58 protein-coding genes are annotated in these 55,129 nt (G+C 71.0%); 25 read left to right on the plus strand and 33 right to left on the minus strand.

The features are described 5' to 3' along the window. Positions 1-139: 139 nt before the first annotated feature. A complete protein-coding gene (locus tag ACFYW5_RS18025; protein ID WP_389417987.1) occupies positions 140-685 on the plus strand; it encodes a GNAT family N-acetyltransferase in 546 nt (181 codons plus the stop codon). Positions 686-687: 2 nt separating this feature from the next. On the opposite strand, the gene ACFYW5_RS18030 is transcribed toward ACFYW5_RS18025, so the two are convergent. The 8 genes from ACFYW5_RS18030 to ACFYW5_RS18065 all read right to left on the minus strand — a co-directional run bounded on the left by ACFYW5_RS18030 (position 688) and on the right by ACFYW5_RS18065 (position 9,843). Next, positions 688-2,157 (minus strand): type IV secretory system conjugative DNA transfer family protein, encoded by a 1,470-nt coding sequence (locus ACFYW5_RS18030; RefSeq protein WP_389417988.1) that lies wholly within the window; start codon positions 2,155-2,157, stop codon positions 688-690. 13 nt (positions 2,158-2,170) lie between these two features. Beyond that, the gene (locus tag ACFYW5_RS18035) at positions 2,171-3,580 is read right to left on the minus strand and encodes an ATP-binding protein (RefSeq protein WP_389417989.1); all 1,410 of its coding nucleotides are present in this window, start codon (positions 3,578-3,580) and stop codon (positions 2,171-2,173) included. A 9-nt stretch (positions 3,581-3,589) separates the two neighbouring features. Further along, positions 3,590-5,149 (minus strand): SCO6880 family protein, encoded by a 1,560-nt coding sequence (locus tag ACFYW5_RS18040; protein WP_389417990.1) that lies wholly within the window; start codon positions 5,147-5,149, stop codon positions 3,590-3,592. Continuing rightward, positions 5,146-6,471, minus strand: coding sequence for a hypothetical protein (locus ACFYW5_RS18045; RefSeq protein WP_389417991.1), 1,326 nt, complete (start codon positions 6,469-6,471; stop codon positions 5,146-5,148). The genes ACFYW5_RS18040 and ACFYW5_RS18045 overlap by 4 nt, the downstream gene beginning before the upstream one ends. Then, a complete protein-coding gene (locus ACFYW5_RS18050; RefSeq protein ID WP_389417992.1) occupies positions 6,461-7,270 on the minus strand; it encodes a hypothetical protein in 810 nt (269 codons plus the stop codon). Before ACFYW5_RS18050 ends, ACFYW5_RS18045 begins: the two co-directional genes overlap by 11 nt. A gap of 166 nt (positions 7,271-7,436) precedes the next feature. Beyond that, a complete protein-coding gene (locus tag ACFYW5_RS18055) occupies positions 7,437-7,745 on the minus strand; it encodes a hypothetical protein (protein ID WP_019526682.1) in 309 nt (102 codons plus the stop codon). Positions 7,746-8,098: 353 nt separating this feature from the next. Then, a complete protein-coding gene (locus ACFYW5_RS18060; protein ID WP_389417993.1) occupies positions 8,099-9,166 on the minus strand; it encodes a hypothetical protein in 1,068 nt (355 codons plus the stop codon). Positions 9,167-9,249: 83 nt separating this feature from the next. Continuing rightward, positions 9,250-9,843, minus strand: coding sequence for a TetR/AcrR family transcriptional regulator (locus ACFYW5_RS18065; RefSeq protein ID WP_389417994.1), 594 nt, complete (start codon positions 9,841-9,843; stop codon positions 9,250-9,252). 98 nt (positions 9,844-9,941) lie between these two features. Between ACFYW5_RS18065 and ACFYW5_RS18070 the strand changes: the two genes are divergently transcribed. Together ACFYW5_RS18070 and ACFYW5_RS18075 are read left to right on the plus strand one after the other, a co-directional pair. Continuing rightward, on the plus strand, positions 9,942-10,847 hold the full coding sequence (locus tag ACFYW5_RS18070) for an oxidoreductase (protein ID WP_389417995.1): 906 nt from the start codon (positions 9,942-9,944) through the stop codon (positions 10,845-10,847). 22 nt (positions 10,848-10,869) lie between these two features. After that, positions 10,870-11,625 carry a PIG-L deacetylase family protein gene (locus ACFYW5_RS18075; RefSeq protein WP_389417996.1) on the plus strand — a complete coding sequence of 252 codons (756 nt, stop codon included), beginning with the start codon at positions 10,870-10,872 and terminating at the stop codon, positions 11,623-11,625. On the opposite strand, the gene ACFYW5_RS18080 is transcribed toward ACFYW5_RS18075, so the two are convergent. Beyond that, a complete protein-coding gene (locus tag ACFYW5_RS18080; protein WP_389417997.1) occupies positions 11,622-11,966 on the minus strand; it encodes a DUF1330 domain-containing protein in 345 nt (114 codons plus the stop codon). The two genes, ACFYW5_RS18075 and ACFYW5_RS18080, sit on opposite strands and share 4 nt — an antisense overlap. Before the next feature lie 253 nt (positions 11,967-12,219). Between ACFYW5_RS18080 and ACFYW5_RS18085 the strand changes: the two genes are divergently transcribed. Beyond that, positions 12,220-13,164: an NlpC/P60 family protein gene (locus ACFYW5_RS18085; RefSeq protein WP_389418423.1), complete on the plus strand. Its 945-nt coding sequence runs from the start codon at positions 12,220-12,222 to the stop codon at positions 13,162-13,164. A gap of 149 nt (positions 13,165-13,313) precedes the next feature. Next, entirely contained in the window at positions 13,314-14,024 is a 711-nt protein-coding gene (locus ACFYW5_RS18090; RefSeq protein WP_389417998.1) for a phosphatase PAP2 family protein, read from the plus strand. 10 nt (positions 14,025-14,034) lie between these two features. Here the strand turns inward: ACFYW5_RS18090 and ACFYW5_RS18095 are convergent, their stop codons facing one another. Beyond that, a complete protein-coding gene (locus ACFYW5_RS18095) occupies positions 14,035-15,582 on the minus strand; it encodes an FAD-binding oxidoreductase (protein ID WP_389417999.1) in 1,548 nt (515 codons plus the stop codon). 489 nt (positions 15,583-16,071) lie between these two features. Here ACFYW5_RS18095 and ACFYW5_RS18100 point away from each other — a divergent pair, with 489 nt between their 5' ends. Continuing rightward, positions 16,072-16,887 carry a hypothetical protein gene (locus tag ACFYW5_RS18100; protein WP_389418000.1) on the plus strand — a complete coding sequence of 272 codons (816 nt, stop codon included), beginning with the start codon at positions 16,072-16,074 and terminating at the stop codon, positions 16,885-16,887. Between the two features lie 98 nt (positions 16,888-16,985). Continuing rightward, positions 16,986-17,174 (plus strand): hypothetical protein, encoded by a 189-nt coding sequence (locus ACFYW5_RS18105; RefSeq protein ID WP_389418001.1) that lies wholly within the window; start codon positions 16,986-16,988, stop codon positions 17,172-17,174. 9 nt (positions 17,175-17,183) lie between these two features. Here the strand turns inward: ACFYW5_RS18105 and ACFYW5_RS18110 are convergent, their stop codons facing one another. Beyond that, positions 17,184-17,516, minus strand: a complete 333-nt coding sequence (locus tag ACFYW5_RS18110) for a metal-sensitive transcriptional regulator (protein ID WP_389418002.1) — start codon at positions 17,514-17,516, stop codon at positions 17,184-17,186. Positions 17,517-17,704: 188 nt separating this feature from the next. Here ACFYW5_RS18110 and ACFYW5_RS18115 point away from each other — a divergent pair, with 188 nt between their 5' ends. Next, positions 17,705-18,325 (plus strand): DUF47 domain-containing protein, encoded by a 621-nt coding sequence (locus tag ACFYW5_RS18115; protein ID WP_030043659.1) that lies wholly within the window; start codon positions 17,705-17,707, stop codon positions 18,323-18,325. Between the two features lie 9 nt (positions 18,326-18,334). Then, positions 18,335-19,333 (plus strand): anion permease, encoded by a 999-nt coding sequence (locus ACFYW5_RS18120; RefSeq protein WP_389418003.1) that lies wholly within the window; start codon positions 18,335-18,337, stop codon positions 19,331-19,333. 173 nt (positions 19,334-19,506) lie between these two features. Here ACFYW5_RS18120 and pstB read toward each other — a convergent pair whose 3' ends face one another. From pstB to mshD, 13 genes are all read right to left on the minus strand, one after another. Continuing rightward, a complete protein-coding gene (gene pstB / locus ACFYW5_RS18125; RefSeq protein ID WP_383310389.1) occupies positions 19,507-20,283 on the minus strand; it encodes a phosphate ABC transporter ATP-binding protein PstB in 777 nt (258 codons plus the stop codon). Positions 20,284-20,365: 82 nt separating this feature from the next. Next, entirely contained in the window at positions 20,366-21,418 is a 1,053-nt protein-coding gene (gene pstA / locus ACFYW5_RS18130) for a phosphate ABC transporter permease PstA (protein WP_389418004.1), read from the minus strand. Beyond that, entirely contained in the window at positions 21,415-22,419 is a 1,005-nt protein-coding gene (gene pstC / locus ACFYW5_RS18135; protein WP_389418005.1) for a phosphate ABC transporter permease subunit PstC, read from the minus strand. The genes pstA and pstC overlap by 4 nt, the downstream gene beginning before the upstream one ends. Positions 22,420-22,523: 104 nt before the next feature. Beyond that, on the minus strand, positions 22,524-23,648 hold the full coding sequence (gene pstS, locus ACFYW5_RS18140) for a phosphate ABC transporter substrate-binding protein PstS (protein ID WP_389418006.1): 1,125 nt from the start codon (positions 23,646-23,648) through the stop codon (positions 22,524-22,526). A 313-nt stretch (positions 23,649-23,961) separates the two neighbouring features. Then, complete coding sequence (locus tag ACFYW5_RS18145) at positions 23,962-24,393, minus strand: NUDIX hydrolase (protein ID WP_389418007.1); 432 nt, start codon at positions 24,391-24,393, stop codon at positions 23,962-23,964. Positions 24,394-24,439: 46 nt separating this feature from the next. Further along, complete coding sequence (locus ACFYW5_RS18150; protein WP_389418008.1) at positions 24,440-25,570, minus strand: CHAD domain-containing protein; 1,131 nt, start codon at positions 25,568-25,570, stop codon at positions 24,440-24,442. Beyond that, entirely contained in the window at positions 25,551-27,782 is a 2,232-nt protein-coding gene (locus ACFYW5_RS18155; protein ID WP_389418009.1) for an RNA degradosome polyphosphate kinase, read from the minus strand. The genes ACFYW5_RS18150 and ACFYW5_RS18155 overlap by 20 nt, the downstream gene beginning before the upstream one ends. Before the next feature lie 363 nt (positions 27,783-28,145). After that, the gene (locus ACFYW5_RS18160; RefSeq protein WP_389418010.1) at positions 28,146-29,045 is read right to left on the minus strand and encodes a hypothetical protein; all 900 of its coding nucleotides are present in this window, start codon (positions 29,043-29,045) and stop codon (positions 28,146-28,148) included. Continuing rightward, positions 29,042-29,245, minus strand: a complete 204-nt coding sequence (locus ACFYW5_RS18165; RefSeq protein WP_389418011.1) for a hypothetical protein — start codon at positions 29,243-29,245, stop codon at positions 29,042-29,044. The genes ACFYW5_RS18160 and ACFYW5_RS18165 overlap by 4 nt, the downstream gene beginning before the upstream one ends. 263 nt (positions 29,246-29,508) lie before the next feature. Continuing rightward, a complete protein-coding gene (locus ACFYW5_RS18170) occupies positions 29,509-30,498 on the minus strand; it encodes an ABC transporter permease (protein ID WP_389418012.1) in 990 nt (329 codons plus the stop codon). Next, entirely contained in the window at positions 30,495-31,397 is a 903-nt protein-coding gene (locus ACFYW5_RS18175) for an ABC transporter ATP-binding protein (RefSeq protein ID WP_389418013.1), read from the minus strand. The genes ACFYW5_RS18170 and ACFYW5_RS18175 overlap by 4 nt, the downstream gene beginning before the upstream one ends. Beyond that, complete coding sequence (locus ACFYW5_RS18180) at positions 31,394-31,780, minus strand: GntR family transcriptional regulator (RefSeq protein ID WP_389418014.1); 387 nt, start codon at positions 31,778-31,780, stop codon at positions 31,394-31,396. The genes ACFYW5_RS18175 and ACFYW5_RS18180 overlap by 4 nt, the downstream gene beginning before the upstream one ends. A 100-nt stretch (positions 31,781-31,880) precedes the next feature. Next, the gene (gene mshD / locus ACFYW5_RS18185) at positions 31,881-32,807 is read right to left on the minus strand and encodes a mycothiol synthase (RefSeq protein ID WP_389418015.1); all 927 of its coding nucleotides are present in this window, start codon (positions 32,805-32,807) and stop codon (positions 31,881-31,883) included. Positions 32,808-32,974: 167 nt separating this feature from the next. On the opposite strand from mshD, the gene ACFYW5_RS18190 reads away from it, so the two are divergent. The 3 genes from ACFYW5_RS18190 (at position 32,975) to ACFYW5_RS18200 (ending at position 37,115) form a co-directional block, all read left to right on the plus strand. Beyond that, complete coding sequence (locus tag ACFYW5_RS18190; protein ID WP_389418016.1) at positions 32,975-34,792, plus strand: bifunctional metallophosphatase/5'-nucleotidase; 1,818 nt, start codon at positions 32,975-32,977, stop codon at positions 34,790-34,792. Positions 34,793-34,990: 198 nt separating this feature from the next. Continuing rightward, positions 34,991-36,616: a vanadium-dependent haloperoxidase gene (locus ACFYW5_RS18195; RefSeq protein ID WP_389418017.1), complete on the plus strand. Its 1,626-nt coding sequence runs from the start codon at positions 34,991-34,993 to the stop codon at positions 36,614-36,616. A gap of 22 nt (positions 36,617-36,638) precedes the next feature. After that, positions 36,639-37,115, plus strand: a complete 477-nt coding sequence (locus tag ACFYW5_RS18200) for a hypothetical protein (protein ID WP_389418018.1) — start codon at positions 36,639-36,641, stop codon at positions 37,113-37,115. An 83-nt stretch (positions 37,116-37,198) separates the two neighbouring features. Here ACFYW5_RS18200 and ACFYW5_RS18205 read toward each other — a convergent pair whose 3' ends face one another. The 7 genes from ACFYW5_RS18205 to ACFYW5_RS18235 all read right to left on the minus strand — a co-directional run bounded on the left by ACFYW5_RS18205 (position 37,199) and on the right by ACFYW5_RS18235 (position 44,747). Further along, the gene (locus ACFYW5_RS18205) at positions 37,199-39,271 is read right to left on the minus strand and encodes a pectinesterase family protein (protein WP_389418019.1); all 2,073 of its coding nucleotides are present in this window, start codon (positions 39,269-39,271) and stop codon (positions 37,199-37,201) included. An 81-nt stretch (positions 39,272-39,352) separates the two neighbouring features. Further along, on the minus strand, positions 39,353-40,786 hold the full coding sequence (locus ACFYW5_RS18210; protein ID WP_389418020.1) for an ATP-binding protein: 1,434 nt from the start codon (positions 40,784-40,786) through the stop codon (positions 39,353-39,355). Further along, complete coding sequence (locus ACFYW5_RS18215) at positions 40,783-41,520, minus strand: response regulator transcription factor (protein WP_389418021.1); 738 nt, start codon at positions 41,518-41,520, stop codon at positions 40,783-40,785. Before ACFYW5_RS18215 ends, ACFYW5_RS18210 begins: the two co-directional genes overlap by 4 nt. Positions 41,521-41,601: 81 nt before the next feature. Further along, the gene (locus tag ACFYW5_RS18220) at positions 41,602-41,775 is read right to left on the minus strand and encodes a hypothetical protein (protein ID WP_389418023.1); all 174 of its coding nucleotides are present in this window, start codon (positions 41,773-41,775) and stop codon (positions 41,602-41,604) included. A 10-nt stretch (positions 41,776-41,785) separates the two neighbouring features. Further along, positions 41,786-42,778 carry a S1C family serine protease gene (locus ACFYW5_RS18225; RefSeq protein ID WP_389418024.1) on the minus strand — a complete coding sequence of 331 codons (993 nt, stop codon included), beginning with the start codon at positions 42,776-42,778 and terminating at the stop codon, positions 41,786-41,788. An 82-nt stretch (positions 42,779-42,860) separates the two neighbouring features. Beyond that, the gene (locus ACFYW5_RS18230; RefSeq protein ID WP_389418025.1) at positions 42,861-43,883 is read right to left on the minus strand and encodes a LacI family DNA-binding transcriptional regulator; all 1,023 of its coding nucleotides are present in this window, start codon (positions 43,881-43,883) and stop codon (positions 42,861-42,863) included. Between the two features lie 84 nt (positions 43,884-43,967). Then, positions 43,968-44,747, minus strand: coding sequence for a winged-helix domain-containing protein (locus ACFYW5_RS18235; protein WP_389418026.1), 780 nt, complete (start codon positions 44,745-44,747; stop codon positions 43,968-43,970). A gap of 173 nt (positions 44,748-44,920) precedes the next feature. Between ACFYW5_RS18235 and ACFYW5_RS18240 the strand changes: the two genes are divergently transcribed. From ACFYW5_RS18240 to ACFYW5_RS18275, 8 genes are all read left to right on the plus strand, one after another. Beyond that, the gene (locus tag ACFYW5_RS18240; protein ID WP_389418027.1) at positions 44,921-45,793 is read left to right on the plus strand and encodes an alpha/beta hydrolase; all 873 of its coding nucleotides are present in this window, start codon (positions 44,921-44,923) and stop codon (positions 45,791-45,793) included. A 58-nt stretch (positions 45,794-45,851) separates the two neighbouring features. Continuing rightward, positions 45,852-46,106 (plus strand): MoaD/ThiS family protein, encoded by a 255-nt coding sequence (locus ACFYW5_RS18245; RefSeq protein ID WP_389418028.1) that lies wholly within the window; start codon positions 45,852-45,854, stop codon positions 46,104-46,106. Between the two features lie 3 nt (positions 46,107-46,109). Beyond that, entirely contained in the window at positions 46,110-47,297 is a 1,188-nt protein-coding gene (locus ACFYW5_RS18250) for a hypothetical protein (protein ID WP_389418029.1), read from the plus strand. 116 nt (positions 47,298-47,413) lie between these two features. Further along, positions 47,414-48,139 carry a DUF2993 domain-containing protein gene (locus ACFYW5_RS18255; RefSeq protein ID WP_389418030.1) on the plus strand — a complete coding sequence of 242 codons (726 nt, stop codon included), beginning with the start codon at positions 47,414-47,416 and terminating at the stop codon, positions 48,137-48,139. A gap of 198 nt (positions 48,140-48,337) precedes the next feature. After that, entirely contained in the window at positions 48,338-48,418 is an 81-nt protein-coding gene (locus ACFYW5_RS18260; RefSeq protein WP_350751515.1) for an Ms5788A family Cys-rich leader peptide, read from the plus strand. Positions 48,419-48,543: 125 nt separating this feature from the next. Beyond that, the gene (locus ACFYW5_RS18265) at positions 48,544-49,389 is read left to right on the plus strand and encodes a sulfurtransferase (RefSeq protein ID WP_389418031.1); all 846 of its coding nucleotides are present in this window, start codon (positions 48,544-48,546) and stop codon (positions 49,387-49,389) included. Positions 49,390-49,422: 33 nt separating this feature from the next. Further along, the gene (locus tag ACFYW5_RS18270; RefSeq protein ID WP_015659522.1) at positions 49,423-49,710 is read left to right on the plus strand and encodes a DUF1416 domain-containing protein; all 288 of its coding nucleotides are present in this window, start codon (positions 49,423-49,425) and stop codon (positions 49,708-49,710) included. An 85-nt stretch (positions 49,711-49,795) separates the two neighbouring features. Beyond that, positions 49,796-50,062, plus strand: coding sequence for a DUF3099 domain-containing protein (locus tag ACFYW5_RS18275; RefSeq protein ID WP_389418032.1), 267 nt, complete (start codon positions 49,796-49,798; stop codon positions 50,060-50,062). A 13-nt stretch (positions 50,063-50,075) separates the two neighbouring features. Here ACFYW5_RS18275 and ACFYW5_RS18280 read toward each other — a convergent pair whose 3' ends face one another. Continuing rightward, positions 50,076-50,438: a DsrE family protein gene (locus tag ACFYW5_RS18280; protein ID WP_351984740.1), complete on the minus strand. Its 363-nt coding sequence runs from the start codon at positions 50,436-50,438 to the stop codon at positions 50,076-50,078. 102 nt (positions 50,439-50,540) lie between these two features. Here ACFYW5_RS18280 and ACFYW5_RS18285 point away from each other — a divergent pair, with 102 nt between their 5' ends. Beyond that, complete coding sequence (locus tag ACFYW5_RS18285; RefSeq protein WP_389418033.1) at positions 50,541-51,302, plus strand: hypothetical protein; 762 nt, start codon at positions 50,541-50,543, stop codon at positions 51,300-51,302. A gap of 785 nt (positions 51,303-52,087) precedes the next feature. Here the strand turns inward: ACFYW5_RS18285 and ACFYW5_RS18290 are convergent. Continuing rightward, complete coding sequence (locus tag ACFYW5_RS18290) at positions 52,088-52,342, minus strand: hypothetical protein (protein ID WP_389418034.1); 255 nt, start codon at positions 52,340-52,342, stop codon at positions 52,088-52,090. Between the two features lie 123 nt (positions 52,343-52,465). Here ACFYW5_RS18290 and ACFYW5_RS18295 point away from each other — a divergent pair, with 123 nt between their 5' ends. From ACFYW5_RS18295 to ACFYW5_RS18310, 4 genes are all read left to right on the plus strand, one after another. Then, positions 52,466-52,999: a hypothetical protein gene (locus tag ACFYW5_RS18295; RefSeq protein WP_389418035.1), complete on the plus strand. Its 534-nt coding sequence runs from the start codon at positions 52,466-52,468 to the stop codon at positions 52,997-52,999. Continuing rightward, a complete protein-coding gene (locus tag ACFYW5_RS18300) occupies positions 52,996-53,856 on the plus strand; it encodes a hypothetical protein (protein WP_389418036.1) in 861 nt (286 codons plus the stop codon). Before ACFYW5_RS18295 ends, ACFYW5_RS18300 begins: the two co-directional genes overlap by 4 nt. A gap of 207 nt (positions 53,857-54,063) precedes the next feature. Next, positions 54,064-54,639 (plus strand): FABP family protein, encoded by a 576-nt coding sequence (locus tag ACFYW5_RS18305; RefSeq protein ID WP_389418037.1) that lies wholly within the window; start codon positions 54,064-54,066, stop codon positions 54,637-54,639. Between the two features lie 32 nt (positions 54,640-54,671). Next, a complete protein-coding gene (locus ACFYW5_RS18310) occupies positions 54,672-55,121 on the plus strand; it encodes a Fur family transcriptional regulator (RefSeq protein WP_389418038.1) in 450 nt (149 codons plus the stop codon). Positions 55,122-55,129 lie beyond the last annotated feature (8 nt).

Genomic DNA, 55,129 nt, shown 5'->3' on the forward strand with positions numbered 1-55,129 from the left:
AAGCTAAGCCTTACAGCGCCGATGGTACTGCAGGGGGGACCCTGTGGGAGAGTAGGACACCGCCGAACAAATTGTGAGAGAACCCCCGTACCGTTTATTCGGTACGGGGGTTTTCTGCGTTTCGGCTACGGTGTTCGGCATGAACTACAAGGTCCGTTCCATACACGCCGACGAGTGGCCGCGGGCCAAGGCTCTGCGGCTTGCCGCCCTTCAGGACCCCGTGGCGCATCTCGCCTTCCTGGAGACCTACGAGGCGGCCGTGTCCCACCCCGACTCGTTCTGGCAGGAGCGTGCCGCGGGAAGCGCCGAAGGGGCGTCCGGCGCGCAGCAGATCATCGCCGAGGGGCCGGACGGGGAGTGGGTCGGGACGCTGACCGTGCTGATCGAAGAGGCCGGGACGACCGACTGGGCCGGGTTCCCCGTCGAGCGCAAGCAGGGGCATCTCGTCGGGGTCTTCGTACAGCCCGAGCACCGGGGCATCGGGCTCACCGAGGTGCTCTTCGACGCCGGCCTGGAGTGGGCGTGGGCGCACGGCGCCGAGCGGGTGCGGCTCATCGTGCACGAGGACAACGGGCGTGCGCAGCGGCTGTACCGGAAGGTGGGGTTCGAGCCGACCGGGGTCACCGTGCCGCTGCCGCAGACGCCGGGCGAAACCGAGCTGGAGTTCGCGATCGAGCCCGAGTAGGGCTACACCGGCAGTTCGTCGTGCGGCCAGCGGGCGCGGGCCTGTTCCCGGGACCGCAGCAGGGCCAGGGTCGGCAGGCCCCGGTCCGCGCCGGTGGCCAGCAGCTCGGGGAGCTGGGGCAGCGGGGCGACGGCCGCGACGTCGTCCAGGACGAGCGTCAGTGGTGGGTCGAGGCGACCGGAGGATGACCGTTCGGCCATGTGCCGGCCGCGCTCGACCACGCTGGAGGCCAGGGCGGTCAGCAGTGGCATCGCGCCCGGGTTCGTGCGGGGATCCTCGATGGATTCACCCACCACATAAAGCGTGCCCCCCTCGTTCACGAAAGAATCCAATGCGAGCGCATCAGTTCGGTTGGGGGTGCACGCCTCGCGGATGTTCACCGTGAACAGGGCGGACAGTGCCCGCGTGGTCAGCTGCTGTGCCATGTCCCGGCGCTCGGGGTGCGCGGTCAGGGCGGCTTCCAGTTCGCCGGCGGCGCCGGGGGCAGCCTTCGGGCTGGTGCGGAGGATGCGGACCGCGTCCTGGAGCTGGGTGCCCTGGGACCAGCGGTGCACGTGCCGGATCGTACGGCCGTCTATGGCGGCGGCGTGCAGGGCGCTGCGCAAGAGGGTTTCGGCGGTGTCCGCCACGGCCTGGTCGATCTTCGCGGTGGGCCGGACCGGGGCGAGCAGCGCGGCCGCTCTTGCCGCCGCCGTCTGCTTGTCCTCGCAGCCCGTCGTCGGCGACCAGTGGAGGCGGGACGGGGTGTCGCAGAGGTGCGCGGGGTCGTAGAGATGGACCGGGCCCAGTTTGGCGCGGGCGTCCTTGGTGTCCTGCCAGACCGCCGGGTTGGAGGTGATGACCAGCGCCGGGCCCTCGGCGTCGCGTACAGCCTGGGTCGCGGTGGTGCGCCGGGTCTCCCGAGGGGCCACGAAGACCTTCTCCCAGGCCGGTAGCAGCGTCGGGGGTGTGAGTGCGGCAGCGGGAGCGGCGGGCTGCTGGACCGGCTCGGGTCTCGGTGCGGGTACCTCGTGCTGGACCGGGACCTGGTGCTGGACCGGCGCCGGGATCGGCCGCGGCACCGGTTCCGGGATCGGCTCCGGCTCGGGCGGTGCCGGCCTTTCCTCCCGCCGCCGTGCCCTGACCGCACGCCACCGGGTCACCGTCCCCATCACGAACACGGTGAGCACGATCAGCACCATCAGCTGGCCGATGAACAGCCCCCAGAACAACCCGTACCCGGAGAGCTCCGCCTCCGGTGTCTCCGGCCAGGCGCCGGTGATGTCCTGCGGGGCGCCGAAGAGGTGGCGCAGGGCGAGCGGGGTGCGGGCGAAGGTGACGCCGGTGGGCCAGGCGCCGTGGGCGAACAGGCCGGCCAGCCCTGTCGCCGTCCACACCATCGAGGTCAGGCCGAGCAGGAACGCGAGCAGGCCGAGCACCAGCCCGTCGGGGATGCCGCCCGCTGTCTCCTGCCGCCGGTCGTCTGCGCGCACGCCGTCGCCCCCTCTACGCCACCGTCGACTCGTCGCCGAGGTGTTGTTCCACGAAGGCCGCCGCCCGCTCCTCCGCCTCCAGCTCGGCGGCGCGCAGGGCGTCGTCGTGCAAGTGGTCGGCGGACGATTCGGTCATCGCGCGGTCGGTGAAGACCAGCGGCCGTTCGGTCTCCGTGACCAGGTGTTTGACCACCTGGACATTGCCGTTGACGTCCCAGACGGCGATACCCGGGGTGAGGCTGGGAATGATCTCCACCGCCCATCTGGGCAGCCCGAGCACCCGGCCGGTGGCCCTCGCCTCGTCCGCCTTCTGGGCGTAGATCGTCCTGGTCGACGCCATCTTCAGGATGGCCGCTGCCTCCTTGGCCGCAGCCCCGTCCACGACGTCGGACAAGTGGTGGACGACCGCCACGAAGGACAGACCCAGCCGTCGGCCGAACTTCAGCAGCCGCTGGAACAGCTGGGCCACGAAGGGGCTGTTGATGATGTGCCAGGCCTCCTCGACCAGGAAGATGCGCTTCTTCCGGTCGGGGCGGATCCAGGTGTGCTCCAGCCAGACCCCGACGATCGCCATGAGGATCGGCATCGCGATGGAGTTGCGGTCGATGTGGGACAGGTCGAAGACGATCAGCGGCGCGTCCAGGTCGATGCCGACCGTCGTCGGGCCGTCGAACATGCCGCGCAGGTCACCGTCGACCAGTCGGTCCAGTACCAGGGCGACATCGAGCCCCCAGGCCCGTACATCGTCTATGTCGACGTTCATCGCCTCGGCCGACTCCGGCTCGGGGTGCCGTAGCTGCTCGACGATGTCGGTCAGGACCGGCTGGCGTTCCACGATGGTCTCGTTGACGTAGGCGTGGGCGACCTTGAGCGCGAAGCCGGAGCGCTCGTCGAGGCCGTGGCCCATCGCGACCTCGATGATGGTCCGCAGCAGCGCGAGCTGCCCGGTCGTCGTGATCGCCGGGTCGAGCGGGTTGAGGCGGATGCCCTGGTCGAGCGCCGCCATCGGGTCCAGCCGGATAGGAGTTATCCCCAGCTCCTGCGCGATGAGGTTCCATTCGCCGGCGCCGTCCTCGCCCTGCGCGTCCAGCACGACGACCTGGCGGTCGCGGAAGCGCAGCTGGCGCAGAACGTACGTCTTCTCCAGCGCCGACTTGCCGTTGCCGGACTCGCCGAGGACGAGCCAGTGCGGCGCCGGGAGCTGCTGGCCGTACAGCTGGAAGGGGTCGTAGATGTACCCCTTCCCGGAGTAGACCTCGCGGCCGATGATCACGCCCGAGTCGCCGAGGCCGGGCGCGGCGGTCGGCAGATAGACGGCCTGGGCCTGCCCGGTCGAGGTGCGCACGGGCGGCCGGGTCGTCTCGACCTTGCCGAACAGGAACGAGGTGAAGGCGTCGGAGAGGATGGACATCGGATCCCGCATGCGGCGGCCCTACCTTCGAATGCCGGTGGCGAACGGGAGCGTGTTCACAAAGGCGCGGTGGTGCTCGCGGTCGCACCACTCCAGCTTCAGGTACGACTTTCCGGCCGAGGCCCGGATGGTCCGCTTGTCGCGGGCCAGGGCCTCGGGGGAACGGGAGGAGACGGTGATGTAGCCGACCAGGTTCACGCCCGCCGCGCCGCTCGCCAGGTCCTCTCCTCGCTGGTCGAGGCGGTTGTGGGCGGCGACGTCGCGCGGGTCGACGGTGCGGTTCATCTTGGCGGCGCGGGACGCCTCGGCCTCGTCGTTCGTCTTCTCCGTCAGCATGCGCTCGATGGCGATCTCGGTGGGTTCGAGGTCCATCGTGACGGCGACCGTGCGGATCACGTCCGGGGTGTGGACCAGCAGCGGCGCGAGGAAGTTCACGCCGACCGGGGTCATCGGCCACTCCTTCACCCAGGCCGTGGCGTGGCACCAGGGGGCGCGGGTGGAGGACTCGCGGGTCTTGGCCTGGAGGTAGGTGGGCTCCATGGCGTCGAGCTCGGCCGGCCAGGCGTTGCGCTTGGTCATCGCCTGGATGTGGTCGATCGGGTGGTCCGGGTCGTACATGGAGTGGATCAGCGAAGCCAGCCGCCCCTGACCGAGCGGCTGCCGTACGCGGATGTCGGCCTCCTGCAGCCGGGAGCAGATGTCGGTGAGCTCACGGGCCATGACGACGGCGAGCCCGGCGTCCTTGTCGACCTTGCGGCCCTGCTGCGGTCGCGCGGCCCGGGCCATGGCGTGCGCCTCGGCGGCCAGTTCGCGCGTGTAGTGCATGCACGCGACGAGATAGGCGCGGTGCTGCTCGCTGCTGGTGGACACCATCGACTGCAACTGGTCGTAGGACTGCTGGAGCCACGGCAGCGACTTCTCGTCCCCGCGTACGGCGACGTCCTTGGCGTGGGCGTCGGGGTCGGCGGGGAGGGTGCGGGCGAGCATCTGGATGCGGGTGACGAAGCCGTCGCCGTTGGCCACGTGCTTGAGGAGCGTGCCGAAGCGGTCGACGAGGGCTTCCTGGTCCTCGGAGTCCCGCAGACCGACGCCCGGTCCCTCGATCTCGATGGCCGCGGTGACGGTTCTGCGGTCCGCGTGCAGCAGTACGGCGATCTCGTCGGGCCCGAACGGGGCGGCGAGCCAGGTGATCCGGCCGATGCCGGGCGGCGGGCCGATCTCCACCTCGCGCCCGTCGATCCGGATGCCGGCCTCCATGACCGCCGAGCGGTAGACGGTGCCCCGGCGCACGGTGCGCTTGAAGCTGCGGTTGATCTCGAACCACTTGTAGAACGTCCGGCGCTTGTACGGCACGTAGACCGCGGCCAGCGCCAGCAGCGGGAAGCCCATGAGCAGCACGATGCGCAGGGAGAGGACGGGGACGAGGAGCCCGCACATCATGCCGAGGAACGCGCCGCCGATGATCAGTGCGATCTCGCCGGTCTCGCGATTGCGGCCGACGATCGCGTTCGGCCGGGCGCGGCCGATCAGATATGTACGGCGGGGCGTGACCGGATGGGACACGTGGGACTCGGTCGTCAACGCCCTTCACCTCCCGTGCGGTTGGTACTGCTGTTGCGGGTGTTGCCGGCGTGGGGCGAGTTCAGCGCGCTGCTGGCGGAGCGGGGCACGGGTGCGGCGGAGGGGACAGTTCCGCCGCCTCCGTTCGCGGTGCGGGAGCTGTGCGCGGCGACTCCGCCGGCCGCCTGGTTGGCGGGGCGGGGGCCTCCGGCGGACTGGCCGTTGCTGTCGGCCCGGGTGCTGTGGGTCTTGATGCCCTGGGCGACGAGGGTCGCGGGGGAGCTCATGACGGCCGCGGCCTTGCTCTCGGCGCCCTGCATGATGCGGTTGCTGCGGGAGCCGGCGATCTCGTCGCCGAAGCCCGGGACGAAACGGTAGATCATCGCCGAGGCGAAGATGGCGAGCAGGATGATGGCGAGGCCGGAGACGACGGCGGAGAAGGCGTCGGGGCCGTCGTCGGCGGAGAGCGCTCCGGCGAGGCCGAGGACGATCACGATGACCGGCTTCACCAGGATGACGGCGATCATGATGCCCGCCCAGCGGCGGACGTGGCCCCACAGGTTCTTGTCGACCAGGCCCGCGTAGACGACGGTGCCGAGCAGGGCGCCGACGTACAGCAGGGCGGCGCGGATGACGAGTTCCAGCCAGAGGACTCCGGCGGCGAGGATGCTGACGAGGGAGACGACGATCAGCATGATCGGTCCGCCGCCGATGTCCTCGCCCTTCTCCAGGGCGCCGGAGAAGGTGCCGAAGAAGGTGTCGGTCTGGTCGCCGGTGGTCTTCGCGAGGACCTCTGAGATGCCGTCGGTGGCGGAGACGACGGTGTAGAGGATCAGGGGGGTGAAGGCGGACGCGAGGACGGTGAGCCAGAGGAAGCCGATCGCTTCGCTGATGGCGGTGGTCACGGGTACGCCGCGCACGGCACGCTTGGCGACCGCCAGCAGCCACAGCAGGAGGGTGAGGATGGTCGACGCCGCGAACACGACCGCGTACTGCTGGAGGAACTTGGGGTTCGTGAAGTCGACGGTCGCGGTGTCCTCGACGGCCTCGCTGAGCTTGCCGACGGTCCAGGCGGCGGCGTCGGCGCAGCCCTTGGCGAGGGAGGAGAGGGGGTCGAGGGTGGTGGTGGGGTCGAGGGTGGAGGATCCGCCGGAGCGGCCCGAGCCGTTGTCGCTTTCGCAGTAGTCCTTGGCGGGGCCGACGATGAGGTCACAGTTGTCGTCCGACGGGGTCGGCGACGGTGTGGGTGCGGCCACGGCGCGCGTGGCCATCAGCACAGCCGCTGCCTGTACGGCGGTGAGAGCGGCGGCGACCTTCAGTACGCGGTGCGGGCTACCGGGCATACGTGAAGCCTCCGTACTCCTCGACGGCCTTGGCCATCTCGTCGGCGCTGGACGCCTTGTTGTCGCCGGGGACCGGCGCGGGCCCGTCCTTCTGGGCGAAGCTGTCGACCTTCCAGTCGCTGTCCGCCCAGCGCAGCTGAAGGGTCATGGTGAACCAGTCGCTGCTGACCGGGTCGGTGGAGCCCTCACCGGCCGTGCCGAACACTCCCGTGCACCAGACCTCGACGGCCGCGGCGGTGTCCGAGTAGCTCGTGACCTTGGTGCCGATCGGCATCGTGCGGGAGACGTACGTGTTGCCCCCCGTGGAGTTGCCGTTCTCGTCGAGGCCTAGATTGCTCAGGAACTCCGTGGAGTAGGCGGCGTTGAACTTGTCCTCCAGCTCCGCCTGCTTGTCAGTGACGAAAACTTGCCGCACGATCTCGGAGCGCCGGGCCGCCTTGAGCATGTCGGCCGACACCAGCGTCACCGCATAGTTGGCCGCCGCGCTCTGCGCCCCCTGCTCATCCTGCGCGAAGCCCGCCTCCACCGGCCGCTCCCCGCTCGCCGCCGTAGCCGCTGCCTGGGGTTTGTTCTCGGGGTCCGGGTTGGGTGATGAATCGTCTCCTCCGCGGTTCGCGAAGGCGATTGCCGCGATGAGGAGGACTACGACGCCGACCACCGTGACCAGGCTCCGGGACGACGAGCGGCCGGCTCGTCGTGGGGTGCCGTACGCGTCGCCGCCGCCCTCGGGCAGCCGTGTGCGGGTCTGGCCCGTGCCTCCGTAACCGCCGGAGGCCTCCCGCTCGTCTCCGAGACTCATGCCGCGTACGCCCCCTCACCGTCGTACCCAAAGCCGTGGAAGCCGTTGGAGTACGACGGTAGCCGTGCTGGTTCCCGCGCGGGCGCGGTGTGGTGACTCGACATCAGGGAAACGCAACCTCAGCCGGTGGGCACGACGGGGGGTGGGAGGGGAGGGGTGATCGTTGCTACACGGCCATGCCGTACACGATGGTGAAGAGCGTGCCGAGAGAGCCGATGATGAAGACTCCCGTCAGGCCCGCGATGATGAGGCCCTTGCCCTGCTCGGCGCTGAAGGTGTCCCGGAGGGCAGTGGCGCCGATGCGCTGTTTGGCCGCCCCCCAGATGGCGATGCCGAGGCACAGCAGGATGGCCACTGCCATCACCACCTCGATCATCACCTTCGCTTCGTTGCCCAGGCTGCCGAAGGGGCCCCAGTCCGGAGCGATCCCCCCGATGATGGTGTTGATGTCTCCCTCGTCGGCCGCAAAGAGCATGTAAGTCACCGCCCCTGGTGGGTAGTTCCGTATCCCCCTGCGTGGGCGCAGAGGTCAGGCCTCATTCTCGCTGACGATGACGCCGTCGTATGTCGACTTGGCGTCATTGATTGGCGGGTTTCGTACGAATACCTTGTGAGGAGTCGTATCGTCACTCTGTGTATCACGGCTGGTCACGCCGGGCAATGAAGTGGGAGCGGAACCTGCTGGGTGATTCCGTCGTTGTCCCCTCTTACCGCTGCTCGCCCGACCCGTACGGTTTCTGACGGCCGGTCGGGTGACGGGTCGGGGAGATGTTCCCCGGGTGAAGGCTATCTTCCGATCGTCCGGCGGTCGCGGTGAGCCGGACAGGGCTAGTCGCCCCCGCCCCCGCCCCCGCCGCCGTCACCGCCCCCACCTCCGCCGTCGCCTCCGCTGTCTCCTCCGTCGCCACCGTCCGAGCCCCAGCCGTCGCTGCCGCCGGGTTCGTTGTCGTCGCGGCCGCTGCCGAGGTTGCTGAACCAGGGGCGGTTCCAGGTCTCGTCAGGGGCGAACGGCTCGCCCCCGTAGCTGCGGTGGCGCTCCGAGCGGAACCGGGCCGAGCCCGTCGTGTCCCCGAGCCCGAAGGTGACGGCGAAGGCGTGCGCCATGACGGCGTCCAGCGGGTCGGTGCTCTCGTGGCGCACCGGGGAGAGGGGCACCAGGACGCTGTGCGGATCGGGGGTCCGCCTGCGCGGGGGGCGGCTCAGCAGGGCGACGCGCCGCTCGTCGCGCAGCAGCCACGAGCTGGTCGCGTTCTCCCGGCGCAGCATCCAGTGCTGTCCGGGCAGCCGCAGCTCCACGTAGTTCTTCGACTTGCGGAGCTTCCTGCTGAGGTGGGGCTGCGCGGTGACCGTGCCGACGGTCACGCGCAGGCCCTGGGAGGGGTCGGTGGTCCGCGAGCTGAAGCCGTGGGGGGCCCGGACGCGTACGACGGGCGCGTGCGGTCCCCATACGTCCACGCGCACCAACTTCCGGTCCACGGTGACGGTGATCGGTCCGGCCGGCCCCGGCGCGTACCGCCGCGCGATCCACAGGGGTACGCCCTCGGACCGGGCCCGGTCCGCCAGCGCCGCCACCTGCCCGGGCCCACCGCACCGCCGTACCGCCAGCTCGCCCAGCTCGCGCGCGAACGGGGCGGCCTGACGGAGCTTCAGCGGGGTGCAGGTGCCGGTGATCCGGGTGACCGGGACGGTGCCGGGGCCGTCCGGCAGCCGGTTCAGCGGGCGTTCCGTCCCGCCGCCGCCGAGCCAGTACCCGCGCCGGTAGGCGTCGGCCATGGCGGCGAGGTTCAGCTCGCCGAGCGGGGTGGTCCGGCCGCCCCTGCGCAGCGCCTCCTCGGTCAGTGCCACGGTCCGTGCCAGCGGATTCCATGACTGCTCGCCGTAGAGCACGTGATGCATGCCGTCCCCCGTCCCTTGCTCCCCTACGGGAGTGACTGTCGGCCGGGGGCGTTCGGTTCCCGGCGACGGCCCCGGGGGTGCCGTCAGCGGGGTTTGAGGCCGTGCAGGAGGGTGTGGACGAGGTCCTCCAGGCCGGCCAGGGCCGCCTCGGGCGCGAGCATGCCGCCGGCGGCGAAGGCGGCGAGGCCGTGCAGGCTCGCGCCGGCGATGAGGGTGAGCTGGGCGGGATCGCCCTCGACGATCTCGCCGCGCCGCTGGGCGTCGGCCAGGACCCGCTCCAGGATGCCGACCGTGCGGTCGATCGCCGACGCCATCTGCTCATAGGCGTCGGGGTCGTGCTTGCGGGCGTACATCAGCTCCAGCAGCTCGGCGTTGTCGAGGGCGAAGCGGAGATAGGCGCGGGCCAGGGAGGTGATCCGCGGTTCCAGGGGGAGGGCGGGGTCGTCGGCGGCCTGGAGGGTCTGCTCCAGGCGGTCGTAACCGGCGAGCGCGAGCGCGTTGAGCAGGGCCTGCTTGTCCTTGAAGTGGCGGCCGGGCGCGGCATGGCTGACGCCGGCCTCGCGGGCCAGTTCGCGCAGGGAGAGCGCGGTGACGCCCTTCGTCCGCAGGGTGCGCTCGGCACCGGCGAGCAGGGTGGAGCGCAGGTCTCCGTGGTGGTAGGGGCGGCTTTCGGGCATGGGCCCATCGTAGCCGGATGTTGTCATCGTCAGCTTTGTTGTCAGCGCCATCATTGTTGTCATTGACAGCATTGTTGTCGGCGCCTACATTCGAGGGCATGACCCAGACGCAGAAGTGGAACGCGACCGACCTGCCCGATCTCAGCGGCCGTACGGCCGTCGTCACCGGTGCCAACAGCGGCATCGGTCTCACCGCCGCCCAGGCGCTGGCCGGGGCGGGCGCGCATGTCGTCCTCGCCGTACGGGACCCCGAGCGCGGCCGGGCCGCCGCCGCGACCGTGTCCGGCAGCACCGAGGTGCGGCGACTCGACCTGGCCGACCTGGCGTCCGTGCGGGAGTTCGCCGCGGGGTGGGCGGGCCCGCTGCATGTGCTGATCAACAACGCGGGCGTGATGATGATCCCGCGGCAGCGGACCAAGGACGGCTTCGAGATGCAGTTCGGCACCAACCATCTCGGGCACTTCGCCCTGACGAACCTGCTCCTGCCGTACGTCACCGACCGCGTCGTCACCGTCTCCTCCTCCGCCCACCGCTGGGGCGACGAGGCGATTCACTTCGACGACCTGAACAGCGACACGGCCTACGACCCGCGGGGCGCCTACGGGCAGTCCAAGCTGGCGAACCTGCTGTTCACGCTGGAACTCCAGCGCCGGCTGACCGAGTCCGGCTCCCGGGTCCGCGCCCTGGCGGCCCACCCGGGGTATTCGGCCACCAACCTCCAGAGCCACGCCGCGAGCCGGGTGGCCCGGCTGGCGATGCGGTTCTCCAACAGGTACGTGGCCCAGAGCGACCGGGCGGGCGCCCTGCCGACCCTGTACGCCGCCACCCAGGACCTGCCCGGCGCCTCCTACGTCGGCCCCGACGGCTTGGGTGAGTGGCGCGGCGGCCCGACCCTGGTGAGCCGGTCCCGGGCGGCGAGCGATCCAACGACGGCCCGGCGGCTGTGGACGGTCTCCGAGGAACTCACGGGTGTGCTGTGTCCGTTGGAGATGCAGGTGGCCTGAGCCCCGTGGAGGTGGTCGATCGATGCCGAGTCTGCTCGCCGTGTTCGGACACCCGGACGACGAGTCGCTGTCCGCGGGCGGAGTGCTGGCCCGCAATGCCGCGGAGGGCTCTCCTACGGTGGTGGTGACGGCGACCTGGGCCGAGCACACCCACCGGGCCGCCGAACTCGCCGAAGCGCTGCGCCTCCTCGGCATCCCCGAGCAGCCCCGGATGCTCGGCTACGCCGACTCCCGCGTGCCCGCCTCGGCCCCCGGCAGCCCCCGGCTGTGCGACGCGCCGCTGGACGAGGCGGTCGGACGACTCGTCGCCCATCTGCGGGAGTTCCGTCCGGACATCGTCGTCACCCACGACGCGTACGGCGGTGTCACCGGTCACGAGGACCATGTGCACACCCACCGCCTGACCGTGCTGGCCGTGCAGGCGGCGGGGCTGGAGCGGCTGTACCCGGAGGCGGGCGACCCCTGGCGGCCGCGGGCGCTGTATCTGGCCACCCACCCGCACTCGGCGGTCCGGGTGCTGGGCGACTTCGCCGAGGCCGGCAAGGGCATGCGGACGGTGCCGGACGAGTGGGTCACCACCACCGTGGACGTCCGCCCCTGGCTGCAGCGCAAGTGGGCGGCCGTACGGGCCCACCGCAGCGAAGCCGAGCGAGGCGCCGCGCCGGGCCTGCTCGCCGCGCTCCCGGCACAGGTACGTGAGGGCATCCTCGGCACGGAGTGGTTCATCCGCCAGGAACTCATAACCGGAGCGCGGACCGAGAGCGCACTGAGGGCCTAGGACGGCAGGGAGTCCCGCAGGGCCTTCGCGGTGGTGGCCGGGTCGTAGTCCTCCGTCACGCCCTCGACCAGGATGATGTCGCCCTCGATGTGCCGGGCGCGCAAGGGGGCGATCTCCTGATAGGCGGGCGAGTCCCACCACTGCCGTGCCTCGGCGATCGACGGGAAGCCGATCATCACCACGTCCCCGGCCCAGTCGCCCTCCATCGTCTCGTGCCGCCGTCCGTGGACGAGGAAGCGGCCGCCGTACGGCTCGAAGGTGGCGCTGATGCGCTCGATGTACTCGGCGATCTCCGGGTGCGGGGTGATCTTCCGGAGATGGGCGATGGCGTACGCGGTCATGGCGGGCGTCCTTCCGTTCGGGCGGTCGGGCTCCTTACGTCCACGATCGTGTCAGCGGGGCATGGCCCGGGTCGATGACCTCTCGGGTAATGCGCCGCGGCCGGTTGCCCGGACGGGCCCTGGTTGCGCCGGAATTCCCGTGGGAAGCTCCTAGACTGACGCGGGCGGACTCCCGGCGGGCGAGGGGCGGTTGACGGTGCGTAAGGCGTGGATCGTGGCGGGTGCCGCTCTCGCGGCGGGGCTCAGCTTCGTGATGCTGCTCGTCGTCGGGGTGTACGTCGTCGCCGGGAACCTCGCCAACGGCATCGGCGGCGGGGCCAAGGCGCTCGCCAAGGGGGCGGTGCCCGCCGCCTACCAGGCGCTCGTGCAGAAGTGGGGCAACCTCTGCCCCGCCATCAACCCGGCGCTGCTCGCCGCCCAGCTCTACCAGGAGAGCGGCTTCAACCCGAAGGCGCAGAGCCCGGCCGCCGCGCAGGGCATAGCGCAGTTCATCCCCGGGACCTGGGCCACGCACGGCATCGACGGCGACGGCGACGGCGACCGGGACGTCTGGGACCCGCAGGACGCGATCCCGTCGGCCGCGTCGTACGACTGCGAACTCGCCTCCTACGTCAAGGACGTGCCGGGCGACGCGACGAAGAACATGCTCGCCGCCTACAACGCCGGGGCGTACGCGGTCATCAAGTACGGGGGCGTGCCGCCGTACCGGGAGACCGAGAACTACGTGAAGACCATCACGACCCTCCAGGACAGCTTCGCCGCGCCCGTCGGGCGGGTCGACCCCTCGAAGCAGGCCGCGGGCGCCATCTCCTACGCGCAGCAGAAGCTCGGGACGCTCTACCTGTGGGGCGGGGACGGCACGCCGGAGGACGGCGGCCGGTTCGACTGTTCCGGACTGACCAAGGCCGCGTACGAAAGTGTCGGGATCTCGCTGCCGCGTGTGGCCAACGACCAGTACAACGCGGGACCGCATCCGGCCAGGGACGAGCTGCTCCCCGGGGACCTCGTGTTCTTCTCGGACGACCTCACCAACTCGCGGGCCATCCGCCATGTGGGGATTTATGTCGGTGGCGGGTACATGATCGATGCCCCGAGAACAGGTGCTGTGATCCGGTTCGACCCGATCGACACCCCCGACTACTTCGGGGCCACCCGGGTCACCGAAGATGGCGCGAAAGCGCTCCCCACCGAGGTGTGAGCGCAGCGTGAACCCACCCCCTGAGCTGCGGCGATGTGTCTCTCTTCGATAACGTCTGAGTGATCATTCAGTGGAGCGTGGAACGTATCAACAGGAGCCGTGCGTTCCTGATGACGTAGCGGGAGACACGACGAAGGGGCCGCAGCACCATGGCTGGACTCGCAGCATCCGGGTCGAACCCCGACGTCGACCTGCTCTATGACATCAATGGCCTGGCCAAGGACGCGCCGGAGTGGTTCGACCGGGTGATGGCGTACGTCGGTGAGTACGGGCTGCTCATCGCCATGGTGCTGCTGGTGCTGTGGTGCTGGTGGTCGGTGCGCAGGCGGGGCGGGGAGGACGCCGCCCCGTCGGTCGCCGCGCTGGTGTGGGCGCCGCTCGCGGCCGGGCTCGCGGTGCTGGTGAACGTCCCGATACGGGGCTTCGTGGAACGGCCCCGGCCCTTCCTCGACCACCAGGGCCTGGACGTCCTGGTCTCCGGCAAGACCGACTTCTCCTTCGTGAGCGACCACGCGACGATCACCATGGCCATGGGGGTCGGGCTCTTCGTCGCCCACCGCAGGTTCGGGCTGTTCGGCATCGGGCTCGCGCTGCTCGAAGGCTTCTGCCGGGTCTACATGGGCGTGCACTACCCCACCGACGTCATCGGCGGGTTCGCGCTCGGTACGGCCGTGACGCTGCTGCTGTCCCCGGTCGCCGCGGCACTGCTGACCCCGCTGACGAAGGCGATCGAGCGGTCGCCCCGGGCCGGATGGCTGATCCGCTCCCGCAAGGAGCCGTCGTACGACGGACGGGACGCCCTTGTCCCGGGTGCGCGCGCGGAGAGCGCCGACGCCGCGGAGCGGGACCTGGCCGCCTGAGGCCGCCCCCTCACAGCGCCTGGGGGAAGGAGAAGAACCCCTCCGGGTCGTACTGCCTCTTCAGCCGCGTCAGGCGGGGGGCGGCGTCGCCGTAGTACGCCTCGCGCCAGTTCTTCAGGCCCGGGTCCGTGTAGTTCTGGTACGCCGCGCCGGACGCGTACGGACGCATCGCGGTGTGGGCCTCGGTCAGCCAGGACCGGGCCCTGGCGCCGCTGGTGCCCGCCCGCCAGGCGGCGATGTACTGGGCGAGCATGCGGGAGCGGCGGTGGACGAACGCCGTGGCGGTCGGCGGGACACGGTTGACCGCGCCGCCGAGGGCCGTGAGGGCGACGCTGCCGGAGCCGCCGCGGACCGACCTCATCCCGGTGAGCAGGGTCTGGATGCCGGCCGGGGAGAGCGAGCGGTCGAAGAAGTCGGACTTCGCGGCGTACGTCTCGCGGCCCAGGGCGCCCTGCGGGAAGCGGCCCGGGGTGGCGCCCGGGAGGTGGCACTGGGCGTCGGTGGCGAAGGAGGAGCAGCCGGCGTAGAGCTCCATCGACTCCTCGTAGGAGCGGCGGCGCAGGGAGACGCTGGTGGCGGAGGCGCCGACGCGGTCGGCCAGCCGGTCGACGGCGTTCTGGAGTTCGCCGTGGGTGCCGAGGGAGAAGGCGGTGACCGAGACGGTCGGGGTGCCTCCGGTGGCGTTCGCCAGATGGAAGGACGACCAGATCTCGTCGGGCTGGGCGGGGCCCCATTCCTGCCAGGCCTTCAGTACGGCGGCGGCCCTCGACCAGGGCCAGGACAGGTACGCGATGACGGCCTGGGGCGCGGGGTGGGTCGTGAACTGGAGCTCCGTGACGATGCCGAAGTTGCCGTTGCCGGCGCCTCGCAGGGCCCAGAAGAGGTCCGTGTTCGTGGTGGCGTCGGCGGTCAGCTGCTTGCCGTCCGCGGTGACGAGGGTGGCGCGGGTGAGGCTGTCGCAGGTCAGCCCGTAGGCGCGGGAGACGACGCCGTGGCCGCCGCCGAGGGTGAGGCCGCAGATGCCGACGGTGGGGCAGGAGCCGGCGGGGAGGGTGACGCCCTTGGCGGCGAGGCCGCGGTAGACGTCGATGAGTTTGGCGCCGCCGCCGATGACGGCGGTGCCCCCGGAGACGCGGATCCTGTTGAGCTGGGAGACGTCCATGACGAGGCGGCCGTTGCCGGAGGACCAGCCCGCGTAGGAGTGGCCGCCGTTGCGGATCGCTACGCGGAGGTTGTGGGCGTGGGCGTAGGAGAGGGCGGTGCGGATGTCGGCCTCGTGGGCGACGTAGGCGACGGCTGCGGGCTTCAGGGAGTCGAAGCGGGTGTTGTAGAGCTGGCGGGCGGTGGGCCAGGCCTGGTCGCCCGGGCGGACGAGGAGGCCGTCCAGGGCGCGGGCGAGGGCGGACCAGGTGGTGGGTGTGCTGGGGGTGCGGGGGGTGCTGGGGGTGGTGGCGCTGGTGGTGCGTAGTGGGGGGCGGGTGCCGGTGGCTGTGCAGGCGGCGGTTGCTGTTGCTGTGAGAGCGGCTGCGCCGCCGGCGATGAAGGTGCGCCGTTCCATGTCGCCTCCCGGGGTTACGTGGAACGAGACGGGGTGGTGGGGGTGGGGGTTCCATGTCGGGTGCGGCTATGGGTTGTTTTCGCCCCCGCCGCCCCTACCCGTCCCCTCCCTGGGGGCTGCGCCCCCAGACCCCCGCTGTCGGCCCTGAAAGGGCCTCGTCCTCAAACGCCGGACGGGCTGATAGTGCCGGTGGTGCTCAGGGTCGTGTGGTCCTCTGCGTCTCTTCTGGCCTGGCTTCTGGCTCTTCTTGCCGGGCCCTTCCAGCCGCAGGTGCACCGGGCCGTGCAGAACGGGCCCTGTTCGATCGTGGCCGTGCGGTGGGGCGGGGGCGCGGGCGGGGCTTCGTCGTGTGCCACGGGGACAACCGTACCGAGGGGAGGTGAAGGGCTTCTATGGGCGTCGGGGTGCGTTACGGCGGGCTCCCGGCCGTCGTTAGGGACGACGACGAGGGGCCCGTGACGGACGTACCCGCTGGGGGGTAGGCAGGCGATGGCGGAGCGGCGGTTCAGGCGGCGGGGAGCCGTGGTCGCGGCGGGGTTCGTGGCCTGTGTGGGGGGTTGTGGGACCGCTCCTGACGACGGGCGGGGCGGGGAGCCCGCGGAGGTCGTGCGGCGGGCCGCCTCCGCGCTGGTCGACGCCCGGAGCTCCAAGGCCCGTACGTCCATGGAGATGGCCACCGGCGGGACCCGCGTCACCATCCGCGGCGAGGGCGTCTACGACTTCCGCCGGCAGGTCGGGCGGCTCAAGGTGCTGCTGCCCCAGGATCCCGCCGGGGACTCCGCCCACCGCCCCATCACCGAACTCCTCGCGCCCGGCGCCCTCTTCATGAAGAACCGCGGCGCCGGGGTGCCCGCCGACAAGTGGGTCCGGGTGGAGACCGCTTCCATGGCGGACGGAAACCTGGTCACCGGCGGTGCCACCGACCCCCTCACCGCCGCCGAACTCCTCCTGGGCGTACGTTCCGTCACCCTCGTCGGGGAGGGGCGGCTCGGCGGGGCCGACGTCACCCACTACCGCGGTACCGCCGATCTGCGGCGCGCCGCCGACCTCGCCTCCGACGGATCCCGGGGCGCGCTCGCCGCCGCGGCGAAAGGGTTCGCCACTGCCCAGGTGCCGTTCGACGTGTACCTCGACGACCAGGGGCGCATCCGGAAGATCCGGCATCGGTTCAGCTTCGTCAACGGGCAGCGGAAGGACGCCGTCGCCGTGACCTCGACGACCCTGCTCTTCGACTTCGGCGTCCCCGTCGACGTACGGCTGCCCGACCGCGACGACATCTACGCCGGACGCATCGCCGAGGAGTGAGGATCCCCGACGGTCGTCAAGGACTAGCCCGTCCGTGCCATGCGCGGTGTGTAGGCCGCTCCCTACTCTAGGAAGCCGGTAGCGGCAGAGAAGAGGTGATGCGCGTGGCTCCGGTCGGCGGTACGGCAGTTCAGGACCACGTGGCCCTCGCCGAGATCGAGTTGTGCGGTGAGCTCATCATCGCGGCCTCGGCCGCCGAGGACCGGCTCAGCCTGGAGAGCATCGACGAGGTGCTCCGGGTCGCGGAGGAGCGGGACGCCCGCGGTCCCGGCTCCCCCGACCGATGATTTTCGGCCTCAGGTCCGCAGCAGACGGCCGATCGCCTTCGTCGCCTCTTCCACCTTCGCGTCGATCTCCTCGCCGCCCTTCACGGCCGCGTCCGCGACGCAGTGGCGCAGGTGCTCCTCCAGGAGCTGGAGGGCGAAGGACTGCAGCGCCTTCGTCGATGCCGAGACCTGCGTGAGTATGTCGATGCAGTAGACGTCCTCGTCGACCATCCGCTGCAGGCCCCGGATCTGGCCCTCGATCCGGCGCAGCCGCTTGAGGTGCTCGTCCTTCTGCTTGTGATAGCCGTGCGTGGCGTGCTCATGCTCGGAGGGCGCCGTGGCGCCGGCCTCGGTCGTCGTCATCGCGTCCTCCAGACATATACCCCTACTGGGTATATCGTACCGAACTTTGCTGGGTATAGGGCCCTTGGTACGCCCCCGTGCTGATCACTGTGCCTGATGGGCGACACTGGGGGACGGCCCATTAGCCGTGGCCGGATGATGCGCCTAGCATCAGCCTGACCGAAACCGAAGCACCCCGAGGACCCCACGTGCGCTTTCGTCTGACCCCCAGGGAGACGAGCTTCTACGACATGTTCGCCGCGTCCGCGGACAACATCGTCACGGGCTCGAAACTCCTCATGGAACTGCTCGGGGCGGACACCGCCGGCCGGGCCGAGATCGCAGAGCGTATGCGGGCCGCGGAACATGCCGGTGACGATGCCACGCACGCGATCTTCCACCAGCTGAACTCCTCGTTCATCACGCCCTTCGACCGCGAGGACATCTACAACCTCGCGTCGTCCCTCGACGACATCATGGACTTCATGGAGGAGGCCGTCGACCTCGTCGTCCTCTACAACGTCGAGGAACTACCCAAGGGCGTCGAGCAGCAGATCGAGGTGCTGGCCCGGGCCGCCGAGCTCACCGCCGAGGCCATGCCGAACCTGCGGACCATGGACAACCTCACGGAGTACTGGATCGAGGTCAACCGGCTGGAGAACCAGGCCGACCAGATCCACCGCAAGCTGCTCGCCATGCTCTTCAACGGCAAGTACGAGGCCATCGAGGTGCTCAAGCTCAAGCAGATCGTGGACGTCCTGGAGGAAGCGGCCGACGCGTTCGAGCACGTGGCGAACACGGTGGAGACGATCGCCGTGAAGGAGTCCTGAGGCGCCTCCATGGAGACCTTCGCTCTGGTCGTGACCATCGCGGTCGCGCTGTTCTTCACGTACACCAACGGCTTCCACGACTCGGCGAACGCCATCGCCACCTCCGTCTCCACCAGGGCGCTCACTCCTCGGGCCGCGCTGCTCATGGCCGCGGTGATGAATCTCGGCGGCGCCTTCCTGGGGTCGGGTGTCGCCAAGACCGTCAGTGAGGGCCTGATCGAGACGCCCGAGGGCTCGAAGGGGATGGGAATCCTCTTCGCGGCCCTGGTCGGCGCCATCACCTGGAACCTCATCACCTGGTACTTCGGCCTGCCGTCCTCGTCCTCGCACGCCCTGTTCGGCGGCATGGTGGGCGCCGCGCTGGCCGGCGGGACCACCGTGTACTGGCACGGGGTGCTGGAGAAGGTCGTCATCCCGATGTTCATCTCGCCGCTGGTGGGGCTCGGGGTCGGCTATCTGGTCATGACCGGGATCATGTGGATGTTCCGGCGGTCCAATCCGCACAAGGCCAAGCGCGGGTTCCGGATCGCGCAGACCGTGTCCGCGGCGGGCATGGCCCTCGGCCATGGTCTGCAGGACGCGCAGAAGACCATGGGCATCGTGGTGATGGCCCTGGTCATCGCCGATGTCGAGGATTACGGCGATCCGATCCCGATCTGGGTGAAGATCGTCTGCGCGGTGATGCTGTCGCTCGGCACGTACGCCGGCGGCTGGCGGATCATGCGCACCCTGGGCCGGAAGATCATCGAGCTGGACCCGCCGCAGGGCTTCGCGGCCGAGACCACCGGCGCGGCGATCATGTTCACCACGGCGTTCCTGTTCAAGGCGCCGATCTCGACCACCCACGTCATCACCTCCGCCATCATGGGCGTCGGCGCGACCAAGCGGCTGAACGCCGTGCGCTGGGGAGTCGCCAAGAACATCGTCCTCGGCTGGTTCATCACCATGCCGGCCGCGGCGCTGGTGGCCGCGGCGGCGTTCGGGGTCGTGCACCTCGCGTTCCTGTAGCGGAGCGGGTGGCCGGGCCAACGTACTGAAGAAACGAATCAGCAGACCGGCGTACGGGTCTGCCGCCGCGGGAGACGACACGGGCCCGCCCCCCGGGAGCCGGGGGGCGGGCCCTTATCTGCCTCGCGGTGGCACCGCCATGCAGCACCGCGAGGGGTCTTGCGGGCTCCGGCCTAGCCGAAGCGGCCCGAGATGTAGTCCTCGGTGGCCTGGACCGACGGGTTGGAGAAGATGCGCTCCGTGTCGTCGATCTCGATCAGCTTGCCGGGCTGGCCGACGGCCGCCAGGTTGAAGAAGGCGGTGCGGTCCGAGACCCGGGCCGCCTGCTGCATGTTGTGGGTCACGATGACGATCGTGAACCGTTCCTTCAGCTCGCCGATCAGGTCCTCGATCGCCAGCGTGGAGATCGGGTCGAGGGCCGAGCAGGGCTCGTCCATCAGCAGGACGTTCGGCTCGACCGCGATGGCGCGGGCGATGCACAGCCGCTGCTGCTGACCACCGGACAGGCCCGAGCCGGGCTTGTTCAGGCGGTCCTTGACCTCGTTCCAGAGGTTGGCGCCGCGCAGGGACTTCTCGACGACGTCGTCGAGCTGGGACTTCTTGTACGAGCCGTTCAGCTTCAGGCCGGCCGCGACATTGTCGTAGACGGACATCGTCGGGAACGGGTTCGGGCGCTGGAAGACCATGCCGACCTCGCGCCGCACGGAGACCGGGTCGACCCCGGCGCCGTACAGGTTCTCGTCGTCGAGCATGACCTTGCCCTCGACCCGGCCGCCGGAGGTGACCTCGTGCATGCGGTTGAGGGTGCGCAGGAAGGTGGACTTGCCGCAGCCGGAGGGACCGATGAAGGCGGTCACGGAGCGGGGCTCGACGGTCATCGAGATGTCTTCGATGGCACGGAAGGAGCCGTAGTAGGCGCTGAGGCCGCTTACGTCGATTCGCTTGGCCATGGGTATCACTGCTTCTTTCAGGAAAGTCTTGCGATCGGTCGCTGTCTGGCCGCCGCGCGGCGGGGAGCCGCGCACAGATGCATCAGCGACCGGTGTTCGGGGCCTTCCAGCGGGCGATGCCGCGGGCCGCGAGGTTGAGGAGCATCACGATGGCGATCAGGGTGAGGGCCGCCGCCCAGGCGCGGTCGTACGCCGCTTCCGAGCCCGCGCTGTTCGCGTACTGCTGGTAGATGTACAGCGGCAGCGAAGCCTGCGCCCCTTCGAAGGGGTTGTTGTTGATGAACGGGTTGCCGAACACCAGCAGCAGAACCGGGGCGGTCTCACCCGCGATACGGGCCACCGCCAGCATCACACCGGTGGTGATACCACCGACGGCCGTCGGCAGGACCACCTTCAGGATGGTGCGCCACTTGGGCACGCCCAGAGCCAAGGATGCCTCACGCAGCTCGTTCGGGACGAGCTTGAGCATCTCCTCCGTGGAGCGGACCACGACCGGCATCATCAGGATCGCGAGGGCCAGGGCGCCCGCGAAGCCCGAGAAGCTCATCTCGAAGATCAGCAGGATGCTGAGGATGAAGAGACCGGCGACGATCGAGGGGATACCGGTCATCACGTCGACGAAGAAGGTGACGGCGCGGGCGAGGTTGCCGCGGCCGTACTCGACCAGGTAGATCGCGGTGAGCACACCGACCGGCGCCGCGATCAGGGTGGCGATGCCGACCTGCTCCATGGTGCCGATGATGGCGTGGTAGATGCCGCCGCCGGGCTCGGTGTCCGCGACGACGCCCATGGAGTGGGTCAGGAAGTAGACGTCGAAGACCTTGATGCCGCGCTGCACGGTCGACCAGACCAGGGAGACCAGCGGTACCACGGCGATCAGGAAGGCGACCCAGACCAGCGAGGTCGCGATGCGGTCCTTGGCCTGGCGCGTGCCCTCGACGCGGGCGGCGAGCGCGTACGTACCGAAGACGAAGAGCAGCGCGGCGATCAGGCCCCACTGGATCTTGCTGTCGAAGCCGGCGGCCAGGCTCAGGCCGATGGAGACGGCGAGGGAGCCGGCCGCGATGGCCACGGGGGACCACTTCGGCAGCCGGGCGCCCTGCAGGGAGCTGGGGTGCTTGACGACGGTGCTCATGCGTTGGCCCCCGAGTACTCCTTGCGGCGAGCGATGATCCATCGGGCCGCGCCGTTGACCAGCAGGGTGATGACGAACAGGACCAGACCGGAGGCGATCAGCGCGTCCCGGCCGAACTCGTTGGCCTCGCCGAACTTGCTGGCGATGTTCTGGGCGAAGGTGCCGCCGCCCGGGTTGAGCAGGCTGCCGTGGATGAGGAAGTCCGGGGAGAGCACGGTGGCGACGGCCATCGTCTCGCCGAGCGCGCGGCCGAGGCCGAGCATCGAGGCGGAGATCACGCCGGAGCGGCCGAAGGGCAGCACCGCCATCCGGATGACCTCCCAGCGGGTGGCGCCGAGGGCCAGGGCGGCCTCTTCGTGCATCTGCGGGACCTGGCGGAAGACCTCACGGCTCACGTTGGTGATGATCGGCAGGATCATGATCGCGAGCAGGATGCCGACCGTGAGCATCGAGCGGGCGGGCCCGCCCTCCCAGTCGAAGATGCCGGTCCAGCCGAAGTAGTCGTCCAGCCAGCCGAACAGGCCGTCCATGTGCGGTACGAGGATCAGGGCGCCCCACAGGCCGTACACGATGGACGGCACCGCGGCGAGCAGGTCGATCACGTAGGCGATCGGGCCGCTCAGCCTGCGCGGGGCGTAGTGGGTGAGGAACAGCGCGATGGCGACGGCGATCGGGACCGCGATGACCATGGCGATGATCGACGAGACGATCGTGCCGTAGGCCAGGACCGCGATGCCGAAGACCGGCTCGGTGCCGGTGGTGTTCCACTCGAAGGTCGTGAGGAAGTTGCCCTCGTCCTTGCTGATGGCGACGGCGGCCCGCCAGGTGAGGAAGACCGCGATGGCGGCCATGATCACCAGCAGGAAGATGCCGGAGCCACGGGCGAGACCGAGGAAGATCCGGTCTCCGGGACGGGTGGCGCCGCGGGCGTTGCGCTTGAGCTCGGCCTCGGACGGCTGCGGTGGTGAGGGTGCGGGAGTGTTCTTGGTGGTTATGTCCATCGGGTTCTCCGGTCTGCGGCGCCCTGCGTGGTGGAGGGCTCCTGGCGGCGGTGCACCGGACGGTGCGGCCCGGCCCCGGTGGGGAACCGGGCCGCACACTCAGGTCAGCTCAGGCCCGCGACGGTCTCGCGCACCTTGGCGATGATGTCGTCGGGCATGGGGGCGTAGTCGTTCTCGGCGAGGATCTGCTGGCCGTCCTCGCTGGCCATGTAGCCGAGGAACGCCTTGACGGTCGGCAGGGTCTCCGCCTTGTTGCCCTTGTCGCAGACGATCTCGTACGTCACCAGGGTGATCGGGTAGGCGCCGTCGGCCTTGGTGGCGTAGTTGAGCTCCAGGGCCAGGTCCTTGCCGGTGCCGACAACCTTGGCGTCCGCGATGGCGGCGGTGGCGGTGTCGACGGAGGCCTTGACCGGCTCGGCGGCGCCCGTGTCGAGGGCGACGACGGAGGTGTCCTTGGCGTAGGAGAGCTCCATGTAGCTGATCGCGCCGGCGGTCTGCTTGACCTGCTGGGCGACACCGGAGGAGCCGGACGCGGACTGGCCGCCGGGGGCGGTCCAGGCCTTGCCGCCCTCGTACTTCCACTGCTCCGGGGCGGCGGCGGTGAGGTACTTGGTGAAGTTGTCCGTGGTGCCGGACTCGTCCGAGCGGTGGAACGCCTGGATCTTGAGGTCGGGCAGCTCGGCGTCGGGGTTCAGCTTGGCGATCGCCGGGTCGTTCCAGTTCTTGATCTTGTCGCTGAAGATCTTCGCCAGGGTCGGCGCGTCCAGGACGAGGTCGTCGACACCCTCGACGTTGTACGCGAGGGCGATCGGGCCGCCGACCATCGGGAGGTCGATGCCCTGGCCGCCGGAGCAGACCTCCTTGGAGGCGGTGACCTCTTCCGGCTTCAGCGCCGAGTCGGAGCCGGCGAAGGCGACCGTGCCCTGCGTGAACGCGGTGATACCGGCGCCGGAGCCGCCGCCCTTGTAGTTGATCTGGACACCCTTGCAGGCCGCGGTGAACTGCTTGACCCAGGCGTCGATCGCGTTCTTCTGGGCGGACGAGCCGTCGGCCAGCAGCTGGCCCTTGGCGTCGTCGCACTTGATGTTGTTGGCCTGCGTGCTCGTGGTGGAGTCGCTGCTGCCGCTGTCACCGGTGTCGTCGGAGCCGCACGCCGTGAGGGCCAGGGCGCCGGAGACGGCGAGAGCACCGAGAGCGAGGGCCCGCCGGTTCATGCGCTGAAGCTTCACTTGAGGGAGTTCCTTCCAGGAGCCGCCGTCCTGAATCCGGCGGCGTGCGAAGTCTGTGAGGTGTGGGCGCCTGGCCGAGCCACGCGCCACACCGCGTAAGGCTGAAATTAGGCAGAAGAGGTGAAGGCGCCGACGGCCATAAATGAACGAGGGGTGAACCCCTGGGGACGGTGTGGTGAGGTCACGGAACGCTTACGTCGAGGACACAGGGTGATCCCGACCCGGGCCTCGAATGGTTACCCTACGCAATCGGGTGACTCCGGAAGTGGCGTGGGCGCCCGGCGTGTGCCGCCGGACCCCACATTCGGCCCAGTCATCGGCCGTTGCCTCGCTCGGCCGGGGTGACCAGCTCGTCCATCAGCTCCCGGTCCCGGGGCTGCGTCAGCCGGAGGCGGGCCGCCTCGGGGCGCAGCCAGACGATGCGGTCGACCTCGGTGGTCGGCACGAAGGTGCCGGGGCCGGCCTCGGCCGCCCAGTAGCGGACCTCCTTGGGGCGGCCGCCTGCCATGTAGGTCAGCGTGGAGAGCTCGCCGCCGGGCGTGGCCCGGTAGCCGGTCTCCTCCTCGACCTCCCGCAGGGCCGCGGCGAGCGGTTCCTCGCCGCGCTTCAGCTTGCCCTTGGGGTGTGACCAGTCGTCGTATTTCGGCCGGTGGACGAGGCAGACCTCCAGCTCGCCGTCGACCGGGGAGCGGCGCCACAGCACACAGCCGGCCGCCCGGACCGGGGAATCGTTCGTCGCGGTCACCGGGGCGCGGCCTCCTTCCTGTGTTCGGTCCTGTGCTCGGTGCCCCTCAGGGGGCGCTGACCTTCCGCAGCTGCCAGGACCCCCAGCACTGCTGGAAGGCGAAGCGGGCCGCCTCCACCTCGTGCCGCTGGTCGGCGTGGAGCACCCCGAGCGCGTACGCCGTGGCCGGGGCGATCCGCGGGGTGCGGGCCGCTGCGGCCGCCGCTGCCGCGGCCTCGGAGGCATCGCGGTGGCGGTCCAGGGCCTGGCCCGCGGTGAGCAGGCGTACGTCGACGGGGGCGTCCTCGCCGAGCAGGCACTCGCGGGCGTAGCGGTGCAGGCGGAGCAGGAGGCGGACCTGGTGCCAGGGGGCGTCCTGGGGGTGCGGGGCCGGGTCCGGGGAGAGGCCGTGGACGAGGGCCTCGGCGTTGTACGGGTTGCCCGCGGTGACCAGGGGCAGGGCGCCGACCGCGTCGGTGAGGCGTTCCTCGGCCGCGGCGGCCAGGGGGTGGAGGTCGGCGGTGGGGGCCGCGGTGGTGAGGGGGACCTCGCTCGCCAGTACGGCGATGTGGTCGGCGACCGCGTGGAAGCGGCTGGAGCCGAGCGCCTGGAGGGCGGTGCTGTGGGCCCTGGTCCGGGCGAGGGTGAGCTGGCGCTCCAGCAGGGCGCCCGCCTTCGCCGCGCCCACGGTCAGGTTGCCGCGCTCCGCGGGGGGCGCCGCCCCGGCCCGGCCGCCCGCCGCCGGGTCAGGGGTGCCGGCCGGGCTGCTCGCGGCCGCGTCGGTGGCCTGCGCCGGGAAGCTCGTCGCCCCCGACAGGCGGTGCAGCGCCAGCAGCAGGCGCTCCAGCCGGGCCGCGAAGGCGTGCTCCATGGCCAGGGTGCCCGACAGCCAGGCCAGTTCCGGGCGGATGCGTTCCGACCAGTCGGGGTCAAGGAAGGTGCGGAAGGTGTGCAGGCTGCCGCTGATGCGGCGGGCCGAGCGGCGCAGGGCGCGGGCCGCGTCCACCGACTCCGCCGAACCGTTCTCCCCGGGCCGGGCCCTCGCCCGCCCCAAGGCTCCTGAGTCGCCGCCGGTCTCCCGGTGCAGCCGCAGCGCGCGGAGGAACTCCAGGGCCTGGGTACGCAGGTATGCCTCGAGTGCCTCCCCGGTCACCGGCCCGGCCGTGGAGTTCGTCGGGTCAAGGTGTTGCTGTGCCACGCCGGCGCCTCCGGGCGTCTATGAGCATCTCCTGGACGTTCCGCAGGGGCTGGCCTTCCGCGTCGGTCGCGTGCCGGGTCCACTCGCCGTCCGGGCCGAGGTGCCAGGAGGCCGTGGCGTCGGACATGCCGGTCTCCAGCAACCGGTTGAGGGCCGCCCGGTGGGCCGGGTCGGTGACCCTGACCAGTGCCTCGATGCGGCGGTCGAGGTTGCGGTGCATCATGTCGGCGCTGCCGATCCACACCTCGGGTTCGCCGCCGTTGCCGAAGGCGAAGACCCGGGAGTGCTCCAGGAAGCGGCCGAGGATCGAGCGGACCCGGATGTTCTCCGACAGACCCGCCACACCCGGGCGCACCGCGCAGATGCCGCGCACCCAGACGTCGACCGGCACACCCGTCTGCGACGCGCGGTACAGGGCGTCGATGAGGGCCTCGTCGACCATGGAGTTGACCTTGATCCGGATGAACGCCGGGCGGCCCGCGCGATGGTGCTGGACCTCCTTGTTGATCCGGGAGATCAGGCCGTCGCGCAGGGACTTGGGGGCCACCAGCAGGCGGCGGTAGGTCTCCCGGCGCGAGTAGCCGGACAGGCGGTTGAACAGGTCCGAGAGGTCCGCGCCGACCTGCGGGTCCGCGGTCAGCAGGCCCAGGTCCTCGTACAGCCTCGCCGTCTTCGGGTGGTAGTTGCCGGTGCCGACGTGGCTGTAGCGCCGTAGCGTGTCGCCCTCCTGACGGACCACCAGGGACAGCTTGCAGTGGGTCTTCAGGCCGACCAGGCCGTAGACCACATGGCAGCCGGCCTCCTCCAGACGCTTCGCCCACTTGATGTTGGCGTGCTCGTCGAAGCGGGCCTTGATCTCGACCAGGACGAGCACCTGCTTGCCGGCCTCGGCCGCGTCGATGAGCGCGTTGACTATCGGGGAGTCGCCCGAGGTCCGGTACAGGGTCTGCTTGATGGCGAGGACGTCCGGGTCCTCGGCGGCCTGCTCCAGGAACGCCTGCACGGAGGTGGAGAAGGAGTCGTAGGGGTGGTGCAGCAGCACGTCCCGGCTGCGCAGCGCGGCGAAGATGTCGGGCGCGGTCGCCGACTCGACCTCGGCGAGATCGCGGTGGGTGCCGGCGACGAACTTCGGGTACCTCAGCTCGGACCGGTCCAGGGAGGCGAGCCGGAACATTCCGGTCAGGTCCAGCGGGCCGGGCAGCGGGTACACCTCGGCCTCGCTGATCTTCAGCTCGCGCACGAGGAGGTCCAGGACCTCGCGGTCGATGGACTCCTCGACCTCCAGGCGCACCGGCGGCCCGAAGCGGCGCCGCATGAGTTCCTTCTCCAGGGCCTTGAGGAGGTTCTCGGTGTCGTCCTCCTCGACCTCCAGGTCCTCGTTGCGGGTGACGCGGAAGGCGTGGTGCTCCAGCACCTCCATGCCCGGGAAGAGCTCTTCCAGGTGCGCGGCGATGACGTCCTCGATGGGGACGAAACGGCCGGGGCTGGACTCCAGGAAGCGGGAGAGCAGCGGCGGCACCTTGACGCGGGCGAAGTGGCGGTGCCCGCTGACGGGGTTGCGCACCACGACGGCCAGGTTCAGGGAGAGGCCGGAGATGTACGGGAAGGGGTGGGCCGGGTCGACGGCGAGGGGGGTCAGCACGGGGAAGATCTGGTGCCGGAAGAGGGTGAACAGACGGGCCTGTTCCTTCTCCGTCAGCTGGTTCCAGCGGACCAGGTGGATGCCCTCCTCCGCGAGCGCGGGGGCGACGTCCTCGTGGAAGCAGGCGGCGTGCCGGGCCATCAGCTCGCGGGAGCGGGCCCAGATCATCTCCAGCACCTGGGTGGGCTGGAGCCCGGAGGCGGACCGGGTGGCGACGCCGGTGTGGATGCGGCGCTTCAGGCCGGCCACCCGGACCATGAAGAACTCGTCCAGGTTGCTGGCGAAGATCGCCAGGAAGTTCGCCCGTTCCAGCAGGGGTGTGGTGGGGTCCTCGGCGAGTTCGAGCACCCGCTCGTTGAACGCCAGCCAGCTGCGCTCCCGGTCGAGGAAGCGTCCCTGGGGCAAGGGGGCGCCCTCGGTCGGCGCCTCCTCGTAGGCGTCGAGGTCGGAGTCGATGTCGGGTTCGAGGTCGGAGACCGAACCGGCCACCGTGCGCGAGCGGTGGGCGGCTATGGAACCGACGGACGGCTGCGCGTGCTGGACCTGTGCCTGGGCGTTCTGCTGACTCATGGACCCATTCTTCCGCGTTCCCAGGGGAACGGGCGCGTCGGAGGACGCGGGCGGGAGCGTGGCGGTGAGACGTCGGGCGTCCCCGTTCCCCGCGGCTCCCTCGGGAGGCTGCGAAGGCTCTGGCACGGCGGGTTTCATTCGGCGAGCGTCGCAAGCCCATCTGAACCAATGGTTACGGCGACATGGCGTGCGGGACACCGGGCGGCGGCTCCCGGACGTCCGCGTGCCGGGACAGGACGTGCGGGTGGCGGCTCCGGGACGTCCGCGTGCCGGGACGGACGTGCGAGCGGCGGCTCCCGGGACGTCCGTATGCCGGGACCGGACGTCCCTCCCCCCGTAGGAGGGACGTCCGGTCCCGGAGATTCAGACGGTCCGGCGGCGCAGCAGCCGGAAGGCGGTCAGCACGGCGACGGCCGCGAGGGCGAGGAGGATGCCGCTCTCCACGTACTGCAGCGGCCAGAAGTGCGACCGGGGGTGGACGCTGACCTGGGTCTGGGTGGAGGAGACCTGCATGGCCGAGCGGGGCACCTCCCAGCCGGCCTTGTCGCGGGTGACCGTCGGCCAGAGGTCCTCACGATGGCGTTCCAGCAGGTTGAAGAGGACCAGCGAGGCGGTGAGGGCGGCCCCGGCGGCGGGCAGCGCCCGTGCGAACAGCATCCCGGCGAGGGCGCCGAGGGCGAGCCCGGCGAGGGCGTGGGCGACGGCGGTCGGGCCGGTGCCGACGAAGACGTCCGGGTGGTACCAGTCCCCGACCAGGTTCGGGTTGTCCTCGCCGCGCGCCCATGCGCCCAGCAGGACCACCGCGCTCGTGCCCGCGGCGAGCAGCGCGGCGGGGACGGCGAGCTTGGCGGCCAGCCAGCGCGTGGGGGAGACGGACTGCGCCCAGGCCCATTGGGCGGTGCCGTTCTCCAGCTCACGGCCGATGAGCACGCCGCCCGCCCAGGCGGCCACCGGGAAGATCAGGAAGGCCAGGGCGCCGGTGACCAGGGCGATGCCGGTGGAGTACGCCTCGTCCGCGGTGATCGCGTCGACCGCCGCGCAGGACGGCAGCCCGTCGTGGGCCGGGATGGCGCAGGCGCCGCTGCCGCGCTCGGCCTCGTCCGCGAGGGCGGCCAGCCGGACCAGGAAGGCGGCGGCCGCGAACAGGGCGAGGCCCCACAGGACCAGCGCGGTGCGGTGCAGCCGCAGCACGGCCCAGAGCAAGCCGCCGGGGCGGAGGGCGGGGCGGCCCGCGGGGGCGGCGGTGGCGGTGAGGGCGGTCATACGGCGGCTCCGGGGCGGCGCGTCAGCGGCGCGAAGCGGGCCCGCGGCCGTCCGCCGGGGCGGCCCGTGGGGGAGGGCGTGGTGGTGAGGGCGGTCGTGCGGCGGGCGGGGTGGCCCGTGGCGACGGTCGCGGTGGTGAGGGGGGTCATGGGGAGGGTGGGGCGGTCTGTGGGGACGGGCGTGGCGGTGAGGGTGGCCATGCGGTGGCTGCTGTGCGGTGCTTCAGGGGCGTGAAGCGGGTCCGGGGCCGTCCGCCGGGGTGGGGGGACGGGCGTGGGGGTCAGGGGGGTCATGTGGTGGCTCCCGTGCGGTGCTTCAGTAGCGCGAAGCAGGCCCGCAGCCGTCCGCCGGGGCGTGGTGGTGAGGGGGGTCATGTGGCGGCTCTGGTGCGGAGCTTCTGCAGCGCGACGCAGGTCCGCAGCCGTCCGCCGGGCCGGGGGGACGGGCGTGGGGGTCAGGGGGGTCATGTGGTGGCTCCCGTGCGGCGCTTCAGTAGGGCGAAGCAGGCCCACACCGCGGCGGCCGTGATGGCGAGGACCAGGGCGGTCTCGACGAGCTGGAGGGGCCAGAAGTGGTCGGCGGGGTGGTAGTAGGCGTAGAAGCCGGTGATGTCGCGCTCGGAGAGGCAGCCGGGCATGCCCATGCAGTCCGGGATCGGGACGTGGGCGCCGTCGCTGGTGAGGGCGCCGCCCTCGACGATCAGGCCGACGTGTTCGGGGTAGTCGTCCGTGGCGGTCACCAGGTCCGTCGGCCACAGGTGCGGGCGCAGTGCGTCCAGCCGGTCGGAGAGTGCCAGTACGGCCAGGGTCGCGACCGCGAGGGCGGGCAGGGCGCGCGGCAGGAGCAGGCCGACGAGGGCGCCGACGGCCAGGCCCAGCAGGGCGTAGGCGGTGGCGGTGGTGCCGTTGGCCAGGTAGACGCCGTCCCAGGAGCGCCAGCCCATCACCCGGTGCAGGCTGCCCGAGGACCACACCAGCCGGTGCAGCAGGGTGAGCGTCAGCATGCCGGTGGTGAGCAGGGCGGCCGGCACCGCGAGCTTGGCGGCCAGCCAGCGTGCGGGGGAGACGGACTGCACCCAGGCCCACTGGGCGGTGCCGTTCTCCAGGTCGCGGCCGATGAGCGCGCCGCCCGCCCAGGCGGCGGTGAGCAGCGGCACGAGCCCGAGCAGGCTGCCACCGGCGGCGAGGATGTCGTCGTACCGGGCGAAGGCGGGGCCGGTGAGGTCGCAGCCCAGGCTCGGCTCCCCGGGGCCGCAGCCCGCGTCCCGGTACTCGGCCCAGGCGGCGTCGATGCCCGGGCCGTACGCCCACAGCAGCGCGCCCGCGGCCACTGCCACCAGCATCAGCCAGAACAGCAGCGCCGAGCGATGCACCCGGAGCATCACCCAGACCAGCCCGCGCGGACGGCGGGAGCGCGGCGCGGTGGCGGTCGTCCGTACGGTCACGGCGGTCATACGGCCGCCTCCTGGGCGTCGGTGAGGGCGAGGGCCGGGGCGTCGGGGGAGCGCAGGTGGGCCAGGACCAGCTCCTCCAGGGTCGGCTCGGTGGGCTGCCAGGCGGGGGCGACCGGGCCCTCGGGGCGGATCAGCGCGGTGAGCTGGCGTCCGGTGGTGCGGGACTCGACGACGGTGTGCGGGGCGAGCGGGTCCCCGGCGCGGCCAGTGACGAGGGTGTGCGCGGCGAGCACGTCCTCCAGGGGCCCGGCGAGCCGGATCCGGCCGGCGCCGAGCAGCAGGAGGTGATCGCAGGAGCCTTCCAGCTCCGCCACCACGTGCGAGGACATGACAACCGTGGTGCCGTGTTCGGCGGCGTCCGCCATCAGGGTGCCGGTCAGCTGGTGCCGGGCGAGCGGGTCGAGATCGGCCATCGGCTCGTCCAGCAGCAGCAGTTCGGGGCGCTTGCCGAGGGCCAGGGCGAGGGCGACCCGGGTGCGCTGGCCGCCGGAGAGGGTGCGGATCTTGGCGTCCGGGTCCAGGTCGCCGTCGGCGACGATCCGCTCGGCGGCGGCGCGGTCCCAGCGCCGGGGGTTCAGCTCGCGGCCGAGCCGCAGGGTGGCGGCGACGGTGAGCTGGGGGTGCAGGGGCTTGTCCTGGGCCACGTAGGCGAGGCGCTCGCGGGCCGCGGCCGGGGTGGTGCCGAGGACGGTGACGGCCCCCTCGCTCGGCCGCAGCAGCCCGGCGGCGAGGGCGAGCAGGGTGGACTTGCCGGCGCCGTTCGGGCCGACGAGGGCGCACACGACTCCGGCGGGAAGCCGGAAGTCGAGCCGCTCCAGACCGGTGGTCCGCCCTTGAGGGCGCAGTCGCCGACGGAATCTCTTGCTCAGTCCCGCCGCCTCTATGGCGATCTCGCTCACGCCTCGTCCCCCTTGAAGTGTTTTTCCAGTACGGCGGTGAAAAGTGCCGCCACGTCGTCGTGCTCCAGGCCCGCCGCGCGGGCCCGCGCCGCCCAGTCCGTCAGTTCGCCGCGCAGCGGGGAGTCGGCGGGCGCGGCACCCAGCGACCGCGTCACGAACGTGCCGAGGCCGCGGCGGGCCTCGACCAGGCCCTCGCGCTCCAGCTCGCGGTAGGCCTTCAGCACCGTGTTCGGGTTGATCGCCGTTGCCTCCACCACCTCCCGTGCCGTGGGGAGCTTGTCGCCGGGCGCCAGCAGCCCCAGGCGCAGGGCCTGCTTGGTCTGCTGGACGATCTGCAGGTAGGTGGCGACGCCACTGCGCCGGTCGATGCGGTACTCGACCACTCCGTTCCACCACCCTTTCACTAATCAAGTAGTGAAAGGGTGGTGTAGGGGGGCCCGAAAGTCAAGCGTGCTTCCGCCGCCCCGCGGCCCCCCTCCCGCGCTACGTCTCCGTCCGGTACATCAGATCCGTCTCGTACGTCACGAACCCCATCCCCTCATACACGGACACCGCCGCCTTGTTGTCCGCGTCGACATACAGCATCGCGTCCCGCACCCCCCGCCCCGCGAGGTGCCGCAGACCCACCGCCGTGAGGGCCTTCCCCAGCCCGCCCCCCTGCGCCCCCGGCCGCACACCGAGGACGTACACCTCACCGAGCCCCTCCTCGGCATGCACCTTGGTCCAGTGGTAGCCGACCAGTTCCCCCGCCCGCTCCGCCAGGAAGAACCCCGCGGGGTCGAACCACGGCTCGCCCATCCGGTCGTCGAGGTCACGCTGGGTGAGAGAACCCTGCTCGGGATGGTGGGCGAACGCGGCGGCGTTGACCGCGAGCCACGCCCCGTCGTCCTGTCCGGGCACAAAGGTCCGCACCGTCACCTCCGCGGGCAGTACCGGCTCGGCCAGATCCAGGTCCGCCAAGGGCCGCCGCATCTGCCGCAGTTCACGGAACAGCGTCAGCCCCAGCACCTGCGCCAGATGCCGGGCCGCCGAGTGCCCGCCGTGCGCCCACACCCGCAGCCGCTTGCCGGAGGCGGCGAGGAGGGCCGAACCGAGCGCCCGCCCGTGGCCGTGCCCGCGGTGCGCGGGGTGGACGACCAGTTCGGCGGCCGGCGCCTCCACCGGATCGGTGTCCTCCAGCTGGGCGTACCCGACGAGTTCGGAGTCGACCGTGAGCAGCAGATGCGAGACACCCTCGCGTTCGCCGCCGCGCAGTTGCAGCCGTCCCTGCTCGGACACCGCCTGCTGGCCGTCCCGCCGGGCGGCCTCGGCGAGCAGGGCGAGCACCTCCTCGGTGCGGTCGGGGGAGAGTGCGGAGTGGGTCTCGATGGAGCGGCCCCCACCGGGCCGTACGGTGTCGTCGCTGGTCATGCGTACGAGGGTAAGCCGAGGCCAGGCCGGACCGGCGGCAAAAGGGAAACCAGGATGTAACCCGGAACCGCCTTCCGCGCTACGCGCGTTGACTCTAGGCTGCGCCCCGGGCGATCACCGCCCTCTCATGACTCTCTTCCGCTCGTACGACTCACAGAGGGGGGCGTATGCCAGCCATGTCCACTCAGCCGGAGCACCGCCGCAGACGCCGGACGCAGCTGATCCTCACCGCCGCCGCGGGCCTCGCCACGGCGGGCGCCCTGGCCGCCGCGCTGCCGTCGGCCGCCAGTGCCGACGAGAAGACCGGCAAGCCCGGGACGAGCCGTTACCAGGACGTGCAGCTGCTGTCCTTCAACGACTTCCACGGCAACCTCGAGCCCCCCACGAGTTCCTCGGCGCGGCTCACGGAGATTCAGCCGGACGGCAGCGTCAAGACCATCGAGGGCGTCGGCGGCGTCGAGTACCTGGCCGGCTCGCTGCGCAAGGCCCGGGAGGGCCACCCGTACTCGATCACGGCCGCCGCGGGCGACCTGATAGGCGCCAGCCCCCTCATCTCCGCGCTGTTCCACGACGAGCCCACGATCGAGGCGATGAACGCCCTCGACCTGGACGTCACGGGCGTCGGCAACCACGAGTTCGACGAGGGCGCCGCCGAGCTCAAGCGGATGCAGAACGGCGGCTGCCACCCGAAGGACGGCTGCTACGAGGAAGGGCGGACCTTCGAGGGTGCGCAGTTCCCGTACCTGGCCGCGAACGTCGTCGACGAGAAGACCGGAAAGCCGATGCTCGACCCCACCTATGTGTGGGAGAAGAACGGCGTGAAGATCGGCTTCATCGGCGTGACCCTGGAGGGCACGCCGGGCATCGTCACCGCCGATGGCGTCAAGGGCCTGAAGTTCCTCGACGAGACCGCGACGATCAACAAGTACGCGCGCGAACTGCAGAAGCGGGGCGTCAAGTCGATCGTCGCGCTGATCCACGAGGGCGGCGCCCCGGCGTCCGAGGCGTACAACTACGACTGTGACTCGAACGGCCCCGGCTCCGGCATCTCCGGCCCGATCAAGGACATCGCCACGGGCGTGACCGCCAAGGTCGACGCGCTGGTCACCGGCCACACCCACGCCGCGTACGCGTGCACCGTCCCGGACCCGGAGGGCAACCCGCGCACGGTGACCTCCGCCGCGTCCTTCGGCCGTCTCTACACGGACACCACGCTGACCTACGACCGGCGCAGCGGCGACATCGTCCGCACGTCGGTGAAGTCCGCGAACCACGTCGTCGTCCGGGAGAACCCGGCCTCCGACCTGACCGATCTGATCGCCCGTTACAAGGCGCTGTCCGCACCGGTCGAGAACCGGCCCATCGGCTGGATCGCCTCCGAGCTCGCCCAGCCCAAGGCGCCGGACGACTCCCCGCTCGGCAACCTGATCGCGGACGCGCAGCTGGCCTACGCCAAGTCCGTGGACCCGAGCGCGGACCTGGCGCTGATGAACCCGGGCGGGGTGCGGGCCAACCTCACGTACGCCTCCTCCCCGGCCGGTGAGGGCGACGGCGTGGTGACGTACGGCGAGGCCTTCAGGGTGCAGCCGTTCGCCAACACGGTGAACCTGGTCGACCTCACCGGCGCCCAGCTGCTCACCGTGCTGCAGCAGCAGGTCTCCGGCGCCAACGCGGCCGCCCCGAAGATCCTGCAGCCGTCGGGGCTGACGTACACGCTGGACCTGACGAAGACCGGCGCGGACCGGATCGTCACCGACTCCGTCCGCGTGGCGGGAGCCCCGCTGGACCCGGCCGCGGTCTACCGGGTCGCCGCCAACTCCTTCCTCACCGGCGGCGGTGACGGCTTCACGGAGCTGGCCAAGGGCACGAACCCGCTGGTCGGGCAGGACGACCTGATGGCCTTCGAGACCTACCTGGCCGCCAACTCCACGGCGACCAACCCGCTGCCGGCGCCCGCGACGGACCGGGTGAACGTCATCAAGTGACCGACCGCGCGAAGGGGTCCGGGGACGCTGTCGCCGGACCCCTTGCCGTGTTCCGAGCGCGCAGACGTCTGGCGTGATCCAGCCATGTTCACGCGGCATTTCATATTCCGAACTGGCCCCCCAGTCGGACGCTGAGCCTATGCTGCGTCTGATCTTGTCTGAACGATCAACTTTTATGATCTCTGGAGGGGCAAGACTGTGAGAGATCCTGTCAGACGCTCCATCACCGTCATCCTGGCGCTGCTTCTGGCATGTCTGGGCATATCGGCGCCCGCGCACGCCAGTTCGACGACGGGCGACCGAGTCCTCTACTGGAACCAGGCGCTGCTCGACGCCTACGTCACCACGGGCGGCGCTCCGGGACCGCTGTCACGGTACGGGGCCATGATGCATCTGGCCATGTACGACGCCGCGAACGCCAGCCGCTGCCACAGCAGCGGCGGCTTCAAGCCGGAGAACTGCCTGGGGGCGCTCTACACCCCCGGCATCAGCGTGAAGGCCGGTGTCGCGCCCAACGTCGAGGCGGCACTGGACCACGCCGCCTACAACGTCCTCAAGTCCGTCCTGCCCGCTCTCGACTTCACCCCCTACCTCACGGCGGCCCGCTCCGGCGAGCCGGTCGACGCCACCACCGCGGAGGGCAAGAGCGTCGGCGAGAAGGCCGCCGCGGCGATGATCGCCCGTCGTACCAACGACGGATCCCAGGACACCACGCCGTACACCCCGAGCACCGACCCCGGTCAGTGGCGGCCGACGGGCTCCGGTCCGGCGGCGACTCCGAACTGGGGCAAGGTCAAGAAGTTCATCGACTACGGCGACTACCCGTGGACGCACTTCAAGACCACGGCGCCCGACCTGCGCCCGCAGCAGCCCGGCGGGATCGCGACGATGCCCGAATTGCTGAAGAGCTCCGCCTACACGGCCCAGTTCAAGGAGGTCGCGGAGCTCGGCGCGGCCAACAGCAAGACACGGACCGCCGAGCAGACCGAGATCGCCTGGTTCTGGGCGAACGACCTGAACGGCACCTACAAGCCGCCGGGCCAGCTCTTCGAGCACACCCGGATCGTCTCCCAGCAGCGCGGCCTCGACCAGCTCGCCAACGTCCAGCTGTTCGCCCTGGTCGCCGGCTCGATGGCGGACGCGGGGATCTCCGCCTGGGACGCGAAGTACCAGACCGCCATCGATCTGTGGCGGCCCGAGAGCGCGGTCCGGCTGGCCGGCTCGGACGGTAACCCGGACACCGCGCAGGACAGCTCCTGGCAACCGCTGTCCGCCGATGAAGCCGGGAACCACTTCAGCCCGAACTTCCCCGCGTACGTCTCCGGGCACGCGACCTTCGGCGGAGCGTGGGCCGAGTCGATGAAGCAGTTCTTCGGCACGGACAGCATCTCCTTCACCGGCACCACCGACGACCCCCACGCGGTCGGGGTCACCCGCACCTTCCCCACCTTCAGCGCGGCGGCCACCGAGAACGCCCGAAGCCGGGTCTACCTCGGCGTGCACTTCCAGTGGGACGGCGACCTCGGCGTCGCGACGGGCCGCAAGGCGGCCGGCCAGATCCTCAGAAACAGCTACGGCCCGACGAGTTACAACGACAAGACACCCGTCTACCGCAGCCCCGCCCTCACCACCGTGGGCAAGGAATGGCTGATCAAACCCATGGGTGCCACGAGCGTCGGCAACATGTACGACGGCCCCCACGCGTCCTGGTACTGGTGTGACGACTACGGCGCGGAGAACACCTACGGCCAGCTCATCTGGAACTCCTACGGCTGTGTGAACGGCTACGACGGCTCCACGCACGCCTACTACACACCGCGCTAGTACCGGAAAGGACGGTCTTCCCGTGATCAGGAAGCATCTCCGACGGATCGGCGTGACCGCCGGTGTGATCGCCGCGCTGGTCTCCGTCGCGGTCGCCGGCGCCAACGCGATGGGGTCGCAGGCCGACCCCAGCGTGCCGGGGACTCTCCGGGTGTTCGCCGGGCCGTACGAGCAGGCGCAGTTCTGCGAGGGCGGCCCGACCCCGGCGATCTCCGGCGCGAGCGGCGGCGCGCTCGCCGCCTCGCCCACCGAGTTCGGCAAGGACGCGGGCAAGAACAAGAGTTACTCCTCCCTGCGGGCCACCTTCGAGGTCGCCGAGCCGGGCGAGGCCCCGCTCATCACCAAGACCAAGCGGATCTGGCCGAACGGCATGGTGTTCAACCTCGCCCTCGCCGAGGGCGAACTCGAGCCGGGCGACTACCAGTTCCGGCTGCGCGCGACCGGCGGCAACAAGGTCTCGGCCTGGACACCCTGGTGCGCGTTCACCGTCACTCGGTGACTCACGTCAGGTGCGCGTGAATCTCACCTGACGGGTCAGGAAGGCCGGTTCCTCATCGGGAACCGGCCTTCTGCGGGTGGGCGTCAGGAGGCCGAAGGGGCCCAGCCCTGCAGCCAGTCCGCGACTTCCTGGTCGGCGGCCTGGGCGTCGGTCAGGTGGGGGCGGTCGGGGGATGCGGTGCCTGCGCCGGGGCCGGTGTTCTTGTACTCGGCGAAGCGGTCGTCCTTCCAGGAGAAGCCGCTCATGTCGGTCCAGGGGGTGGTCCTGATCGCGGCGCTGAGGGTGGTGTTGCGGACCGTCGTCTGCGGGTCGAGGGCCGCGTCACCGCCCGCGTGCCAGGGGCGGCCGAGGTAGAAGGTGCGGTCCGAGACGGCGCCGTTCACCGTGGAGTTGGCGATCAGGATGCCCTTGCGGCCGGCGGCCGTGCTCGGGGCCGTGACGTAGCCGGCGGAAGTGCCGTCCCAGCGCTTCTTCAGGGTGATGACCGAGCGGTCGATCACCGCGGTGGCGCGGCCGAAGATGAAGTCGACGTTGCCGGTGACGTAGGAGTTGGTCATGTAGACCCGGCCCAGGCGGTCCTTCGCGGCGGTGTCGAGGAGGAGCGTGTCCTGATCGCCCTCCACGATCACCGAGTCCAGGAACACCTTGTCCGCCGCCGTTCGCAGGGCGACGGCCTGGTGGCCGGAGAGGTGCTGGTTGGCCTTCTCGTCGAAGTCGTTGGCGATGGTCAGGTTGCGGGCCTGGAAGTCGTCCGCCTCGACGGCGACGGTGGCGCTGCCGCTGGTGCCGTACGTGCCGCCGCCCGGCTTGGGGGTGCCGGAGGCGTTGTTGTGGACGATCACCGTGTCCTTGCAGCTGGCGCCCGTGCCCCGGATCGTGACGTGCGGCTTGTTCGCCGGGACCCTCACCGTCTCGCGGTACGTGCCAGGCTTGACGGCGATGACCACCCGGGCGGGGTTGTTCGCGGGTACGGCGTTCACGGCGGCCTGGACCGTGGCGTACTGGCCGCTGCCGTCCTTGGCGACCGTGAGCGTGGTCGCGGCGGCTGCCAGGGTGGTCGCGGTCCCTAGGGAACTGCGAGGGCCTGTCCCCGACTTCAGCAGCGCCGGCACGTCCGCCGTCCGGTCCGGCGTGTACGCGTAGTACGCCCTCGGGTCGAAGGCGGTGCCGCCGGACTCGTTGCGGCCGCTCGTGCCGGCGAAGGTGTTGCCCTTCTGGACGATCGCCGCCGTGCTGTCCTTGATGACGGGGTTCCTGACGCCCTGGAAGTAGGAGTTCTCCAGGACCATCCTGGTCCGGCCGCGCGCGTAATTGCCGTAGGAGGAGTTGATGGCGGTGCCCGCCGCGTCCTCCAGGTAGTTGTTGTACAGATGCGCGTGGGCGGCGTTGTCCGTCGACGGGTTGCGCTGTTCCGTCTCGCGGAACCAGTTGTGGTGGATCGTGATGTCGGTGACGAGGTTCTCGGTCCAGCCGATGCCGAAGGTCTTGTTGTTGTTGCTCAGCCTGTTCCAGGAGACCGTGATGTTCGTGCTGTCCTTGCGGACGTCGATCAGGCCGTCCGCCATGTGACGCAGGTCGTTGTGGTCGATCCAGACGTGGTGCGCGCCGTCCATCTGGACGGCGTCGAAGTCGTGGTCCTTGTCGTTCCAGACGCCCTGGTACGAGTCCCGGATGGTGAGGTTCCGGATGATCACGTTGTGCACGCCGGTGCCGAGGAAGAAGCCGCCGCCGACGATCTGCCCGGAGGTCCCGGAGCCGACGATCGTCTTGTCGCTGGCGACCTTGATCTCCTTCCCGACCGGGTTCATGGTGATCGTGCCCGCTACGACGACGACGTACGGCTCGGCCGCGGTCGCGTACTTCTCCAGCTCCGCGAGCGTCCGCACGGTGACCGTCCGGCCGTCCCGGCCGCCGTAGGTGCCGTTCTGGCCGAGCGAGTCGACGGAGGCGAAGCCGTCCGCGGTGGCGGTCGCCCAGGCGGGGGCGGTGGCCGCGGAGGCCGTGGACTGGGCGTCGTCACCCAGGAAGGGGGTGTAGGCGAGGACTCCGGCCGCGGTCAGGGTCAGCGGGAGCCCGACCGCCAGTGCGGTGTTCCTTCTGCGGTGCCGCGGCTTGCGGCGGGGGCGGTCCTCGGGGGAGGCGTGGGGGGCGTCCATGCGTCGGCTCCGTTTCGATCCGTCAGGTACGGGGCGGGTCGACGGGGAGTCGCCGCGGCGGGCGGGAAGGTTGCCGCGGACCTACGGCAGGTCCGGCGGGGGCGTCGGCGCCCCCGGCAGCCGCACCGTCGCGATCGCGCCGCCGCCCTCCGCGCGGGCCAGCGACACCTCGCCGCCCGCCTGCTGGACCGTACGGGCCACGATGGACAGGCCGAGGCCCGAGCCGGGGAGGGCGCGGGCGCTGGGGGAGCGCCAGAAGCGGTCGAAGACGTGCGGGAGTTCCTCGGCCGGGATGCCCGGGCCGTGGTCGCGGACGGTGAGGACGCCGTCGGCGAGCTGCACCTCGATGGTGCCGCCCTCGGGGCTGAACTTCACCGCGTTGTCCAGGATGTTGACCACCGCGCGCTCCAGCGCGGTCGGCTCCGCGCGGACGTACCAGGGCTGCAGGTCGGCCCTGATCGTCAGTTCCGGTCCGCGGAGCCGTGCCCGGCGCAGGGCGGACTCGACGGTGTCCTCCAGCGGCACCACCTGGACGCGTTCGCCGCGCTGGCCCTCCGAGCGGGACAGTTCCTGGAGGTCGCCGATCAGGGCGGCCAGTTCCGTCATCTGCGCCTTCACCGAGGCGAGCAGGGCCTTGCGGTCCTCCGGGGGGATGGGGCGGCCGGTCTCCTCGCTGCGGGTGAGGAGTTCGATGTTGGTGCGCAGGGAGGTCAGGGGGGTGCGCAGCTCGTGGCCCGCGTCGGCGATCAGCTGCTGCTGGAGCTCGCGGGAGCTGGCCAGGGACGAGGTCATCGAGTTGAAGGAGCGGGAGAGGCGGGCGATCTCGTCCTCGCTGTCCTCGTCCACCGGGATGCGCACGTTCAAGTCCTCGGTGCGGGCCACGTGTTCCACGGCGTCGGTGAGCTTGTCCACGGGGCGCAGGCCCGCGCGGGCGACGGCGAGACCGGCGGCTCCGGCACCGAGGACTCCGATGCCGGAGACGAGGAGGAGGATGAGGGCGAGTTCGTTGAGGGTCGACTCGGTGCCCTTGAGGGGGGTCGCCACGAGCAGGGCGACGCCTTGTGAGTCGGCCGCGTCGACGCCCAGGTACAAGGTCAGGACGCGCACGGAGTTGCCGTCCTCGTCGCTGCCGTTGCGAACGGTCGCTTCGTCGCGGGTGGCAGCCTTGATCACGTCCCTGTCGGAGCCGGTGACCTTGACGACGCCCAGGGAGTTGGGGTCGACACAGGGCTCGCCCTCCTCCTTGATCAGCTGGATGTAGTCCTTGGGAATCCACCGCCCCCCGGTGCCCGGCTGCTCGGTCGGCGAGCAGTTCTGAAGGAGCGACGCCACCGTGCCGGGCCGCTTCACCATGTCCCTGAGGTCGCTGTCCACCTGCTCGTACAGCTTCCCCTGCACAATGAACCAGCAGGTCACCGAGACCGCCGCCACCCCGAACGCGACCGCCGCCGCCACCAGCAGCGCCAGCCGGGACCGGATCGGCAGCGCCCGAAAGCGCCGTAGCACCCTTCTCACTCCGCGCCGCCCTGCCGCAGCACGTACCCCACACCCCGCACCGTGTGCACGAGCCGCGGCTCGCCGCCCGCCTCCGTCTTGCGCCGCAGGTACATGACGTACACGTCCAGCGAATTCGACGACGGCTCGAAGTCGAAGCCCCACACCGCCTTCAGGATCTGCTCCCGCGTCAGCACCTGGCGCGGGTGCGCCATGAACATCTCCAGCAGGGTGAACTCCGTGCGGGTCAGCTCCACCGGCCGCCCGCCCCGCGTCACCTCCCGCGTCGCCAGGTTCATGCGCAGGTCGGCGAAGGTGAGGGCCTCGTCCTCCTGGACCGCCCCCGCCCCGGCCGCCGCCGCGTACGAGCTGCGCCGCAGCAGGGCGCGGACCCGGGCGAACAGCTCGTCCAGCTCGAACGGCTTGACCAGGTAGTCGTCGGCGCCCGCGTCGAGCCCGGTGACCCGGTCGCCGACCGTGTCGCGGGCCGTCAGCATGAGGATCGGCGTCGTGTCGCCCGCCCCCCGGATGCGGCGAGCGGCGGTCAGCCCGTCCATGCGGGGCATCTGGATGTCGAGGACGACGAGGTCGGGACGGTAGGCCGCCGCCTTCTCCAGGGCGTCCGCGCCGTCGACGGCCACCTCCGTGGCGTACCCCTCGAAGGCGAGACTGCGCTGGAGGGCTTCCCGCACCGCGGGCTCGTCGTCGACGATCAGGATGCGCTGGGGGTCACGGTCGCCATCGGCGGGGCTCATGGGCTCGGGTTCCTCGGGTGCGGAAGGACGGGTCGACGCCTTCAGCGTCGCATGTTCGCAGCGGGTGCGTTGAGGGACAGGTCAGGCCCGTGCGGGCGTACGGCGGTGGGCGCGGCGGGTGGTCGTACGGCCCGTGGCCAGCTCGGGGGCCCGGGGCGGCGCGGGGGCGTGCAGCTCGTACGCCACCTCCAGGGCCGCCGCGAAGCGCGCCGGGTCGGTGTCGGCGGGGGCCGGGTGCGAGACCTGTTTGATCATGACGTACCCCTCAGTTCTGGGACCCCGACCGCAGCTTCGCGAGGTCGGACTTGACGGTGTTGACCGGGATGGCGAAGCCGAGGCCGACGCTGCCGGCGTCGGAGGAGGCCGAAGCCGACGAGTACATCGCGGAGTTGATGCCGATGATGTCGCCGTTCATGTCGATCAGCGCGCCGCCGGAGTTGCCCGGGTTCAGCGAGGCGTCGGTCTGCAGCGCCTTGTACGTCGTCGTGGACGAGCCGGTGTCGCCGTTGAACTCCTGGCCGCCGAACTCGAACGGCCAGCCCCCGCCGCCCTGCTGCTGTTGCTGCCGGCCCTCGCCGGTGGAGACGGTGACATCGCGGTCGAGCGCCGAGACGATGCCGCTGGTCACGGTGCCGGTCAGGCCCTCGGGCGAGCCGATCGCCACGACCGTGTCACCCACCTGGACGCCGTCGGAGTCGCCGAGGCTCGCCGCCTGCAGTCCCGAGGCGTCCGCGAGCTTGATCAGCGCGAGGTCCTTGCCGCTGTCGGTGCCGACGACCTCGGCGCTGTACTCCTTGCCGTCGCTGGTCGTCACCTTGATCGAGGAGGCGCCGGAGATGACGTGGTTGTTGGTGATGATCTCGCCGTCGCTGGTGATGATCACGCCGGAACCGGTGGACTCACCGGAGTTCGACGTCGCGCTGATCTCGACGATGCTGGGGCTGACCGCCTCGGCGATGGCCGCGATGTCGCCCTTCTTGGCGGCGGGCACCACGCTGGTGGTCGTGGTGCCGGCGGCGACGGTGTCACTGCCGGTCAGTTCCTGGACGGCGTACGCGCTCCCGCCGCCCACGGCCGCGGCCACCAGGGCGACGGCGGCGAGGAGGGCGAGGGGGCCGCGGGCCCGCTTCCTGCGCGGAGTGTCCTCGGTCCGGGTGGTCGGCTGGTATGCCGGCGGAGGCGGCCATTCCGGGTGCACGGAGGCCGAAGCGTGCTGCTCGTACTCGCCGTCGCGGCGGAAGCTCTCGGTCATGTCCATGAGCTTGTCGCCCGACGATGAGAGCTCCCTGAGCGCTTCCTGAGAAGCCCGACAGAACCTCGTATGCCCGTTGTAAAGGCGGCTACGCGCAGCCGCAGGACTGCCGCACCACGAGCCGCGACGGGAACACCTTCAGCCGCTCCCGCCGGGAACCGGCGACCCGCAGACCGTCGTCCAGCACCAGGTCGACCGCGGCCCGGGCCATGGCGGACCGGTCGCTCGCGACCGTGGTCAGCGGCGGATCCGCCAGGTCCGCCTCCTTGATGTCGTCGAACCCGGCGACGGCCAGCTCGCCCGGCACCTCGATGCGCAGCTCCCGGGCGGCCCGCAGCACACCGATCGCCTGGTCGTCGGTGGAGCAGAAGATCGCCGGCGGACGCCGGGGCCCGGCGAGGATCTCCAGCGCTATCCGGTAGGCGTCGTACCGGTTGTACGGCGCCTCGAAGAGCCGTCCCTCGGTCGGGAGGCCGGCCTCCTCCATCGCCCGCTTCCAGCCCTCGACGTGGTCGGAGACCGGGTCGCCGACCGAAGGGGTCTCGGCGGTGCCGCCCATACAGGCGACGTAGTCGTAGCCGTGCTCCAGCAGATGCCGGACGGCGAGCTGGGCGCCGCCGAGGTCGTCGGTGACGACGGCGACGTCGTCGATCGCCTCGGGGCGTTCGTGGAGCAGCACCACCCGGGCGTCCCAGGCGTCGATCTCCGCGGCGGCCAGGTCGTTCAGCGCGTGGCTGACCAGGATCAGACCGGAGACCCGCATCCCCAGGAAGGCCCGCAGATAGTGGACCTCGCGCTCGCCGACGTAGTCGGTGTTGCCGACCAGGACCATCTTCCCGCGCTCGGAGGCGGCCTGCTCGACCGCGTGCGCCATCTCCCCGAAGAAGGGCTGGCGCGCGTCCGGGATGATCAGGCCTATGAGGTCCGTGCGCCGCGAGGCCATGGCCTGCGCGACCCGGTCGGGCCGGTACCCCAGCTCCTTGATCGCGGCGAGGACACGCTCGCGGGTGGCCGGGGCAACCGGCCGGGGTCCGTTGTTGATGACATAGCTGACGACGGCAGTGGAGGTTCCTGCCAGCCGCGCCACGTCATCCCTGGTTACCTTGGCCACGCGCGGAGTCTACGCGGATGGACCCGCTCTGGGCAGGGCGTAAAGCAGCCCGGCCGCACCCCGCCCGAGCGCGGTCCGGGAGTCCTAGGCGTCCGCACTGACCTCGACACCGTCCAGGACGGCCGTCTCGTCCGCATCCTCCGCCTTTTGCGGTGCCGCCTTGGCCCGCGCCTCCTCGGCGCCGCGCTCGCTCTTCTCGGGCGTAACGAATCGATAACCCACGTTCCGGACCGTGCCGATCAGCGACTCGTGCTCCGGGCCGAGCTTGGCGCGCAGGCGCCGGACGTGCACGTCGACCGTGCGGGTGCCGCCGAAGTAGTCGTAGCCCCAGACCTCCTGGAGCAGCTGCGCGCGGGTGAAGACGCGGCCCGGGTGCTGGGCGAGGTACTTGAGGAGCTCGAACTCCTTGAAGGTGAGGTCGAGGACCCGGCCCTTGAGCTTCGCGGAGTAGGTCGCCTCGTCGACGGAGAGGTCGCCGTTGCGGATCTCCATGGGGGAGTCGTCGTTGACGATCTGCTGGCGGCCCATGGCCAGTCGCAGCCGCGCCTCGACCTCCGCCGGTCCCGCGGTGTCCAGGAGCACGTCGTCGATGCCCCAGTCGGCGGTGACGGCGGCGAGGCCGCCCTCGGTGACGACGAGGATGAGCGGGCAGCCGGGGCCGGTGGAGCGCAGCAGCTGGCACAGGCTGCGCACCTGCGGCAGATCACGGCGGCCGTCGATCAGGATGACGTCGGCGCCCGGGGTGTCGACGAGGGCGGGGCCCTCGGCCGGGGCCACTCGCACGTTGTGCAGGAGCAGGCCGAGAGCCGGGAGCACCTCCGTCGACGGCTGGAGGGCATTGGTCAGGAGCAGCAGAGAACTCATACGTCTGGTTCCTCCTCGGTCCCTGCGAGGACGTTTGCGGCACAGCGGTACAGCTCTGCCTCCCGAAGGCTCCGTACACCCGCGGTTTCCCGCGTCGTATACAACGCTTCCGAAAGCACAAAAGGACCCGGGGGCTTCGCTGCCCGAGTCCTCTGCCCAGCACAATAGCCCACATGAGGACTGGTCCGGCAGGTCATGTGGCGCGTTCGACGCCTGTTCCGAACTCTGAGACGACCAGACGCCCCCCTATGCGGACGTTTCTGCGCACCGACGACGGAGTGGCCATCGATTCCGTATACGAACCGGGCCGGTCCGTGTACGACGCCGGAACGACACCTTCCGATGGCCCGGTGTTCGTGGTCGCGCACGGCTTCACGGGCGATGTGGAGCGCCCGCACGTGCGCCGGGTGGCGACCGCGTTCGCGCAGTACGGGGCCGTGGTCACGTTCTCCTTCCGGGGCCACGGCCGCTCGGGCGGGCGGTCGACGGTGGGGGACCGGGAGGTGCTCGACCTGGCGGCCGCGGTGGCGTGGGCGCGGGACCTCGGGCACGCGCGCGTGGTGACGGTGGGCTTCTCCATGGGCGGGTCCGTGGTGCTGCGGCACGGGGCGCTGTACGGACCCGGGGGCCCGATGCGCGAGGGGCGCACGGAAGCGCGTACGGACGCGGTGGTCTCGGTCAGTGCCCCCGCCCGCTGGTACTACCGGGGCACGGCCCCTATGCGGCGCCTGCACTGGCTGGTAACCCGCCCCGAGGGCCGCCTGGTGGGCCGCTACGGACTGCGGACCCGCATCCACCACCGGGACTGGAGCCCGGTGCCGCTCTCCCCGGTGGAGTCGGTGCCGGGGATCGCCCCGGCCCCGCTGCTGATCGTGCACGGCGACCGCGACGGCTACTTCCCGCTCGACCACCCGCGCATGCTGGCCGAGGCCGCCGGTGACCACGGCGAACTGTGGCTGGAGCCGGGCATGGGCCACGCCGAGCACGCGGCCACCGACGACCTGCTGGCCCGCATCGGTCACTGGGCCGTCGGCCGGGCGGGCTAGCCTGGCCCTGCCGGCAGGTGCGGAAACCTGTCGGCGGCCGAAGGGACAGAGGAACGGGATGGCAAAGGTCACGGTGCGCTACTGGGCCGCCGCGAAGGCCGCGGCCGGGGTCGCGCAGGAGCCGTACGAGGCGGCCACGCTCGCCGACGCGCTCGCCGCGGTGCGGGGGCGACACCCCGGGGAACTCTCGCGCGTCCTGCTGCGATGCTCCTTCCTCATCGACGGTGACCCCGTGGGTACCCGCGAGCATGAGACGGTACGGCTGGCCGACGGCGGCACGGTCGAGGTGCTCCCGCCGTTCGCAGGAGGATGAGCGATGACCAACCAGCCGTACCACGGCGAACAGCCCTACCAGGGTGAGCAGTCGTACCAAGGTGAGCAGCCCTACCAGGGCGACCAGCGGTACCAGGGCAGCCAGCCGTATCAGGGCGGCCAGCCGTATCAGGGCGGGTACGACGCCTACGACCCGTACGGGCAGCAGCAGGCGCAGGCCCAGCAGGGGTGGCAGGGGTACGAGGACCCGCAGGCCGCCCAGCACTACACCCAGCAGTGGCAGGGGCAGACCTGGGAGACGCAGGTCCAGGCACCGGTGTCGGCGGCGGAGACGGCGTACCTGCCCCAGCAGGGGCACCAGCCCTACGCGGCCCCGCTGCCCCCGGAGGCCCCGGCCCCGGAACCGGCCCGGACGCCGGCCCCGGACCCCGCGGCCGGCGAGTCCGGCTACGGCCCGGCCACCATCGCAGGCAACCCCCGCGTCACCGACGCCCAGCGGGCGCGCCTGGAGGGGCGTTCGCCGGTCATCGAGCCCGGCATGCAGCCCGCGGCGCTGACGGCCCTGCTGGGACTGCTCCTGTCGGGCACCGCCGCGATCGGCACGTACGCCCTCCTCGTCCCGTTGGTCGTCCTCCAGGCCGTCACCGCGGCCGGCTGGTTCCGGCTGAACGGCATGTGGCCGGCCCGCCAGGGCATCGCGCTGGCCTTCGCGGGCGCCCTGACGGCGGACGTGGCGCTGCTCGTCGCGGACCGCGCCCCCGCGGCGATCCTCGGCACCCTCGGCGTCTGGGTCCTGCTGGCCCTGGTCCTCCAGCTCCGCTCGCACGCCGACCCGGACGAGCGGATGTACGGCCTGATGGCGACGGTCGCCTCGGCGGCCCTGGCCATCGTGGCGGCCGGGTACCTGGCCGCGGCGGCGGACGCGGTGACGGTGGGCGCGGCGGCGGTGGCGGTCGCCCTGGTGGCCCGGGCCCTTCCGCTGCCCACTCCGGCTTCGGTGATCGTCTCCCTGCTCGCCGCGGCGGGTGCGGGCATCGCGGTCGGCGGGCTGACGGACGTGGGCGCCCAGGGCGCGCTGCTCGGCGCGGCGGCGGGCGGCTGCGCGCTGATCGGCCACCGGGTGGCGAGCTACGACTACCCGTCGAGGTTCGTCCACTTCACCGCGGGCGTGGCACTGCCGCTGGCGGCCGCGGCACCGGCGGTCTACGTGCTGGGACGGGCGCTGGGATAGCGCGTTCGCCTGTCACAGGTGATCGACAATCCGGCGGGCCCCCGACATCGCGGGGTTACTCTCCCCCCAGGGCGGCCACCCGGTCGTCGTGACCGCCTGGGTAGGGGAAACCGACAATGCGCGCACTGCGGATACTGCTGATCGTCGTCGTGGTACTCGGCGGCCTCTTCGTGCTCGCCGACCGGCTGGCCGTCGGGTTCGCCGAGGACGAGGTCGCCGAGAAACTGAAGAACACGGAGAACCTCGCCACCACCCCCGACGTGTCCATCAACGGCTTCCCCTTCCTCACCCAGGTGGCCGGCGGTGAACTGGACGACGTCGAGGTCGGCATCGCGGACTACGAGGCCGCCGCGGGCACCGGCGAGACCATCCGCATCGACGATCTCCAGGCGAACATGAGGGGCGTGCGGTTCTCCGGCGACTACAGCTCCGCCACCGCGGCCACCGCGAACGGCACCGCGAGCATCTCCTACGACGAACTGCTCAAGGCCGCCGAGTCGGAACCGCGGCAGATCTTCCCCGGGGCGACCGCCGAGGTCGTCGGCCTCTCCGACGGCGGCAACGGCAAGATCAAGGTGAACGTCAGGGTCGAGGCCGCGGGCCTGGCGCGGACCTACCCCGTGCTCAGCACGGTCACCGTCGACGGTGACATCGTGAAGGTGCACGCCGACAACCTGCCGAACCTGGTCGTCGAGGTGGCGGAGGGCGAGGTCCGCTCGATCACCGATTTCGAGCAGCGGATCGACGGGTTGCCGGGCGGCATCCAGCTGGACAAGGTCGAGGCGGCGAAGAACGGCGTGGAGATCGCGGTGCGGGGTTCGAACGTCCGGCTCGCGGGGTAATACGCCCGTTGGTGAACGCCCGGTGTCCGAGGGGCGAGACGGCGCCGTCCGCAGCGTAGATGTGACGACGGATACAGGGGGCCGAAAGCCGTACGGGGCAGGGCCGGGCCCCTCATTCATCCCACATCCCGGACGATCGTGTCTCAGCATGCGACACGCCGGTGACACGCATGGCCGTCTCTCCCTACGATCGCAGCTATGAAGCGACAGGCGGATCTCACGAAGCGGCGGGCAGTAGACCTGTGCCGCGTCGCCGCCATGCTCTGTCGCCCCTTCTGAGCGAAGAGCGCCGACTCCTCGCATCCCCCGCCGCCCTGCCCAGGGCATTCGTGCGCCGCCGCACCCGGAACGCGCACCCCTCTCACTTGCACGCCCCGCCGCAACTGCCCCGGAGGAGAACAAGCATGAGCCGCAGCGACGTCCTGGTCGACGCCGACTGGCTCCAGGAGCACCTGGACGACAGCAACATCGCGATCGTGGAGGTGGACGAGGACACGTCCGCCTACGAGAAGAACCACATCAAGAACGCGATCCGCATCGACTGGACCAAGGACCTGCAGGACCCGGTCCGCCGCGACTTCATCGACCAGGAGGGCTTCGAGAAGCTCCTGTCGGCGAAGGGCATCGCCAACGACACGCTGGTGATCCTCTACGGCGGCAACAACAACTGGTTCGCGTCGTACGCCTACTGGTACTTCAAGCTGTACGGCCACGAGAACGTCAAGCTCCTCGACGGCGGCCGCAAGAAGTGGGAGCTGGACGCCCGCGAGCTGGTCGACGGCACCGAGGTGCCCGAGCGTCCGGCGACCCAGTACAAGGCCAAGGCCCAGGACACCTCCATCCGCGCCTTCCGGGACGACGTGGTCGCCGCGATCGGTTCGCAGAACCTGGTCGACGTGCGCTCGCCCGACGAGTTCTCCGGCAAGCTGCTCGCCCCGGCCCACCTGCCGCAGGAGCAGTCGCAGCGCCCGGGCCACGTCCCGTCCGCCCGCAACATCCCGTGGTCGAAGAACGCCAACGACGACGGCACCTTCAAGTCGGACGAGGAGCTCAAGGAGCTCTACGCCGAGGAGCAGGTGGACCTGGCCAAGGACACGATCGCCTACTGCCGGATCGGTGAGCGCTCGGCGCTGACCTGGTTCGTGCTGCACGAGCTGCTCGGCGTGGAGAACGTCAAGAACTACGACGGCTCCTGGACCGAGTACGGCTCCCTCGTCGGCGTGCCGATCGAGCTCGGCGCCAACAAGTAAGCCCCGACCTTCCAGACCCCTCAGGAGATTCACATGTGCGGAGCGAAGGCCGGCGGCCCCGACGCCTCGACGATCAAGCCCGGTGAGACCACCATCCAGGGCCAGGTGACGAAGGACGGCGAGCCCATCGTCGGCTACGTCCGGCTGCTGGACTCGACCGGCGAGTTCACCGCGGAGGTCCCCACCTCCGCCACGGGCCAGTTCCGCTTCTACGCGGCCGAGGGCACGTGGACCGTGCGGGCGCTGGTGCCCGGCGGCACCGCGGACCGTACCGTCGTCGCCCAGCAGGGCGGCCTGGCGGAGGTCGCGATCGCGGTCTGAGGACCCCTGTACGGCCGAAGGGCCGCACCCCCGGGTTGGACGCCGGGGTGCGGCCCTTCCGCCTGTCCGGACCTACCCTGGAGGTATGTACGCACGGCGGCGTCGTCTGTACTTCGCCATGATGGGCAGCTGCATCGTGCTGTTCGTCCTGGCCTGGGCCGTCGTACGCCTGTGGTCGGTGCCGGTGGCGGTGGGCATGTGCGTGGTGGCGATGGTGATCCCGCCGCTGGCCGCGGTGATCGCCAACCGGCGGGGTCCCGACGACCGCTGGTGGGACGACCCCTCCGGTGACCCGAAGTCCGACGAGTGGTGGGACGAACTGGACGGCAGGAACCGTCCGCGGTCTCAGTAGGTCTCGGTAGGTCTCAGTAGACGAGCGCCTGCGTCTCGTCCCCCAGCGCCTCCTGGACGAACACCTGCGCGCCCGCGATGCGTACGCCGTCCAGGACGTCCTTCTCGGTGATGTCCCGGCGTGCCGCGCACTGCGTGCACAGGGTCACCCGGCCGCCCGCCAGGAGCGAGTCGAGCAGGTCGGGCAGCGGGGCCGCGTGCGGCAGTTCGAACTCGGCGGCCCGGCCCGGGAGGGCGAACCACGCGGACTCCCCGGTCAGCCACAGGGAGACCTCGACCCCGCTGGCGACGGCCACTGCCGCCACCGTGAACGCCTGTGAGCAGCGCTCGGGGGCGTCCGCTCCGGCCGTCACCTTGATCACGAGCTTCTTCGCCATGGCTGAATCGTAATCAACTCTCCTACAACCAAGAGCTTTGGCCATGGGTCTCCTGTGAGCGCGCATACGGAATGCGTGCTTCACGTTCTGTGGGGGGACGTTGTGGAAGTACCCGAAGAGGCGGCCCCTGAGCCGTCCCGCCCGCGCCGCCGTGGGCGTACGACGCTGCTGCTCACCGGCGCGGCCCTGCTCGGCCTGGTGGCCGGCACCTGCGTCGGCTATCTCGTCCAGGCCGACCGCGCGCCGACACGGCTGCCGTCGCTCTCGCAGCCGGAGCTGACGCAGGCCCGGGGCAAGGGCCCGGCGCCGCTGTCCGCCGCGCACGATCGCCAGGTCAGGACCGACGGCGATCTGCGCAAGCTGCTGCTGAAGAAGCCGGCCGGAGCGAAGAAGGCCCAGTGGCTCGACGGCTCCGACGGCTGGATGGACCTGGCCGGTTACGCCGAGACCTTCGGTGGGCCGGAAGGCGCGTACCGGAACATGGCCTCCACCTTCCGCCGCGCGGCCGTCACCGCCTGGGAGACCGACTCGTACACCGTCGAGATCCGGCTGGTCCAGTACCGGCAGGAGGAGTTCATGGCCGCCAGGAACTCCGCGCGGGACGGCCAGTACTGGGCCGACGGCAGCCATCCCTGGTCCGAGGGCGACGAGAACACCGACAGCTGGACCGTCCCGGGCACCGAGGACGGCATGGCCTACGTCCACACGGTCCCGGATTCCGAGCCGGGCTACGAGCCCCTCTACGCGGCGGAGGCCCACGCCTGGCGCGGCGACATCGCCGTGGAGATCTGGGTCTACAGCCCGACCCCGATCACCAAGAAGACCATCCTGCCCCTGGCCGAACGCCAAATGGAGCGGCTGTGACCACACCAAAAACCGCCCCGGAACCCGGATCCGGATCAGATGCCGCCACCCAGCCCGGGGCAGAGGCCGGGGCTGAGACTGAGCCCGGCCCCGGGCCCGAGCCGGCGACCGAAGCCGAGACGGCAACCGAGACGGTGAGCGAGTCCGGACACGAGGCCGACGTCGAGACCACGCCCACGCCCGGGAGCCGGCCTGAGACCGCCGACGAGGCTGAATCCGGAACCGAGCCCGGGATCGAGACCACACCCGCAGCGGCAACCGGGCCCGGGTCCGAGGCCGAGACCGCAGCCGCGGCGGCAACCGGGACCGGGTCCGGGTCTGGGTCCGGGTCTGGGGCCGAGTCCGAGTCCGAGGCCGATACCGGGACCAGCGCCGGGACTGAGACCGCGATTGGGATCGGAACCGGGACCGTGACCGAGTCGGGGGTCGAGGCCGGGACTGAGGCCCCGGCCGCGATTCGATCCGAGTCGGAGACCGTGACGAAGACCGCGACCGCAGCCGCAGCGGCAACCGGGACCGCGTTCGGGTCCGGGCCCGAGGCTGGGCCTGAGGCCGCGACGGCAACCGCTCCCGCGACCGTGGTCGGGACCGAGTCCGGGGCCCCGGCCGGGTCCGGCTCCACGAAGGTGATCGGGTCCGGGGCCAACACCGGGCCCGAGGCCGCAGCCGCGACCGCGATCGGATCCGAGCCCGGGTCCGGGGTTGAGACCGCGACCGCGACCGGGATCGGGTCTGGGGTTGAGATCGCCGCCGCGACCGTGTCCGAGTCGGTGTCTGCGCCTGCCTCAGGAGCCGAGTCTGCGACCGCGATCGGGGCCGAGCCCGAGTCCGAGTCCGAGTCCGAGTCCGAGCCCGAGCCCGAGCCCGAGCCCGAGCCCGAGCCCGAGCCCGAGCCCGAGCCCGCAGCCGCGACCGCCGGGGTCGGGGTCATAGGCGGCGGGCAGGGTTCGGGGGGCAGGAAGGCTCCTCGGCTTGGGCGAGTTGTTCGGGTCGGTGGGGTTCTGTTGTTGGTTGCGGCCGTGGTTGTCGGGGTTGGGCATACCGTCGTGACCGTGCGGGGGGCCGAGCGGGATGCGGGGGCGCCTGTGTGGGTGTATCCGGAGGGTGACGGGCCCGCTCGTGAGAACCGGGCGGAACGGCCCTCCGGGCTTGCCGGGAGCCTCGTGCCGTATGGCACCCGGGGGTGGGAACGGGGGCCCGACCTCGGGGAGTTCGGTTCCGACGTGTCGCTCGGCGGGGCCCAGGCCACCGCCCTGCGCAAGGAGTCCCTGCGCGGTCTGCCCCGCACCCAGCGCCGGCAGCTGGAGGAGCAGATCGACAAGGCACGGATCACCGGCATGGCGATGCGCAGCTACGTCGACACGGAGAACGGCGGCGCGTTCACCGCGAGCGTCGTGCTGTCCCAGATGGAGAACCGCTCCACCGTCCGGGGCAGCTCGACCTTCCAGAGCGAGCTCCTCGACTCCCTGGGCTTCTTCCGGGACGGCCCGAAGATCAAGGGCTACAAGAACGCCCGCTGCTTCCTGTCCCCGAAGGACGAGGACGTGGCCCTGGACTACCTGTACTGCTCCGCCTACCAGGGCGACGTCCTGATCACCGTCACCGCGGACGGTGTCGGACCACTGGACACCGACGGCATCGCGGACCTGCTGCGCGTCCAGCTCGACCGCATCGCCGAACCGGGGAAGGCAGTATGAGCGTGCACGAAGACCAGGCGCCCGTGATGGTCATCGACCGCGAGGAGTCCGACGTACCGCCGCCCGTCCCGGCCCCGGCCGCCAAGGTTCCCAAGGACCGCCGGGTCCTGCGCGCCGTCCTGCGCTGGACCGCCGCCGTCACCGTCTTCGCGGCCGTCGGTGCCGCGTCCGCGTACGGCATCACACGGATGGAGCGGACCGACGTACCGGGCCTGGCGACCGCCTCGGACGGGCGCTGGGACTACCCCACGCTCACCCGGCCCCCGCTGCCCTCCGGCAGCCCGGGTCCGCTCGCCGAGGACAACCCGGCCGGCACGCACCACGCCGACCTGCGCGCCCTGCTCCTGCCCGCGCCCGAGGGCGCCACGGAGAACAAGGCGCTGCGCGGCGACGACGGCTGGCTGGCGACTAAGGAGTTCCTGTCGCTGTTCCCCGACCGGGCGGAGCGCGAGGAACTGGGGCAGAAGCTCGTCGACCACGGCCTGCGGCACATCGCCGCCCGCGGCTGGACCACCACCGACGGCACCAGCACCCAGGTGTACCTGCTGCAGTTCGGCACCGCGGAGGTCGTGGACGAGCTGACGTCCGGCAGCATCGCCCCGGCCGGCGGCCCGGCCTACCGGGTGCGCGGCGACACGTTCTCCGAGTACGACGAGGGCTTCGCGCAGATCGAACGGCTGCCGGAGATCATGCGGTACGTCTACGCGGAGGCCGAGCCGTACGGCGCCCAGCAGGTCAGGCAGGCGTACGTGACCGCCGGTGACGTCCTCGCGCTCGTCGTCCAGTCCCGCAAGGGCAAGGCGCTGACCGTCCCCTTCCGGCAGACCGTCACCCTGCAGAGCCAGCTGCTGGGCTGACCTCGCCACGTGGGCCGGGCCCCGGCCGCGTAAGCTGGGGCCCGGCCTTTGTGCAATCGCCCCGTAGCTCACCAAGGAGCGTCCCGTGATCCTCTTCTTCGAGATCCTGCTGGTTCTGGTCGCCATCGGCGTCCTCGGCTTCGCCGGACTGACCGTGAAGAAGCTGTACCAGGGCCAGCGCTGACCCCCGTCTAGGAACTGCCACCCATGATCGAGATTCCGTCCGACCTCCACAAGGACCTCGTCCCGCTCGCCTTCCTGCTCGGCAACTGGGCCGGTGCGGGCGTGCACGACTTCCCCGGCTCCGAGAAGTGCAACTTCGGACAGGAGGTCGCCTTCACGCACGACGGCCGGGACTTCCTGGAGTACCGGTCCCACACCTGGGTGCTGGACAACGACGGGAACAAGGTCAGGCCCCTGGAGTCGGAGCACGGCTTCTGGCGGATCGACGCCGACCGCAAGGTCGAGGTGACGATGACCCGCGACGACGGCGTCATCGAGATCTGGTACGGCGCGCTGGCCGACAAGAAGCCCCAGATCGACCTGGTCACGGACGCGGTGGCCCGTACGGCCGCCTCCGCCCCCTACACCGGCGGCAAGCGTCTGTACGGCTACGTCAAGAGCGACCTGATGTGGGTCGGCGAGAAGCAGACCCCCGAGGTCGAGCTGCGCCCCTACATGTCGGCGCACCTGAAGAAGGTCGTCACCCCCGAGGACGTCGAGCGCTGGGCCAAGGCCCTCCCGGACGACATGCCCGACGACGGGATCGCATTCTTCAAGTAGGCCTGTCGTGAGATAGCTCTAGACTCGTCGGTGTGGTGAGCACCGACTGGAAGAGCGACCTCAGGCAGCGCGGCTACCGGCTGACGCCGCAGCGGCAACTCGTGCTCGAAGCCGTGGACACCCTTGAGCACGCGACCCCCGACGACATCCTCGTGGAAGTGAGGAAGACGGCGTCGGGGGTCAACATTTCTACGGTGTACCGGACCCTGGAGCTCCTGGAGGAGCTGGGTCTCGTCAGCCACGCCCACCTCGGGCACGGCGCGCCGACGTACCACCTCGCCGACCGGCACCACCACCTCCACCTGGTGTGCCGCGACTGCACCAACGTGATCGAGGCGGACGTGTCGGTGGCGGCCGACTTCACGGCCAAGCTGCGGGACACCTTCGGCTTCGAGACCGACATGAAGCACTTCGCGATCTTCGGGCGGTGCAAGGACTGCTCCCGCGAGAGCTCGCTGAAGAATTCAACTACCGAGTCGTAGGCTTGCGC

This window comes from Streptomyces sp. NPDC002779 (assembly GCF_042888685.1).
Taxonomy (GTDB): domain Bacteria; phylum Actinomycetota; class Actinomycetes; order Streptomycetales; family Streptomycetaceae; genus Streptomyces.

Bases quoted from the DNA above. Each gene is read 5' to 3' on its own strand.
- ACFYW5_RS18025 (WP_389417987.1), top strand. From the start codon at position 140: ATGAACTACAAGGTCCGTTCCATACACGCCGACGAGTGGCCGCGGGCC.
- ACFYW5_RS18035 (WP_389417989.1), bottom strand. From the start codon at position 3,580: ATGCGGGATCCGATGTCCATCCTCTCCGACGCCTTCACCTCGTTCCTG.
- ACFYW5_RS18045 (WP_389417991.1), bottom strand. From the start codon at position 6,471: ATGCCCGGTAGCCCGCACCGCGTACTGAAGGTCGCCGCCGCTCTCACC.
- ACFYW5_RS18050 (WP_389417992.1), bottom strand. From the start codon at position 7,270: ATGAGTCTCGGAGACGAGCGGGAGGCCTCCGGCGGTTACGGAGGCACG.
- ACFYW5_RS18055 (WP_019526682.1), bottom strand. From the start codon at position 7,745: ATGCTCTTTGCGGCCGACGAGGGAGACATCAACACCATCATCGGGGGG.
- ACFYW5_RS18060 (WP_389417993.1), bottom strand. From the start codon at position 9,166: ATGCATCACGTGCTCTACGGCGAGCAGTCATGGAATCCGCTGGCACGG.
- ACFYW5_RS18065 (WP_389417994.1), bottom strand. From the start codon at position 9,843: ATGCCCGAAAGCCGCCCCTACCACCACGGAGACCTGCGCTCCACCCTG.
- ACFYW5_RS18070 (WP_389417995.1), top strand. From the start codon at position 9,942: ATGACCCAGACGCAGAAGTGGAACGCGACCGACCTGCCCGATCTCAGC.
- ACFYW5_RS18075 (WP_389417996.1), top strand. From the start codon at position 10,870: ATGCCGAGTCTGCTCGCCGTGTTCGGACACCCGGACGACGAGTCGCTG.
- ACFYW5_RS18080 (WP_389417997.1), bottom strand. From the start codon at position 11,966: ATGACCGCGTACGCCATCGCCCATCTCCGGAAGATCACCCCGCACCCG.
- ACFYW5_RS18085 (WP_389418423.1), top strand. From the start codon at position 12,220: ATGCTGCTCGTCGTCGGGGTGTACGTCGTCGCCGGGAACCTCGCCAAC.
- ACFYW5_RS18090 (WP_389417998.1), top strand. From the start codon at position 13,314: ATGGCTGGACTCGCAGCATCCGGGTCGAACCCCGACGTCGACCTGCTC.
- ACFYW5_RS18095 (WP_389417999.1), bottom strand. From the start codon at position 15,582: ATGGAACGGCGCACCTTCATCGCCGGCGGCGCAGCCGCTCTCACAGCA.
- ACFYW5_RS18100 (WP_389418000.1), top strand. From the start codon at position 16,072: ATGGCGGAGCGGCGGTTCAGGCGGCGGGGAGCCGTGGTCGCGGCGGGG.
- ACFYW5_RS18105 (WP_389418001.1), top strand. From the start codon at position 16,986: ATGCGCGTGGCTCCGGTCGGCGGTACGGCAGTTCAGGACCACGTGGCC.
- ACFYW5_RS18110 (WP_389418002.1), bottom strand. From the start codon at position 17,516: ATGACGACGACCGAGGCCGGCGCCACGGCGCCCTCCGAGCATGAGCAC.
- ACFYW5_RS18120 (WP_389418003.1), top strand. From the start codon at position 18,335: ATGGAGACCTTCGCTCTGGTCGTGACCATCGCGGTCGCGCTGTTCTTC.
- pstB (WP_383310389.1), bottom strand. From the start codon at position 20,283: ATGGCCAAGCGAATCGACGTAAGCGGCCTCAGCGCCTACTACGGCTCC.
- pstA (WP_389418004.1), bottom strand. From the start codon at position 21,418: ATGAGCACCGTCGTCAAGCACCCCAGCTCCCTGCAGGGCGCCCGGCTG.
- pstC (WP_389418005.1), bottom strand. From the start codon at position 22,419: ATGGACATAACCACCAAGAACACTCCCGCACCCTCACCACCGCAGCCG.
- ACFYW5_RS18155 (WP_389418009.1), bottom strand. From the start codon at position 27,782: ATGAGTCAGCAGAACGCCCAGGCACAGGTCCAGCACGCGCAGCCGTCC.
- ACFYW5_RS18160 (WP_389418010.1), bottom strand. From the start codon at position 29,045: ATGACCGCCCTCACCGCCACCGCCGCCCCCGCGGGCCGCCCCGCCCTC.
- ACFYW5_RS18165 (WP_389418011.1), bottom strand. From the start codon at position 29,245: ATGGCCACCCTCACCGCCACGCCCGTCCCCACAGACCGCCCCACCCTC.
- ACFYW5_RS18170 (WP_389418012.1), bottom strand. From the start codon at position 30,498: ATGACCGCCGTGACCGTACGGACGACCGCCACCGCGCCGCGCTCCCGC.
- mshD (WP_389418015.1), bottom strand. From the start codon at position 32,807: ATGACCAGCGACGACACCGTACGGCCCGGTGGGGGCCGCTCCATCGAG.
- ACFYW5_RS18190 (WP_389418016.1), top strand. From the start codon at position 32,975: ATGCCAGCCATGTCCACTCAGCCGGAGCACCGCCGCAGACGCCGGACG.
- ACFYW5_RS18205 (WP_389418019.1), bottom strand. From the start codon at position 39,271: ATGGACGCCCCCCACGCCTCCCCCGAGGACCGCCCCCGCCGCAAGCCG.
- ACFYW5_RS18215 (WP_389418021.1), bottom strand. From the start codon at position 41,520: ATGAGCCCCGCCGATGGCGACCGTGACCCCCAGCGCATCCTGATCGTC.
- ACFYW5_RS18220 (WP_389418023.1), bottom strand. From the start codon at position 41,775: ATGATCAAACAGGTCTCGCACCCGGCCCCCGCCGACACCGACCCGGCG.
- ACFYW5_RS18225 (WP_389418024.1), bottom strand. From the start codon at position 42,778: ATGGACATGACCGAGAGCTTCCGCCGCGACGGCGAGTACGAGCAGCAC.
- ACFYW5_RS18235 (WP_389418026.1), bottom strand. From the start codon at position 44,747: ATGAGTTCTCTGCTGCTCCTGACCAATGCCCTCCAGCCGTCGACGGAG.
- ACFYW5_RS18240 (WP_389418027.1), top strand. From the start codon at position 44,921: ATGAGGACTGGTCCGGCAGGTCATGTGGCGCGTTCGACGCCTGTTCCG.
- ACFYW5_RS18245 (WP_389418028.1), top strand. From the start codon at position 45,852: ATGGCAAAGGTCACGGTGCGCTACTGGGCCGCCGCGAAGGCCGCGGCC.
- ACFYW5_RS18250 (WP_389418029.1), top strand. From the start codon at position 46,110: ATGACCAACCAGCCGTACCACGGCGAACAGCCCTACCAGGGTGAGCAG.
- ACFYW5_RS18255 (WP_389418030.1), top strand. From the start codon at position 47,414: ATGCGCGCACTGCGGATACTGCTGATCGTCGTCGTGGTACTCGGCGGC.
- ACFYW5_RS18260 (WP_350751515.1), top strand. From the start codon at position 48,338: ATGAAGCGACAGGCGGATCTCACGAAGCGGCGGGCAGTAGACCTGTGC.
- ACFYW5_RS18265 (WP_389418031.1), top strand. From the start codon at position 48,544: ATGAGCCGCAGCGACGTCCTGGTCGACGCCGACTGGCTCCAGGAGCAC.
- ACFYW5_RS18270 (WP_015659522.1), top strand. From the start codon at position 49,423: ATGTGCGGAGCGAAGGCCGGCGGCCCCGACGCCTCGACGATCAAGCCC.
- ACFYW5_RS18275 (WP_389418032.1), top strand. From the start codon at position 49,796: ATGTACGCACGGCGGCGTCGTCTGTACTTCGCCATGATGGGCAGCTGC.
- ACFYW5_RS18280 (WP_351984740.1), bottom strand. From the start codon at position 50,438: ATGGCGAAGAAGCTCGTGATCAAGGTGACGGCCGGAGCGGACGCCCCC.
- ACFYW5_RS18290 (WP_389418034.1), bottom strand. From the start codon at position 52,342: ATGCCCAACCCCGACAACCACGGCCGCAACCAACAACAGAACCCCACC.
- ACFYW5_RS18300 (WP_389418036.1), top strand. From the start codon at position 52,996: ATGAGCGTGCACGAAGACCAGGCGCCCGTGATGGTCATCGACCGCGAG.
- ACFYW5_RS18305 (WP_389418037.1), top strand. From the start codon at position 54,064: ATGATCGAGATTCCGTCCGACCTCCACAAGGACCTCGTCCCGCTCGCC.